At 73.2% G+C, this 52,687-nt stretch carries 59 protein-coding genes (1 of these 59 running past the window's edge); 27 read left to right on the top strand and 32 right to left on the bottom strand.

The window, feature by feature from the left end; translation table 11 throughout:
- Positions 1 to 122: 122 nt before the first annotated feature.
- The 11 genes from pstB to mshD all read right to left on the bottom strand — a co-directional run bounded on the left by pstB (position 123) and on the right by mshD (position 11,632).
- Positions 123 to 899, bottom strand: a complete 777-nt coding sequence (gene pstB, locus ACFVQZ_RS06250; RefSeq protein ID WP_030495505.1) for a phosphate ABC transporter ATP-binding protein PstB — start codon at positions 897 to 899, stop codon at positions 123 to 125.
- A 28-nt stretch (positions 900 to 927) separates the two neighbouring features.
- Entirely contained in the window at positions 928 to 2,001 is a 1,074-nt protein-coding gene (gene pstA, locus ACFVQZ_RS06255; protein ID WP_030495506.1) for a phosphate ABC transporter permease PstA, read from the bottom strand.
- Positions 1,998 to 2,981, bottom strand: coding sequence for a phosphate ABC transporter permease subunit PstC (gene pstC / locus ACFVQZ_RS06260; protein ID WP_030495507.1), 984 nt, complete (start codon positions 2,979 to 2,981; stop codon positions 1,998 to 2,000). The genes pstA and pstC overlap by 4 nt, the downstream gene beginning before the upstream one ends.
- 111 nt (positions 2,982 to 3,092) lie before the next feature.
- Positions 3,093 to 4,232, bottom strand: coding sequence for a phosphate ABC transporter substrate-binding protein PstS (pstS, locus tag ACFVQZ_RS06265; RefSeq protein ID WP_030495508.1), 1,140 nt, complete (start codon positions 4,230 to 4,232; stop codon positions 3,093 to 3,095).
- A gap of 254 nt (positions 4,233 to 4,486) precedes the next feature.
- Positions 4,487 to 4,930, bottom strand: a complete 444-nt coding sequence (locus ACFVQZ_RS06270; RefSeq protein WP_036415170.1) for an NUDIX hydrolase — start codon at positions 4,928 to 4,930, stop codon at positions 4,487 to 4,489.
- Positions 4,927 to 5,928, bottom strand: coding sequence for a CHAD domain-containing protein (locus ACFVQZ_RS06275; protein WP_051787964.1), 1,002 nt, complete (start codon positions 5,926 to 5,928; stop codon positions 4,927 to 4,929). The genes ACFVQZ_RS06270 and ACFVQZ_RS06275 overlap by 4 nt, the downstream gene beginning before the upstream one ends.
- A complete protein-coding gene (locus ACFVQZ_RS06280) occupies positions 5,915 to 8,158 on the bottom strand; it encodes an RNA degradosome polyphosphate kinase (protein ID WP_030495511.1) in 2,244 nt (747 codons plus the stop codon). Before ACFVQZ_RS06280 ends, ACFVQZ_RS06275 begins: the two co-directional genes overlap by 14 nt.
- Positions 8,159 to 8,403: 245 nt before the next feature.
- Positions 8,404 to 9,351 carry an ABC transporter permease gene (locus ACFVQZ_RS06285; protein WP_383620042.1) on the bottom strand — a complete coding sequence of 316 codons (948 nt, stop codon included), beginning with the start codon at positions 9,349 to 9,351 and terminating at the stop codon, positions 8,404 to 8,406.
- Positions 9,348 to 10,190, bottom strand: coding sequence for an ATP-binding cassette domain-containing protein (locus ACFVQZ_RS06290; RefSeq protein ID WP_383620045.1), 843 nt, complete (start codon positions 10,188 to 10,190; stop codon positions 9,348 to 9,350). The genes ACFVQZ_RS06285 and ACFVQZ_RS06290 overlap by 4 nt, the downstream gene beginning before the upstream one ends.
- Positions 10,187 to 10,579: a GntR family transcriptional regulator gene (locus ACFVQZ_RS06295; RefSeq protein WP_383620047.1), complete on the bottom strand. Its 393-nt coding sequence runs from the start codon at positions 10,577 to 10,579 to the stop codon at positions 10,187 to 10,189. Before ACFVQZ_RS06295 ends, ACFVQZ_RS06290 begins: the two co-directional genes overlap by 4 nt.
- A 123-nt stretch (positions 10,580 to 10,702) precedes the next feature.
- Positions 10,703 to 11,632 carry a mycothiol synthase gene (gene mshD / locus ACFVQZ_RS06300; protein WP_030495515.1) on the bottom strand — a complete coding sequence of 310 codons (930 nt, stop codon included), beginning with the start codon at positions 11,630 to 11,632 and terminating at the stop codon, positions 10,703 to 10,705.
- A 163-nt stretch (positions 11,633 to 11,795) separates the two neighbouring features.
- Between mshD and ACFVQZ_RS06305 the strand changes: the two genes are divergently transcribed.
- A complete protein-coding gene (locus ACFVQZ_RS06305; protein ID WP_383620051.1) occupies positions 11,796 to 13,613 on the top strand; it encodes a bifunctional metallophosphatase/5'-nucleotidase in 1,818 nt (605 codons plus the stop codon).
- A gap of 113 nt (positions 13,614 to 13,726) precedes the next feature.
- The gene (locus ACFVQZ_RS06310) at positions 13,727 to 14,587 is read left to right on the top strand and encodes a phosphatidylinositol-specific phospholipase C (protein ID WP_383620054.1); all 861 of its coding nucleotides are present in this window, start codon (positions 13,727 to 13,729) and stop codon (positions 14,585 to 14,587) included.
- Between the two features lie 12 nt (positions 14,588 to 14,599).
- On the opposite strand, the gene ACFVQZ_RS06315 is transcribed toward ACFVQZ_RS06310, so the two are convergent.
- The 5 genes from ACFVQZ_RS06315 to ACFVQZ_RS06335 all read right to left on the bottom strand — a co-directional run bounded on the left by ACFVQZ_RS06315 (position 14,600) and on the right by ACFVQZ_RS06335 (position 19,961).
- Complete coding sequence (locus ACFVQZ_RS06315; protein WP_383620057.1) at positions 14,600 to 16,039, bottom strand: sensor histidine kinase; 1,440 nt, start codon at positions 16,037 to 16,039, stop codon at positions 14,600 to 14,602.
- Positions 16,036 to 16,767: a response regulator transcription factor gene (locus ACFVQZ_RS06320; protein ID WP_383620060.1), complete on the bottom strand. Its 732-nt coding sequence runs from the start codon at positions 16,765 to 16,767 to the stop codon at positions 16,036 to 16,038. Before ACFVQZ_RS06320 ends, ACFVQZ_RS06315 begins: the two co-directional genes overlap by 4 nt.
- Positions 16,768 to 16,787: 20 nt before the next feature.
- A complete protein-coding gene (locus ACFVQZ_RS06325; protein WP_030495520.1) occupies positions 16,788 to 17,870 on the bottom strand; it encodes a trypsin-like peptidase domain-containing protein in 1,083 nt (360 codons plus the stop codon).
- A 114-nt stretch (positions 17,871 to 17,984) separates the two neighbouring features.
- Entirely contained in the window at positions 17,985 to 19,007 is a 1,023-nt protein-coding gene (locus ACFVQZ_RS06330) for a LacI family DNA-binding transcriptional regulator (protein ID WP_030495521.1), read from the bottom strand.
- 105 nt (positions 19,008 to 19,112) lie between these two features.
- Entirely contained in the window at positions 19,113 to 19,961 is an 849-nt protein-coding gene (locus ACFVQZ_RS06335; protein WP_383620064.1) for a response regulator transcription factor, read from the bottom strand.
- Positions 19,962 to 20,221: 260 nt separating this feature from the next.
- On the opposite strand from ACFVQZ_RS06335, the gene ACFVQZ_RS06340 reads away from it, so the two are divergent.
- The 7 genes from ACFVQZ_RS06340 (at position 20,222) to ACFVQZ_RS06370 (ending at position 25,350) form a co-directional block, all read left to right on the top strand.
- Positions 20,222 to 21,028, top strand: coding sequence for an alpha/beta hydrolase family protein (locus ACFVQZ_RS06340; protein ID WP_383620067.1), 807 nt, complete (start codon positions 20,222 to 20,224; stop codon positions 21,026 to 21,028).
- Positions 21,029 to 21,073: 45 nt separating this feature from the next.
- Positions 21,074 to 21,328 (top strand): MoaD/ThiS family protein, encoded by a 255-nt coding sequence (locus ACFVQZ_RS06345; protein WP_030495524.1) that lies wholly within the window; start codon positions 21,074 to 21,076, stop codon positions 21,326 to 21,328.
- Positions 21,329 to 21,338: 10 nt separating this feature from the next.
- Entirely contained in the window at positions 21,339 to 22,559 is a 1,221-nt protein-coding gene (locus ACFVQZ_RS06350) for a hypothetical protein (protein WP_383620070.1), read from the top strand.
- 124 nt (positions 22,560 to 22,683) lie between these two features.
- Complete coding sequence (locus tag ACFVQZ_RS06355; RefSeq protein ID WP_030495526.1) at positions 22,684 to 23,370, top strand: DUF2993 domain-containing protein; 687 nt, start codon at positions 22,684 to 22,686, stop codon at positions 23,368 to 23,370.
- A 428-nt stretch (positions 23,371 to 23,798) separates the two neighbouring features.
- Positions 23,799 to 24,644 (top strand): sulfurtransferase, encoded by an 846-nt coding sequence (locus ACFVQZ_RS06360; protein ID WP_030495527.1) that lies wholly within the window; start codon positions 23,799 to 23,801, stop codon positions 24,642 to 24,644.
- 33 nt (positions 24,645 to 24,677) lie between these two features.
- Positions 24,678 to 24,968 (top strand): DUF1416 domain-containing protein, encoded by a 291-nt coding sequence (locus tag ACFVQZ_RS06365; protein WP_030495528.1) that lies wholly within the window; start codon positions 24,678 to 24,680, stop codon positions 24,966 to 24,968.
- Between the two features lie 121 nt (positions 24,969 to 25,089).
- Positions 25,090 to 25,350: a DUF3099 domain-containing protein gene (locus ACFVQZ_RS06370; protein WP_030495529.1), complete on the top strand. Its 261-nt coding sequence runs from the start codon at positions 25,090 to 25,092 to the stop codon at positions 25,348 to 25,350.
- A gap of 12 nt (positions 25,351 to 25,362) precedes the next feature.
- On the opposite strand, the gene ACFVQZ_RS06375 is transcribed toward ACFVQZ_RS06370, so the two are convergent.
- Positions 25,363 to 25,866, bottom strand: coding sequence for a hypothetical protein (locus ACFVQZ_RS06375; RefSeq protein ID WP_383620075.1), 504 nt, complete (start codon positions 25,864 to 25,866; stop codon positions 25,363 to 25,365).
- Positions 25,867 to 25,964: 98 nt separating this feature from the next.
- On the bottom strand, positions 25,965 to 26,327 hold the full coding sequence (locus ACFVQZ_RS06380) for a DsrE family protein (protein ID WP_030495531.1): 363 nt from the start codon (positions 26,325 to 26,327) through the stop codon (positions 25,965 to 25,967).
- 147 nt (positions 26,328 to 26,474) lie between these two features.
- Between ACFVQZ_RS06380 and ACFVQZ_RS06385 the strand changes: the two genes are divergently transcribed.
- The 6 genes from ACFVQZ_RS06385 (at position 26,475) to ACFVQZ_RS06410 (ending at position 31,310) form a co-directional block, all read left to right on the top strand.
- Positions 26,475 to 27,248, top strand: a complete 774-nt coding sequence (locus ACFVQZ_RS06385; protein ID WP_030495532.1) for a hypothetical protein — start codon at positions 26,475 to 26,477, stop codon at positions 27,246 to 27,248.
- The gene (locus tag ACFVQZ_RS06390) at positions 27,245 to 28,135 is read left to right on the top strand and encodes a hypothetical protein (RefSeq protein ID WP_321192878.1); all 891 of its coding nucleotides are present in this window, start codon (positions 27,245 to 27,247) and stop codon (positions 28,133 to 28,135) included. The genes ACFVQZ_RS06385 and ACFVQZ_RS06390 overlap by 4 nt, the downstream gene beginning before the upstream one ends.
- Entirely contained in the window at positions 28,132 to 29,028 is an 897-nt protein-coding gene (locus tag ACFVQZ_RS06395) for a hypothetical protein (RefSeq protein WP_383620078.1), read from the top strand. Before ACFVQZ_RS06390 ends, ACFVQZ_RS06395 begins: the two co-directional genes overlap by 4 nt.
- A 256-nt stretch (positions 29,029 to 29,284) precedes the next feature.
- Positions 29,285 to 29,857, top strand: coding sequence for an FABP family protein (locus ACFVQZ_RS06400; RefSeq protein WP_030495536.1), 573 nt, complete (start codon positions 29,285 to 29,287; stop codon positions 29,855 to 29,857).
- 40 nt (positions 29,858 to 29,897) lie between these two features.
- Positions 29,898 to 30,335 (top strand): Fur family transcriptional regulator, encoded by a 438-nt coding sequence (locus ACFVQZ_RS06405; protein WP_030495537.1) that lies wholly within the window; start codon positions 29,898 to 29,900, stop codon positions 30,333 to 30,335.
- Between the two features lie 9 nt (positions 30,336 to 30,344).
- Entirely contained in the window at positions 30,345 to 31,310 is a 966-nt protein-coding gene (locus ACFVQZ_RS06410; RefSeq protein WP_030495538.1) for a folate-binding protein YgfZ, read from the top strand.
- Between the two features lie 10 nt (positions 31,311 to 31,320).
- Here the strand turns inward: ACFVQZ_RS06410 and dtd are convergent, their stop codons facing one another.
- On the bottom strand, positions 31,321 to 31,746 hold the full coding sequence (gene dtd, locus ACFVQZ_RS06415) for a D-aminoacyl-tRNA deacylase (protein ID WP_030495539.1): 426 nt from the start codon (positions 31,744 to 31,746) through the stop codon (positions 31,321 to 31,323).
- A 128-nt stretch (positions 31,747 to 31,874) separates the two neighbouring features.
- Here dtd and ACFVQZ_RS06420 point away from each other — a divergent pair, with 128 nt between their 5' ends.
- Both ACFVQZ_RS06420 and ACFVQZ_RS06425 read left to right on the top strand, forming a co-directional pair.
- Complete coding sequence (locus ACFVQZ_RS06420) at positions 31,875 to 32,483, top strand: hypothetical protein (protein WP_030495540.1); 609 nt, start codon at positions 31,875 to 31,877, stop codon at positions 32,481 to 32,483.
- 61 nt (positions 32,484 to 32,544) lie between these two features.
- Positions 32,545 to 33,789, top strand: a complete 1,245-nt coding sequence (locus ACFVQZ_RS06425; RefSeq protein ID WP_383620083.1) for a GNAT family N-acetyltransferase — start codon at positions 32,545 to 32,547, stop codon at positions 33,787 to 33,789.
- A gap of 28 nt (positions 33,790 to 33,817) precedes the next feature.
- Here ACFVQZ_RS06425 and ACFVQZ_RS06430 read toward each other — a convergent pair whose 3' ends face one another.
- Both ACFVQZ_RS06430 and ACFVQZ_RS06435 read right to left on the bottom strand, forming a co-directional pair.
- Positions 33,818 to 34,588, bottom strand: a complete 771-nt coding sequence (locus tag ACFVQZ_RS06430) for an ABC transporter permease (protein ID WP_030495542.1) — start codon at positions 34,586 to 34,588, stop codon at positions 33,818 to 33,820.
- The gene (locus ACFVQZ_RS06435) at positions 34,581 to 35,522 is read right to left on the bottom strand and encodes a daunorubicin resistance protein DrrA family ABC transporter ATP-binding protein (RefSeq protein WP_030495543.1); all 942 of its coding nucleotides are present in this window, start codon (positions 35,520 to 35,522) and stop codon (positions 34,581 to 34,583) included. The genes ACFVQZ_RS06430 and ACFVQZ_RS06435 overlap by 8 nt, the downstream gene beginning before the upstream one ends.
- A gap of 115 nt (positions 35,523 to 35,637) precedes the next feature.
- Between ACFVQZ_RS06435 and ACFVQZ_RS06440 the strand changes: the two genes are divergently transcribed.
- Positions 35,638 to 36,417, top strand: a complete 780-nt coding sequence (locus ACFVQZ_RS06440; protein WP_051787967.1) for a TetR/AcrR family transcriptional regulator — start codon at positions 35,638 to 35,640, stop codon at positions 36,415 to 36,417.
- 24 nt (positions 36,418 to 36,441) lie between these two features.
- Here the strand turns inward: ACFVQZ_RS06440 and ACFVQZ_RS06445 are convergent, their stop codons facing one another.
- From ACFVQZ_RS06445 to ACFVQZ_RS06460, 4 genes are all read right to left on the bottom strand, one after another.
- Complete coding sequence (locus tag ACFVQZ_RS06445; RefSeq protein WP_383620086.1) at positions 36,442 to 37,866, bottom strand: MFS transporter; 1,425 nt, start codon at positions 37,864 to 37,866, stop codon at positions 36,442 to 36,444.
- Between the two features lie 123 nt (positions 37,867 to 37,989).
- The gene (locus ACFVQZ_RS06450; RefSeq protein WP_383620088.1) at positions 37,990 to 38,478 is read right to left on the bottom strand and encodes a MarR family winged helix-turn-helix transcriptional regulator; all 489 of its coding nucleotides are present in this window, start codon (positions 38,476 to 38,478) and stop codon (positions 37,990 to 37,992) included.
- A 75-nt stretch (positions 38,479 to 38,553) separates the two neighbouring features.
- Positions 38,554 to 38,967, bottom strand: coding sequence for a VOC family protein (locus ACFVQZ_RS06455; protein WP_383620090.1), 414 nt, complete (start codon positions 38,965 to 38,967; stop codon positions 38,554 to 38,556).
- A 10-nt stretch (positions 38,968 to 38,977) separates the two neighbouring features.
- Positions 38,978 to 39,397, bottom strand: coding sequence for a helix-turn-helix transcriptional regulator (locus tag ACFVQZ_RS06460; RefSeq protein ID WP_030495548.1), 420 nt, complete (start codon positions 39,395 to 39,397; stop codon positions 38,978 to 38,980).
- A 103-nt stretch (positions 39,398 to 39,500) separates the two neighbouring features.
- Here ACFVQZ_RS06460 and ACFVQZ_RS06465 point away from each other — a divergent pair, with 103 nt between their 5' ends.
- The 3 genes from ACFVQZ_RS06465 to ACFVQZ_RS06475 all read left to right on the top strand — a co-directional run bounded on the left by ACFVQZ_RS06465 (position 39,501) and on the right by ACFVQZ_RS06475 (position 41,029).
- Positions 39,501 to 39,947, top strand: coding sequence for a helix-turn-helix domain-containing protein (locus ACFVQZ_RS06465; RefSeq protein WP_383620091.1), 447 nt, complete (start codon positions 39,501 to 39,503; stop codon positions 39,945 to 39,947).
- Between the two features lie 39 nt (positions 39,948 to 39,986).
- Positions 39,987 to 40,586, top strand: coding sequence for a hypothetical protein (locus ACFVQZ_RS06470; RefSeq protein ID WP_383620093.1), 600 nt, complete (start codon positions 39,987 to 39,989; stop codon positions 40,584 to 40,586).
- Positions 40,587 to 40,681: 95 nt separating this feature from the next.
- Positions 40,682 to 41,029: a DUF2516 family protein gene (locus ACFVQZ_RS06475; RefSeq protein WP_030495551.1), complete on the top strand. Its 348-nt coding sequence runs from the start codon at positions 40,682 to 40,684 to the stop codon at positions 41,027 to 41,029.
- A gap of 49 nt (positions 41,030 to 41,078) precedes the next feature.
- On the opposite strand, the gene ACFVQZ_RS06480 is transcribed toward ACFVQZ_RS06475, so the two are convergent.
- The 3 genes from ACFVQZ_RS06480 to ACFVQZ_RS06490 all read right to left on the bottom strand — a co-directional run bounded on the left by ACFVQZ_RS06480 (position 41,079) and on the right by ACFVQZ_RS06490 (position 44,877).
- Positions 41,079 to 42,425, bottom strand: a complete 1,347-nt coding sequence (locus ACFVQZ_RS06480; protein ID WP_383620096.1) for a PP2C family protein-serine/threonine phosphatase — start codon at positions 42,423 to 42,425, stop codon at positions 41,079 to 41,081.
- A gap of 328 nt (positions 42,426 to 42,753) precedes the next feature.
- Complete coding sequence (locus ACFVQZ_RS06485; protein ID WP_383620098.1) at positions 42,754 to 43,812, bottom strand: C40 family peptidase; 1,059 nt, start codon at positions 43,810 to 43,812, stop codon at positions 42,754 to 42,756.
- Between the two features lie 261 nt (positions 43,813 to 44,073).
- Positions 44,074 to 44,877 carry a class I SAM-dependent methyltransferase gene (locus ACFVQZ_RS06490; RefSeq protein WP_383620101.1) on the bottom strand — a complete coding sequence of 268 codons (804 nt, stop codon included), beginning with the start codon at positions 44,875 to 44,877 and terminating at the stop codon, positions 44,074 to 44,076.
- Between the two features lie 206 nt (positions 44,878 to 45,083).
- Here ACFVQZ_RS06490 and mshA point away from each other — a divergent pair, with 206 nt between their 5' ends.
- A complete protein-coding gene (mshA, locus tag ACFVQZ_RS06495; protein WP_030495555.1) occupies positions 45,084 to 46,454 on the top strand; it encodes a D-inositol-3-phosphate glycosyltransferase in 1,371 nt (456 codons plus the stop codon).
- The gene (locus ACFVQZ_RS06500; RefSeq protein WP_030495556.1) at positions 46,447 to 46,965 is read left to right on the top strand and encodes a YbjN domain-containing protein; all 519 of its coding nucleotides are present in this window, start codon (positions 46,447 to 46,449) and stop codon (positions 46,963 to 46,965) included. Before mshA ends, ACFVQZ_RS06500 begins: the two co-directional genes overlap by 8 nt.
- On the opposite strand, the gene ACFVQZ_RS06505 is transcribed toward ACFVQZ_RS06500, so the two are convergent.
- Entirely contained in the window at positions 46,916 to 48,220 is a 1,305-nt protein-coding gene (locus ACFVQZ_RS06505; protein WP_383620103.1) for an MDR family MFS transporter, read from the bottom strand. The two genes, ACFVQZ_RS06500 and ACFVQZ_RS06505, sit on opposite strands and share 50 nt — an antisense overlap.
- 125 nt (positions 48,221 to 48,345) lie before the next feature.
- Here ACFVQZ_RS06505 and ACFVQZ_RS06510 point away from each other — a divergent pair, with 125 nt between their 5' ends.
- Together ACFVQZ_RS06510 and ACFVQZ_RS06515 are read left to right on the top strand one after the other, a co-directional pair.
- Entirely contained in the window at positions 48,346 to 49,107 is a 762-nt protein-coding gene (locus ACFVQZ_RS06510) for a phosphoglyceromutase (protein WP_030495558.1), read from the top strand.
- Between the two features lie 154 nt (positions 49,108 to 49,261).
- Complete coding sequence (locus tag ACFVQZ_RS06515) at positions 49,262 to 50,020, top strand: hypothetical protein (protein ID WP_030495559.1); 759 nt, start codon at positions 49,262 to 49,264, stop codon at positions 50,018 to 50,020.
- A 40-nt stretch (positions 50,021 to 50,060) separates the two neighbouring features.
- On the opposite strand, the gene ACFVQZ_RS06520 is transcribed toward ACFVQZ_RS06515, so the two are convergent.
- Positions 50,061 to 50,594, bottom strand: coding sequence for a hypothetical protein (locus ACFVQZ_RS06520; RefSeq protein ID WP_030495560.1), 534 nt, complete (start codon positions 50,592 to 50,594; stop codon positions 50,061 to 50,063).
- A gap of 95 nt (positions 50,595 to 50,689) precedes the next feature.
- Between ACFVQZ_RS06520 and ACFVQZ_RS06525 the strand changes: the two genes are divergently transcribed.
- Complete coding sequence (locus tag ACFVQZ_RS06525; protein WP_383620107.1) at positions 50,690 to 51,163, top strand: GNAT family N-acetyltransferase; 474 nt, start codon at positions 50,690 to 50,692, stop codon at positions 51,161 to 51,163.
- A 56-nt stretch (positions 51,164 to 51,219) separates the two neighbouring features.
- Here ACFVQZ_RS06525 and ACFVQZ_RS06530 read toward each other — a convergent pair whose 3' ends face one another.
- Positions 51,220 to 51,372 carry a hypothetical protein gene (locus ACFVQZ_RS06530; RefSeq protein ID WP_321192883.1) on the bottom strand — a complete coding sequence of 51 codons (153 nt, stop codon included), beginning with the start codon at positions 51,370 to 51,372 and terminating at the stop codon, positions 51,220 to 51,222.
- 135 nt (positions 51,373 to 51,507) lie between these two features.
- Complete coding sequence (gene phoU, locus ACFVQZ_RS06535) at positions 51,508 to 52,188, bottom strand: phosphate signaling complex protein PhoU (protein WP_030495562.1); 681 nt, start codon at positions 52,186 to 52,188, stop codon at positions 51,508 to 51,510.
- A 274-nt stretch (positions 52,189 to 52,462) separates the two neighbouring features.
- Here phoU and ACFVQZ_RS06540 point away from each other — a divergent pair, with 274 nt between their 5' ends.
- Positions 52,463 to 52,687 carry the 5' end (the start) of a cell wall metabolism sensor histidine kinase WalK gene (locus tag ACFVQZ_RS06540; protein ID WP_030495563.1) on the top strand. The gene runs 1,008 nt beyond the window's last position, so only the first 225 of its 1,233 coding nucleotides appear in the window; it begins with the start codon at positions 52,463 to 52,465; its stop codon lies beyond the right edge, outside the window.

Genomic DNA, 52,687 nt, shown 5'->3' on the forward strand with positions numbered 1-52,687 from the left:
GACACCCCCCGGGGGGGCGCGGGGCCTTTGCGGGGGGGGGTGCCCCCGCAATCCCCCCCCGCAGCGGCGTTCCCCCGGCCGGGGGCGGGGGGGGGCCCGCGCCCACGGGCGGGACGTCCTGGTTATCCGAAGCGGCCGGAGATGTAGTCCTCGGTCGCCTGGACGCTCGGGTTGGAGAAGATGCGCTCGGTGTCGTCCAGCTCGATGAGCTTGCCGGGCTGGCCGACCGCCGCCAGGTTGAAGAAGGCGGTGCGGTCCGAGACGCGGGCGGCCTGCTGCATGTTGTGCGTCACGATGACGATCGTGAAGCGCTCCTTGAGCTCGCCGATCAGGTCCTCGATCGCGAGGGTCGAGATCGGGTCGAGGGCCGAGCAGGGCTCGTCCATCAGCAGGACGTCCGGCTCGACCGCGATGGCGCGGGCGATGCACAGGCGCTGCTGCTGGCCGCCGGAGAGGCCGGAGCCCGGCTTGTTGAGGCGGTCCTTGACCTCGTTCCACAGGTTCGCGCCCTTGAGGGAGCGCTCCACGATGTCGGCGAGCTCGGCCTTCTTGTACGAGCCGTTCAGCCGCAGGCCCGCCGCCACGTTGTCGAAGATCGACATGGTGGGGAAGGGGTTGGGGCGCTGGAACACCATGCCGACGGTGCGGCGGACCGCGACCGGGTCGACACCGGAGCCGTACAGGTTCTCGTCGTCCAGCATCACCTTGCCCTCGACGCGGCCGCCGGGGGTGACCTCGTGCATGCGGTTCAGGGTGCGCAGGAAGGTGGACTTGCCGCAGCCGGAGGGGCCGATGAAGGCCGTCACCGAGCGGGGCTCGACGGTCATGGAGATGTCGTCGATCGCCTTGTGGTTGCCGTAGTAGGCGGAGAGGCCGCTGACGTCGATTCGCTTGGCCATATCAATCACTACTTCCAGTGTGCCGCGGTCAGCGGCCGGTCTTCGGGGCCTTCCAGCGGGCGATGCCGCGGGCCACCAGGTTGAGGATCATGACGAAGGCGATCAGGACGAGCGCGGCGGCCCAGGCGCGGGCCACGGCGGCGTCGGTGCCGACCTGGTACTGCTCGTACACGTAGAGCGGCAGGGAGGACTGGGCGCCTTCGAAGGGGTTCGGGTTGATGAGCTTCGTACCGAACACGAGGAGCAGGACGGGGGCCGTCTCACCGGTGATGCGGGCGACCGCGAGCATGACGCCCGTGGTGATGCCGCCGATCGCGGTGGGCAGGACCACCTTCAGGATCGTCCGCCACTTGGGGACACCGAGGGCGAGGCTGGCCTCGCGGAGCTCGTTCGGGACGAGCTTGAGCATCTCCTCGGTGGAGCGGACGACGACCGGCATCATCAGGATGGCGAGGGCCATCGCGCCGGCGAACCCGGAGGGGCCGAAGTCCAGCATCAGGGTCCAGGTGGACAGGATGAACAGGCCGGCGACGATCGACGGGATGCCCGTCATGACGTCGACGAAGAAGGTGACGGCCCTGGCGAGCTTCCCGGTGCCGTACTCGACCAGGTAGACCGCGGTGAGCAGGCCGATCGGCGCGGCGATCAGGGTCGCGATGGCGACCTGCTCGATGGTGCCGAGGAGGGCGTGGTAGACACCGCCGCCGGCCTCGGCGTCGAGGACGCCGTTCATCGAGTGGGTGAGGAAGTACATGTCGAGCACTTCCACGCCCTTGCTGATCGTGACCCAGGCGAGGGACAGCAGCGGGACGACGGCGAGGATGAAGCAGACCCAGACGAGGCTGGTGGCGACGCGGTCCTTGGCCTGGCGGGAGCCTTCCACCTTGGAGGTGAGGGCGTAGGTGGCCAGGACGAAGAGGAGCGCGGAGATCAGGCCCCACTGCACCTTGCTGTGCCAGCCGGCGGCGACGCCGATGCCGGCGCCCGCGGCGATGGAGCCGGCCGCGACGGCGAGCGGCGTCCAGCGCGGGAGGCGGGCGTGGGAGAGGGAGCGGCGGGGCTGGGAGAACGCGACGGGGCGTTCCTGGACGGCGTGGCTCATGCGTTGGCCCCCGAGTACTCCTTGCGGCGGGCGATGATCATGCGCGCGGCGCCGTTGACCAGCAGGGTGATGACGAAGAGGACGAGGCCGGAGGCGATCAGGGCGTCGCGGCCGTACTCGTCGGCCTCGTTGAACTTGGCGGCGATGTTCTGGGCGAAGGTGCCGCCGCCGGGGTCGAGGAGGTGACCGGAGAGCAGGAAGCTGGGGGAGAGGACCACGGCGACGGCCATGGTCTCGCCGAGCGCGCGGCCGAGGCCGAGCATGGAGGCCGAGATGATGCCGGAGCGGCCGAAGGGCAGCACCGCCATGCGGATGACCTCCCAGCGCGTGGCGCCGAGGGCGAGGGCGGCCTCCTCGTGCATCTTCGGGGCCTGGAGGAAGACCTCGCGGGTCACGTTGGTGATGATCGGGAGGATCATGATCGCCAGCAGGATGCCCACGGTGAAGAGGTTGCGGGCGACGCCGTCGGACGACTTGTCGAAGATGTACGTCCAGCCGAAGTACTGGTCGAGCCACTTGTTGAGGCCGTCCAGGTACGGGACGAGGAAGATCGCGCCCCAGAGGCCGTAGATGATGCTGGGCACGGCGGCGAGCAGGTCGACGACGTACGCGAGCGGCTTGGCCAGCCGGCGCGGGGCGTAGTGGGAGATGAAGAGCGCGATGCCGATCGCGACCGGCACGGCGATGACCATGGCGATGACCGAGGAGACGATCGTGCCGAAGGCCAGGACGGCGATGCCGAAGACCGGCGGGTTGCCGGCCGGGTTCCACTCGAAGGTGGTGAAGAAGTTGCCCTCGTCCTTCGAGATGGCGAGGACGGACCGGTAGGTCAGGAAGACCGCGATCGCGGCCATGATCACGAGCAGGGTGATGCCGGAGCCCTTGGAGAGGCCGCTGAAGATGCGGTCTCCGGGGCGGGCCGCGCCCTTGGCGCGCCTGCTCCTGTTCTTGTCTATGGCGGGTGGTGTGGTGGTAACCATCGGTTTCTCCGGTCTGCGGAGCCGTACGGCGTACGGGCTCCTGGCGGCGGTGCACCGGATGCCGGGGGCGGCCTCCTCCACGGGAGGTGAGGGGCCGCCCCCGGCCGGGGGTCAGGACAGGGTCGGGACGATCGCGCGGACCTTGGCCGCGATCTCGGCCGGCATGGGGGCGTAGTCGGCGTCGGCGAGGACCTTCTGGCCCTCCTCGCTGATGGCGTAGTTGAGGAACGCCTTCAGGGTCGGCAGGGTCTCCGCCTTGTTGCCCTTGTCGCAGGCGATCTCGTAGGTGACGAGGACCAGCGGGTAGGCGCCCTCGGCCTTGGTGGCGTAGTCGAGGGAGAGGGCCACGTCGTTGCCGGTGCCCTTGACCTTGGCGGCGGCGATGGCCTTGGAGGCGTTCTCCGTGGTGGCGGCGACCGGGGCGGCGGCGCCGGTGTTGATGCTGACCGTGGAGATCTTGTTGGCGGTCGCGTAGGAGAGCTCGAAGTAGCCGATGGAGCCCTCGGCGTCCTTGACCGCGGTGGCGACACCGGAGGAGCCGTTGGCGGCCTGGCCGCCCTGGGCGGGCCACGACTTCGACTTCGGGTCGTGCTTCCAGTCGGCCGCGGCGGCGGTCGAGAGGTACTTGCCCAGGTTCTGGGTGGTGCCGGACTCGTCCGAGCGGTGGAAGGCCTGGATGGTGCTGTCCGGGAGCTTGGCGCCCGGGTTCAGCTTGGCGATCGCCGGGTCGTTCCACTTGGTGATCTTGTTGTCGAAGATCTTGGCGATCGTGGAGGCGTCCAGGACGAGGTTGTCGACGCCCTCCAGCTTGTAGCCGATGGCGATGGGGCCGCCGACCATGGGCAGGTTGATGCCGGTGCCGCCCTTGCAGATCTTCTTGGACTCGGCGACCTCTTCGTCCTTCAGGGCGGAGTCGGAGCCGGCGAAGGCGACCTGGCCCTGGTTGAACTTGGTGATGCCGCCGCCGGAGCCGATGCTCTGGTAGTTGACCTCGACACCCTCACAGGCGGCCTGGAAGTTCTTGACCCAGAGGTCCATGGCGTTCTTCTGCGCGCTGGAGCCCGCGGCGAGCAGCTGGCCCTTGGCGCCGTCGCACTTGATGTTCGACGCGGCGGCCGACGTCTTCTCGCCGCCGCCCTTGGTCGGCTCGCTGTTGTTGTCCGAGCCACACGCCGACAGGACGAGCGCACCGGAGACGACAAGGGCACCGATCGCGGAGGCGCGAAGCCCGTTCTTGCGCGAAAGCTTCACTTTCGGGTGTTCCTTCCAGAAGCCGCCGGGCCCGGACCGGGTGTCCGTTGCGTCGAAGGCGGCGCGTGTCGGATGTGTGGGTGCATCGTCAGGCTCCGTGCACCGCGTAAGGCCGAAATTAGGCAGATCAGGTGAAGCCGCCAACCGTGGAGAGTGAACGCGAGGTGAACCGTGCCGTAAGCCACGGTGCGGCACGGCGCCCGGTGCCGCACCCGTACGCGCCCGGCGGCACGGGGTGACGGAACGGCCGACGACTAGGAGCCGCCGGGCGGCCGGCGGTGCGGGGCGGGGGCCGCCGCGAGGAACGCGTCGAGCAGCTCGCGGTCGCGTGGCTGGGTGAGGGCGGTACGGGCCTCGGCGGGCGGCAGCCAGCGCAGCCGGTCCACCTCCCGGCCCGGCACGAAGGCGCCGCGGAGGGCGCGGGCCGCCCAGTAGGCGACCTCCTTCGGGCGTCCGTCGACCGCGTACCGGACGGTGGGCAGCCGGGCGCCGAGCGCGCAGTGGTGCCCGGTCTCCTCCAGGACCTCCCGCACCGCGCACGCCTCGGCGCTCTCGCCGGGCTTCCGCTTGCCCTTCGGGTGGGACCAGTCGTCGTACTTCGGCCGGTGCACGAGCGCGATCTCCAGGGAGCCGCCGCCCGCCGCCGGGCGCCAGAGGACGCAGCCGGCGGCGAGGACGGGAGGCGCGGCGGAGGTCACGGGACCGGGACGGCGGCGGTGTGCCAGGCGTTCTGGAAGGCGAAGCGGGCGGCCTCGACCTCGTGCCGCTGGTCGGCGTGGAGGACGCCCAGGGCGTACGCGGTGGCGGGGGCGATCCGGGGGGTGCGGGCCGCGGCAGCCGCGGCGGCGGCGGCCTCGGCGGCGTCCCGGTGCCGGTCGAGGGCCCGGGCCGCCTCGTACAGCAGGGCGTCCGGCTCGCGGCCGAGGGCCGTCACCTCGGTCGCGTACCGGTGCAGCCGCAGCAGCAGCCGGGTGTGGTGCCAGGGCGCGTCCTGGTTCTCGCCGGCGGCCAGCGCCAGCGCCTCCGCGTTGTACGGGTGCGCGGCCCGGGTCAGCGGCAGCGCCTCCACCGCGTCGAGGAGGCGGCGGCGGGCGACCGCCGCGGACGCGTCGAGGACCTCCAGGGCGGGCGCGGAGCCGGCCGGGCCGAGCGGCACCTCGGAGGCGAGCAGGGCGACGGCGTCGGCGAGCGCGTGGAAGCGGGACGAGCCGAGGGCCTGGAGGGCGGCCGAGTGGGCCCGGGTCCTGGCCAGGGTCAGCTGCCGTTCCAGCAGGGCGCCGGCCCGGGCGGCGCCGACGGTGAGCCCGGCGCTCTCCGAGCCGCGGGCGGCCGGCACCGGGCCGCTGCCGCCCGCCAGCCGGTTGAGCGCGTCCATCAGCCGCACCAGCCGGGCGGTGGCGGCCTGCTCCTGCGCGAGCGTCCCGGACAGCCAGGCCAGCTCGGTCCGGAGCTGGTCGGCCCAGGCCGGGTCGAGGAGCGCCCGGTAGGTGTGCAGGCTGCCGCTGATCCGGCGCGCCGCCGCCCGCAGGGTGGCGGCGGCCTCCTCCGCTCCGGACGTGTCCGCGCCGCTCTCGCCGTGCTGCCGCAGGCCGCGGAGGAAGTCTGCGGCCCGGGCGTGCAGGTAGGGAGCCAGGACCTCTCCCGCGGTCACGTCCTTCGCGGACGGTGTGGACTGCGTGGGGTCAAGGTTGTGCACGCCGGCGCCTCCGCGCGTCGATGAGCATCTCCTGCACGTGCCGCAGCGGCTTGCCCTCGGGGTCGGTCGCGTGGCGCGTCCAGTTCCCGTCCGGGCCGAGGTGCCAGGAGGAGGTCGTGTCGGACATCCCGGTCTCCAGGAGCCGGGTGAGGGCCGCCCGGTGGGCGGGGTCGGAGACCCGGACCAGGGCTTCGATGCGCCGGTCCAGGTTGCGGTGCATCATGTCGGCGCTGCCGAGCCACACCTCGGGCTCGCCGCCGTTGCCGAAGGCGAAGACCCGGGAGTGCTCCAGGAAGCGGCCGAGGACGGAGCGGACCCGGATGTTCTCGGAGAGGCCGGGGACGCCGGGCCGGACGGCGCAGATGCCGCGGACCCAGACATCGACCGGGACGCCGGCCTGCGAGGCCCGGTAGCAGGCGTCGATGACGGCCTCGTCGACCATCGAGTTGACCTTGATCTTCACGTACGCGGGCCGGCCCGCCCGGTGGTGCGCGATCTCCTTGGTGATCCGCGAGACCAGGCCGTCGCGGAGCGACTTCGGGGCGGTCAGCAGGCGCCGGTACGTCTCGCGGCGGGAGTAGCCGGAGAGCCGGTTGAACAGGTCGGACAGGTCCGCGCCGACCTGCGGGTCGGCGGTCAGCAGGCCCAGGTCCTCGTACAGCCGGGCCGTCTTCGGGTGGTAGTTGCCGGTGCCGACGTGCGAGTAGCGGCGCAGCAGCTCGCCCTCCTGGCGCACCACCAGGGACAGCTTGCAGTGGGTCTTGAGGCCGACGAGGCCGTAGACGACGTGGCAGCCGGCCTCCTCCAGCTTCCGCGCCCACTTGATGTTGGCCTGCTCGTCGAAGCGGGCCTTGATCTCGACGAGGACGAGGACCTGCTTGCCGGACTCGGCGGCGTCGATGAGGGCGTCGACTATCGGGGAGTCGCCGGAGGTCCGGTACAGCGTCTGCTTGATCGCGAGGACGTCGGGGTCGGCCGCCGCCTGCTCCAGGAACGCCTGCACGGACGTGGAGAAGGAGTCGTACGGGTGGTGCAGCAGCACGTCCCGCTCGCGCAGCGCCGCGAAGATGTCGGGCGCGGACGCCGACTCGACCTCGGCGAGGTCCCGGTGGGTGCCGGCGACGAACTTCGGGTACTTGAGCTCGGGCCGGTCCTGCGAGGCGATCCCGAACAGGCCGGTCAGGTCGAGCGGGCCGGGCAGCGGGTACACCTCGGCGTCGGAGATCTTCAGCTCGCGGACCAGCAGGTCGAGCACGTACGGGTCGATGGACTCCTCGACCTCCAGGCGCACCGGCGGGCCGAAGCGGCGCCGCATGAGCTCCTTCTCCAGGGCCATGAGCAGGTTCTCGGCGTCGTCCTCCTCGACCTCCAGGTCCTCGTTCCGCGTCACCCGGAACATGTGGTGCGCCAGCACCTCCATGCCGGGGAACAGCTCCTCCAGGTGCGCCGCGATGACGTCCTCCAGCGGCACGTACCGCTGCGGGGACGCCTCCAGGAAGCGGGACAGCAGCGGCGGCACCTTCACGCGGGCGAAGTGGCGGTGGCCGCTGACCGGGTTGCGGACGACGACGGCCAGGTTGAGGGAGAGGCCGGAGATGTACGGGAAGGGGTGCGCCGGGTCCACGGCGAGCGGGGTGAGGACGGGGAAGATCTGCTGGCGGAAGAGGGTGAAGAGGCGGGCCTGCTCCTTCTCCGTGAGGTCCGGCCAGCGCATCAGGTGGATGCCCTCGTCGGCCAGCGCGGGGGCCACGTCCTGCTGGTAGCAGGCGGCGTGCCGGGCCATCAGCTCGCGCGAGCGGGTCCAGATGAGGTCGAGGACCTCGCGGGGCTGGAGGCCGGAGGCGGAGCGGGTGGCGACGCCGGTGGCGATGCGGCGCTTGAGGCCGGCGACCCGCACCATGAAGAACTCGTCGAGGTTCGAGGCGAAGATCGCGAGGAAGTTGGCGCGTTCGAGGAGCGGGGTCGCCGGGTCCTCGGCGAGTTCCAGGACCCGCTCGTTGAAGGCGAGCCAGCTGCGCTCGCGGTCGAGGAAGCGGCCCTGCGGCAGTTCGGCGGAGGCGTCCTCGTCGCCTTCGTACGCGTCGATCTCGGAGTCGAGGTCGGGTTCGATGTCGCTTCCGGCCCCGCCGTTCACGGCGAGCGGGCGGTGCGCCGCTATGGAACCCAGGGACGGCTGCGGGGACGCGGTGGCGGAGGTCTGGACCGGGACCTCGGCGGGCTGCTGGCTCATGGACCCATTCTTCCGCGCGAACGGGTCCTCGGGCGCGTCGGAGCGGGCCGTGGGGGAGGGCAGTCTCCCCTTGGGAAGTCTTCCGCCGGGCAGTCCCCCGCCGGACGTGATCACGGATCGCTTCATTGCGTGAGCGTCGCAAGCGCGTCTGAATGGCGGGTGACGACGACATGTCGTGCGGGAATCGGGGGCGGGGCCTGTCACGGGCCCCGGCCCCCGGGTTCACCCGGACGGGTGAAGGGCTGCTAGGGGTGGCGGGCGCGGAGCACCCGGAAGGCGGCGAAGGCCGCGAGGATGGCGAGGGCGAGGACGATGCCGGTCTCGATGAGCTGGGTGGGGAGGACGTGGGAGACGGGGTGGTAGTCGAGGTACTGGGCGGTGACGGGTTCGTCGGGGCGGCAGCGACCCCCGGCGCCCTCTTCGTAGCAGAACCAGCCGTTCAGGCGCCTGCCGTCGGCGGTGAGCAGACCCTGGTCCATGATCCGTCCGCCGTCCGGCACCATCAGCGTCGAGGCGCCCTCCACCGCCTCCCCGGTCATCGTGACCGGCGTCAGGAAGGTCCACCGGACGGAGTCCAGGACGAGCATGACGACGCCGGTGACGAGGCCGGCGGCGGACATCGCGACCAGCGTGCGGCGGATCAGCAGTCCGGCGAGCGCGCCGACGGCGACGCCGAGCAGCGTGTACGCGGCGAGGACGGTGCCGAGGACCAGGAACGGCCCGGCGTCGTGGCGCAGGAAGCTGTACGAGTCGCTGACCCGGGCCCAGCCGAGGGCGTACGCACCGGTCAGGAGCACGACGGCGGCGAGCCCGGTCGCGGTGGCGAAGCCCAGCTTGGTGCGCAGCCAGGCGGTGGGGGTCACCGACTGGGTGAGGGAGAGCTGGTACGTCCCCGACTCGTACTCGCGCGCCAGCATCGGCCCGGCGACGAAGAGCGCGACGGCGAAGGGGACGGCGAACACGCCGTCGGAGAGGGACCGCATGGCGCCGCGCAGCCAGTGGTACCCGCGGTTGTACTCGTCGCGGATCCAGGAGCCGTCCTCGGTGGGCACGTCCGGGTACTGGAGGTCCCACAGCCGCAGGGCGCCGATCACGGCGAGCGTCAGGGCGACGAGACCGGTGGCGAGCCAGAGCGTCCGCCGGTACTGGCGGAGGACCACCCAGGTGGGGCCGGTGGGGGCGAGGGTGCTCATGCGGCGGCTCCTTCGGGGTGGCGGAGGTGGGCGAGGAGGAGTTCCTCCAGGGACGGTTCCGAGGTCTCCCAGGGGCCTTCGACCGGGCCCTGGCGGCGGACCAGCGCGGTGAGCTGACGGCCCGTCGTGCGCGCGTCGACGACCGTGTGCGGGGCGAGGTCGGCGACCGGGCCCCGCAGCAGGGTGTGTGCGGCGATCAGGTCGTCGACGGCGCCGTCGAGGCGGATCCGGCCGCCGGAGAGCAGCAGCAGGTGGTCGCAGGCGCCCTCCAGCTCGGTGAGGATGTGCGACGACATGACGACCGTGGTGCCGCGTTCGGCCGCGTCGGACATCAGCAGGCCCATGAGCTGGTGCCGGGCGAGCGGGTCTAGGTCGGACATCGGCTCGTCCAGCAGCAGGAGTTCCGCGCGCTTGCCGAGCGCGAGGGCGAGGGCGACGCGGGTGCGCTGGCCGCCGGAGAGGTGGTGGACGAGGGTGTCGGAGGAGAAGCCGCCGTCCTCCACGGCCCGGAGCGCGGCGGCGTCGTCCCAGCGGCCGGGGTTGAGCTCGCGGCCCATGCGGAGGGTGTCGGCGACGGTGAGCCGGGGGTGCAGCGGCTTGGCCTGGGCGACGTACGCCAGGTCCTCGCGGGCGGGGGCGGTGATCGTGCCCTCGGTGGGGCGGAGCAGGCCGGCGGCGAGGGCGAGGAGGGTGGACTTGCCGGCGCCGTTGGGGCCGACGAGGGCGCAGATCCGGCCGGCGGGGAGGGCGAGGTCGCATTCCCTCAGGGCCCAGCCGCCCCTCCGTCCGCCGTACTTCTTGCCCAGGAGCTCCGCTCCCAGGGCGATGTCCGTGCTCACTGTTCCTCGTCCCCCTCGAAGTGCTGTGTCAGTACGGCGGTGAAGAGCGCCGCCATGTCCTCGCGGTCCATCCCCGCGGCGCGGGCCCGGCGGGCCCAGGCGTCGAGCTCGCCCCGGAGGGGGGAGTCGGCGGGGGAGGCGGTGCCGAGCGTGGCGCGGACGAAGGTGCCGAGGCCGCGGCGGGCTTCGACGAGACCTTCGCGTTCGAGTTCGCGGTACGCCTTGAGGACCGTGTTCGGGTTGATGGCCGTCGCCTCGACGACCTCGCGTGCGGTGGGCAGTCGGTCGCCCGGCTCCAGGAGGCCCATGCGGAGGGCCTGTTTCGTCTGCTGGACGATCTGGAGGTAGGTGGCGACGCCGCTGCGCCGGTCGATGCGGTAATCCACCACGCCCTTCCACCACCCTTTCACTAATCAAGTAGTGAAAGGGTGGTGCAAAGCAGGGGGTGGTGTCAACCACCCCCTGCGTCTCCTGTGCCCCGGGTGCCCCAACCAGCGCCCGGGTCCACGGAGTTACGACTCCGAGCGGTACATCAGGTCCACCTCGTGGGTCCGGAAGCCCAGCCCCTCGTACACCCGCACCGCCGCCGTGTTGTCCGCGTCGACGTACAGCATCGCCGTCGGCAGGCCCTGCGCCGCGAGGTGCCGCAGGCCGGTCGCCGTGAGCGCCTTGCCGAGGCCGCCGCCCTGCGCCTCCGGCAGGATCCCGACGACGTACACCTCGCCCAGGCGCTCCTCGGCATGCGTCTTCGTCCAGTGGAAGCCGACCAGTTCGCCGTCCCGCTCGGCGAGGAAGAAGCCCTTCGGGTCGAACCACGGCTCGCCGGTCCGGTCGTCCAGGTCGCGCTGGGTCAGCGAGCCCTGCTCGGGGTGGTGGGCGAAGGCGGCGGCGTTGACCGCGAGCCAGGCGGCGTCGTCCTGGCCGGGGACGAAGGTGCGGATCGTGACGCCCTCGGGCAGCACCGGCTCCGGGATGTCCAGCGGCGCCAGCGGGCGGCGCAGCTGGCGCAGTTCGCGGAACAGGGTGAGGCCGAGGACCTGCGCGAGGTGGCGGGCGGACGGCTTCCCGCCGTGCGCCCACACCCGCAGCCGCTTGCCGGAGGCGCCGAGGAGAGTGGTGCCGAGCGCGCGGCCGTGGCCCCGGCCGCGCTGGTCGGGGTGGATGACGAGCTCGGCGGCGGGAGCCTCGACCGGGTCGGTCTCCTCCAGCTGGGCGTAGCCGTACAGGCGCGGACCGACCGTCAGCAGGAAGTGCCGCACGCCCTCGCGGCGGCCGTGGCGGAGATAGAGGCGTCCCTGTTCGGACACGGCGTGCACGCCGTCGGCGCGGTCCGCGGCCGTGAGCAGGTCCATGACCTCCTGGACCTGCTCGGGGCTGAGCTCGTCGTACGTCTGGATCTGCCGTCCCGGTTCGAGGGCCGGCGCAGCGTCGGAGGAAGTCATGGCTCCGAGCCTACGGCGAACCCTCCGTCAGCCGGGGGCAACTGTCTTGTAACCCGCTACCCCCTGTTGCGCTACGCGCGTTGACTCTAGGCTGCGTCCGCGGGGCGGGGGAGACGATCAAAGCCGCGAACCGGGCAAAGGGACAAAGGGGACCACGGGAGAGATGGCAGTGAACGGCAGGAAGAGCAAGACCAAGCGGCGGATTCTGGCCGCCGGGGCCGGGCTGGCGACGATCGGGGCGCTCGTCGCCGCGCTGCCGGCGGGTGCCTCGCAGGACGCCGCCGAGGCCGCCGCGGGCGGCACGAACGGCAAGGGCTGGGGCCGCATGGTCGACGTCCAGCTGCTGTCCTTCAACGACCTGCACGGCAACCTGGAGCCGCCGACCGGCTCCGCGGGCCGGCTCACGCGGCTCAAGGAGGACGGCACCACCGAGACCCTCAACGGCGTCGGCGGCGCCGAGTACCTGGCCACGCACCTGGAGCAGGCCCGCGCGGGCCACCGGTACTCCATCACCGCCGCGGCCGGCGACATGATCGGCGCCTCGCCGCTGCTGTCCGGGCTCTTCCACGACGAGCCGACCGTCGAGGCGCTCAACGAGATGAAGCTCGACGTGAGCGCGGTCGGCAACCACGAGTTCGACGAGGGCGCGCGCGAGCTGGGCCGGATACAGAACGGCGGCTGCCACCCGGTCGAGGGCTGCTTCGAGGAGGGCAAGACCTTCGAGGGCGCGAACTTCCCGTACCTCGCGGCCAACGTGACGGACGAGAAGAGCGGCAAGCCGCTGCTCGACCCGTACTTCGTCTGGGAGAAGGACGGCGTCCGGATCGGCTTCATCGGCGTCACGCTGGAAGGCACGGCGAACATCGTCTCCGCCGAGGGCATCAAGGGCCTGAAGTTCGGCGACGAGGTCGAGACGATCAACAGGTACGCCAAGGTGCTGGAGCGCAAGGGCGTCAAGTCGATCGTCGCCCTGCTCCACGAGGGCGGCATGCCCGCCTCGGGCGCGTACAACTACGACTGCGACACCCCGGGCGCCGGCGCCGGCATCTCCGGTCCGATCGTCGACATCGCCCGGAACGTCACCCCGCAGGTCGACGCCCTGGTCACCGGCCACACCCACCAGGCGTACGCGTGCTCTGTCCCGGACCCGTCGGGCAAGCCGCGCACGGTGACGTCGGCGGCCTCCTTCGGCCGGCTCTACACCGACACGACGCTCACCTACGACCGGCGCACCAAGGACATCGTCCGCACCGCCGTCGCCTCCGCCAACCACGTCGTCACCCGTGACGTGCCGAAGCACGAGCGGATCCGCTCGCTCATCGAGCGCTGGAACGTCCTGGCCGCGCCGATCGCGAACCGCGCCGTCGGCCACATCGCCGAGAGCATCGAGAACCCCACCGACGAGGGCGTGTACGAGAAGCCGCTCGGCAACCTCATCGCCGACGCGCAGCTGGCGGGCATGGCCCCGGCCGACAAGGGCGGCGCCCAGCTCGCGCTGATGAACCCGGGCGGCGTCCGCGCGCCGCTGACGAAGCGGGCCGACGGCGTGGTGACCTACCGCGACGCGTACACGGTCCAGCCGTTCACCAACATGATGACCGTGGTCGACCTGACCGGCGCGCAGCTCATCACGGCGCTCCAGCAGCAGGTCAGCGGCGCCAACCAGGCCGCCCCGAAGATCCTCCAGGTGTCGAAGGGCTTCACCTACACCCTGGACATGACCAAGACGGGCGCGGACCGGATCGTGGTCGGCTCGGTGCGGCTGAACGGTGAGCCGATCGACCCGGCGAAGACCTACCGGGTCGCGATGAACGAGTTCCTGACGGGCGGCGGCGACGGCTTCCCGGTCCTGGCCACCGGCAAGAACAAGCTGGTCGGCGCGTCGGACCTGGACGTCTTCATCGCCTACCTGACGGCCAACTCCTCGGCTGCCGAGCCGCTGAAGGCTCCGGCGACCGGCCGCATCACCGTCGTCAAGTAGGGACGGCGCCTCCCGGAGGGGGTCGCCTCCCGGCCGCACCGGCCGGGAGGCGACCCCCTCCGTCCGTCCGCACCCTGGTGCTCATTGACGCGGACCTGTCACCATCGCGTGTCATGGAGCGACGACGCTTTCTCACCGGGGCCCTCGGGGCCGGAGCCGTCCTGCTCGCCGGCGCCCCGGCCGCGCGGGCCGCCGCCGTCGACACGCGCGCGTGGATGGCCGCGCACGGGGACGGGACCGCGCTCGCGCGGCTCACGATCCCCGGCACGCACGACTCCGGGGCCCGGTTCGGCGGACCCTGGGCGCAGTGCCAGACCACTACGATCGCGCAGCAGCTCGCCAGCGGCGTGCGCTTCCTCGACGTGCGGTGCCGCGTCACCGGCGGGTCCTTCGCCATCCACCACGGCGCCGCCTACCAGAACATGATGTTCGGCGACGTCCTCGCCGCCTGCCGCGACTTCCTCGCCGCCCACCCCTCCGAGACCGTCCTCATGCGGGTCAAGCAGGAGTACTCCGAGGAGTCCGACGCCGTCTTCCGGGCCGTCTTCGACGACTACCTCGACCGGCGCGGCTGGCGCTCCCTCTTCCGGATCGGCGACGGCCTGCCCGCCCTCGGCGAGGCCCGCGGCCGGGTCGTGCTCCTCGCCGACAACGGCGGCCTCCCCGGCCTGCGCTGGGCCGACCCCCGGCACTTCGCCGTCCAGGACGACTGGAACGCGCTGCCCCACGCCAAGTACCCGCAGATCGAGGCCCACTTCCGCGCCGCCGTCGAACGCCCCGGACCGCTGTACGTCAACTTCGTCAGCACCGCTGCCGGGCTGCCGCCCCGCTGGAACGCCGACGCCCTCAACCCGCGCGTCCACGCCTGGCTCGACGGCTCCTGGGCGGCCGGCCGCACCGGCCTCGGCATCGTCCCCCTCGACTTCCCCGCCACCCGCCCGGGCCTCGTCGAGGCCCTGCTCCGGCACAACTGACCGGGCCCGCCGTCACAGCTCCGGCGGAGGAGTCGGGGCGCCCGGGAAGCGCAGGGTCGCGAGGGTGCCGCCGCCCTCCGCGGGGGAGAGCGTCACCGAACCGCCCGTCCGCTTCACCGTACGCGCCACGATCGACAGGCCCAGGCCCGAGCCGGGGAGGCTGCGGGCCGACGGGGAGCGCCAGAAGCGGTCGAAGACGTGCGGGAGTTCGTCGGGCGCGATGCCCGGCCCGTGGTCGCGGACCGTCAGCTCGCCGCGCATCAGCGTCACCTCGACCGTGCCGCGCGGTGGCGAGAACTTGACCGCGTTGTCCAGGACGTTGACCAGGGCCCGCTCCAGCGCGGCCGGTTCCGCGCGGACGTACCAGGGGGCGAGGTCGGTGGTGAAGGTCAGCTCCGGGCCGCGCAGCCGCGCCCGGTCGAGCGCCGAGCGCAGCACGGTGTGCAGCGGCACGACCTCCAGCGGCCCGGGGCGCACCGCGTCGGGCCGGGCCAGCTCCTGGAGGTCGCCGATGAGCGCCGCCAGCTCCGTCATCTGGGCCTTCACGGAGGCCATCAGCGCCCGCCGGTCCTCCGCCGGGAGCGCGCGGCCGGTCTCCTCGCTGCGGGCGAGGAGTTCGATGTTGGTGCGCAGGGAGGTCAGCGGGGTGCGCAGCTCGTGGCCGGCGTCGGCGATCAGCTGCGCCTGCCGGTCGCGGGAGGTCGCGAGCGCGGCGGTCATCTGGTTGAAGGCCCGGGACAGGCGGGCGATCTCGTCCTCGCCGTCGACGGGGATGCGGACGGTCAGGTCCTCCGTGGCGGCGACGTGCTCGACGGCGCCGGTGAGCCGGTGGACCGGCTCCAGACCGGTGCGGGCCACCCACAGGCCGGCCGCGCCCGCGCCGACGACGCCGATGCCGGAGACGAGCAGCAGCACCCAGCCCAGGGTGGACATGGCGTTGTCGGTCTCGTCGAGGGGGCGGGCGACGGTGACGGCGGCGAGCGCGGGGCCGACGCGCTGCGGGTAGGTGTAGGCGCGCATCTCGCGCCCGTCGGCGTCCTTGACGGTGTGGAGGACGTACGCGAGCGTGCCCCGCGCGACGGCCTTGTCGCCCTCGCCGACGGGCAGCGCGGCCCGTCCGGCGGTGCAGGCGCCGCCGGCGGCGTCGATGATCTGGACGGTGAAGGAGCCGGCGAGCGGCGGCGGGTCCTCGCCGCGCCGGCAGAAGCCGAGGAGGCTGGTGACGGCGTCCTCGTCGAGCCGGGTGGTGCGCAGCGCCGCGTCCCGCTCGCTCTCCAGCTGGGCGCGGGTGACGAACCAGCAGGCCGCGGAGACGGCGGCGACGGCGACGGCCACCGCGAAGGCGGTGAGGAGCGCGAGCCGGGACCGCAGCGGCCGGGAGCGGAACCAGGCGAGCGGGCTCCGGCGGGCGGGCGCGTCGGCCGGAGGGGCGGCGGGCGCGGGCGGGGTCATTCGGTGCCGCCTCCGCCGCGCAGCACGTACCCGACCCCGCGCACGGTGTGCACGAGGCGCGGCTCGCCGCCCGCCTCCGTCTTGCGCCGCAGGTACATCACGTACACGTCGAGCGAGTTCGAGCTGGGCTCGAAGTCGAAGCCCCACACGGCCTTGAGGATCTGCTCGCGGGTGAGGACCTGCCGGGGGTGGGCCAGGAACAGCTCCAGGAGCGTGAACTCGGTGCGGGTGAGTTCGACGGGCCGGCCGCCGCGGGTCACCTCGCGGGTCGCCGGGTCCATCCGCAGGTCCTCGAAGGCGAGGACGTCGGACGGCTCGCCGGCGGCCCGCGGGGCGGCGTAGGAGCTGCGGCGCAGCAGGGCGCGGATGCGGGCGAACAGCTCGTCCAGCTCGAACGGCTTCACGAGGTAGTCGTCGGCGCCCGCGTCGAGCCCGGTGACCCGGTCGCCGACGGTGTCGCGGGCGGTCAGCATGAGGATCGGCACGGTCGAGCCGGCGGCCCGGATCCGGCGGGCGGCGGTGAGCCCGTCCATGCGGGGCATCTGCACGTCGAGGACGACGAGGTCGGGGGCGTACGACTCCATGGCGGCGAGCGCGTCGATCCCGTCGACGGCCTCCCGGGTCGCGTACCCCTCGAAGGCGAGGGAGCGCCGCAGGGCCTCCCGTACGGCGGGTTCGTCGTCGACGATGAGGATGCGTTCGGTTGCGTTCGGCTGCCCGCTGCTCATGGGTTCAGCGTCCCACGCGTTCAGCTCCGGCCGCCCGACCGGAGGGCGTCGAGATCGGCCTTGAGGGTGTTCACCGGGATGGCGAATCCGAGGCCGACGCTGCCGGCGCCGGCGCCGTTCGAAGAACTGGGCGCGTACATGGCCGAATTGATGCCGATGATCTCGCCGTTCATATTGATCAGCGCGCCGCCGGAATTCCCCGGGTTGAGGGACGCGTCGGTCTGGATCGCCTTGTACGTGGTCTTCGAACTGCCGGTGTCGCCGTTGAACCGCTGCCCGCCGAACTCGAAGGGCCAGCCCTGCCGGGGGTCCCACCGCGGCGCGTCCTGGGAGCCGCCGTCCGGCTCGTCCTTGGCGACGGTGACGTCCCGGTCGAGGGCGGAGACGATGCCGCTGGTGACGGTGCCGGTGAGGCCCTCGGGGGAGCCGATGGCGACGACCTCGTCGCCGACCTTCACCCGGGAGGAGTCGCCGAGGGTGGCGGGCTTCAGCCCGGAGGCGTCCTTCAGCTTGATGAGGGCGAGGTCCTTGTCGGGGTCGGTGCCGACGACCTCGGCGCGGTGGCTGGTGCCGTCGCTGGTGCGGACGGTGATCTCGGAGGCGCCGGAGATCACGTGGTTGTTGGTGACGACCTCGCCGTCGGCGGTGAGGATCACGCCGGAGCCGGTCGAGGAGCCGGAGGTGGAGTCCGCCGAGATCTCGACGATGGACGGCGAGACGGCCTCGGCGACCCCGGCGACCGTGCCGGCGCTGCCGGCGGAGACGTTGGTGCCGGCCACGGCGGAGGACGCCGCGGTGGTGGCGGGGGTGTCCGCGGTCAGCTGCTGCACGAGGGTCGCGGTGCCGCCGCCGACCGCCGCGGCGGCGATGGCCACGGCCGCCAGCAGGCCGACGCCGCGCTTGGCGCGCTGCCGGGACACGGGACCGGCGGCGGGCGCCGGGACCGCCGCCGCGAAGGGCGGCTCGGCCGGGGGAGGGGTGGGCCCGCCGCCGGACGCGGACGGCCACACGGTGGTGCCCGGCTCGGTGGTGATCGGCCGCGTCGGCTCGTACGGCGGGCGCGGCGGGTAGTACGGCTGCTGGGGCTGCGTGGGTTCCGTCATGCCTCCGACTCTCGGACCGGCGGATGAGAACCGTCTGAGGACCGGCTGAGAAGCCCGACAGAACCCCGTATGCCCGAAATAAAGTCGGGTTCGTCCCTGGGGGCCGGCGGCGCGTCAGCGGCAGCCGCAGGACCGCCGGACCACCAGCGCCGACGGGAACTGCTTCACGCGCTCGCGGCGCGAGCCCGACACCCGGACCGAGTCGTCGAGGACCAGGTCCACGGCCGCCCGGGCCATCGCCGGCCGGTCGGAGAAGACGGTGGTCAGCGGCGGATCGGTGAGCGCCGCCTCCTTCACGTCGTCGAAGCCCGCCACGGCCAGCTCGGTCGGCACGTCGATGCGCAGCTCCCGGGCGGCCCGCAGCACGCCGAACGCCTGGTCGTCGGTGGAGCAGAAGATGGCCGGCGGCCTGTCCGGGCCCGCGAGCAGCTTCAGGGCCACCTGGTAGGCGTCGTACCGGTTGTACGGGGCCTCGAAGAGCCGGCCCTCGGTCTCCCGGCCGGCCTCCTGCATGGCCCGCCGCCAGCCCTCGACGTGGTCCGCGACCGGGTCGCCGACGGCCGGGGTGTCGGCGACGCCGCCGAGGCACGCCACGTACGGGTGGCCGTGCTCCAGGAGGTGCCGGGTGGCGAGCTGGGCGCCGCCGATGTCGTCGGTGACGACGGCCACGTCGTCGATGGCCTCGGGCCGCTCGTGCAGCAGCACGACGCGCGCGTCCCACGCCTCGATCTCGCTCGCGGCCTGCTCGCTCATGCCCTGGCTGACCAGGATCAGCCCGGAGACCCGCATGCCGAGGAAGGCCCGCAGATAGTGGATCTCGCGCTCGGTGCGGTAGTCGGAATTGCCGACCAGGACCATCTTGCCGCGCTCGGCGGCGGCCTGTTCGACCGCGTGCGCCATCTCCGCGAAGAACGGCTGGCGGGCGTCCGGGACGATCATGCCTATGAGGTCGGTGCGGCGGGACGCCATCGCCTGGGCCACCCGGTCGGGCCGGTAGCCCAGCTCCTTGATGGCGGCGAGGACACGCTCGCGCGTGGCCGGGGCGACCGGCCTTGGTCCGTTGTTGATGACGTAACTCACGACCGCGGTCGAAGTACCCGCCAGTCGCGCTACGTCATCCCGCGTCACCTTGGCCACGCGCGGAAGTCTACGCGGGGTGACCTCCCTCCCGGCAGGTCGCCCTGTGGCGTACGCCACGTTGCCGTCCCCCGAACGAGTGGTGACGGCCGTGGCGCCCTTGACTCACGTAGCGGAACGGGACTCCCCGCGGGCACCCTGCCCCGCTTCCGCCCCCTTTGTCTTCGCCGAAGCGCCCGAAGCCGCAGTCGCCGCAGTCCCGGCGGCGGCCTTCGCCGGCTCACGGTCCCGCGCCGGCTCCTGCGGCTCCTTGGCCCGCGCCTCCTCGGCGGCCCGCTCCACCTTCTCCGGCGTCACGAAGCGATAGCCCACGTTCCGCACCGTGCCGATCAGCGACTCGTGCTCCGGGCCGAGCTTCGCCCGCAGCCGCCGCACGTGCACGTCCACCGTCCGGGTGCCGCCGAAGTAGTCGTACCCCCACACCTCCTGGAGCAGCTGCGCCCGCGTGAACACCCGCCCCGGGTGCTGGGCCAGGTACTTCAGCAGCTCGAACTCCTTGAAGGTCAGGTCCAGCACCCGGCCCTTCAGTTTCGCGCTGTACGTGGCCTCGTCCACCGACAGGTCGCCGTTGCGGATCTCCATCGGGGAGTCGTCCGCGACGATCTGCTGCCGGCCCAGCGCCAGCCGCAGCCGTGCCTCGACCTCGGCGGGGCCCGCCGTGTCCAGGAGCACGTCGTCGATGCCCCAGTCGGCGGTGACGGCCGCCAGACCGCCCTCGGTGACCACCAGGACCAGCGGACAGCCCGGCCCGGTCGACCGCAGCAGCTGGCACAGCGAGCGGACCTGCGGCAGGTCGCGCCGCCCGTCCACGAGGATCACGTCCGCGCCCGGCGTGTCCACCAGGGCCGGTCCCTCCGCCGGCGCCACCCGCACGTTGTGCAGCAGCAGACCGAGCGCCGGAAGCACCTCGGTCGACGGCTGCAGGGCATTGGTCAGGAGCAGCAGAGAACTCATCGCGACCCTCCAGCCGTCCGCCCGGCCGCGGCCGGCGGCCCTGCCGGCCCCGTCGGCCTCTTCGGTCGGTCGTGCTTCGTACGCTCGTCCATGACTCGGTTCCTCCTCGGTCCCTGCGAGGACGCCTGCGGTACTGCGGTCTCACGTGCTGCTCCCGCGCCCCGAGAGCTTTTGTTCATCCGTCCGTAACAACGGCCGGAAAACGCAAAAGGACCCGATGGCGACATCGCCCGGATCCTCTGCCCAGGAGAATAGCCCACATGCGTTCCGAGGCAGAGGGCCGATTTCACATCATGGATGTTTTCTCGCTCACTTCCGGACCCCGCCGCGCCATGCTGCGGACCGAGGACGGCGTCCACCTCGAAGCCCTGTACGAACCTTCCCCCGCCAGTGTCGCCGACACCGCCGTCGTCGTCGCGCACGGCTTCACCGGTTCCCTCGACCGGCCCGCCGTCCGCCGTGCCGCCGCCGCCCTCGGCCGGCACGCCGCGGCCGCCGTCACCTTCTCCTTCCGCGGCCACGGCGGCTCCGGCGGCCTGTCCACCCTCGGCGACCGCGAGGTCCTGGACCTCGCCGCCGCCGTCCGCTGGGCCCGCGAACAGGGCCACGCGCGCGTGGCGACCGTCGGCTTCTCCATGGGCGGCTCCGTCGTCCTCCGCCAGGCCGCCCTCGACCGCGGCACCGACGCCGCGCCCGACGCGGTCGCCGCCGTCTCCGCCCCCGCCCGCTGGTACTACCGGGGCACCGCCCCCATGCGCCGCCTCCACTGGGTCGTCACCCGCCCCGCCGGCCGGCTCGTCGGCCGCTACGGGCTCCGCGTCCGCATCGACCACCGCCCCTGGGACCCCGTCCCGCTGTCCCCGGTGGAGGCCGCCGCGCGGATCGCCCCGGTGCCGCTGCTCGTCGTCCACGGCGATCGCGACGCGTACTTCCCCCTCGACCACCCCCGGACGCTCGCCGCCGCCGGCGACGCGGAGCTGTGGCTGGAGCCCGGCATGGGCCACGCGGAGAACGCCGCCGGCGAGGAACTGCTCGACCGGCTCGGCGCCTGGCTCGTGCGCCGATAGCCCATCATGGTGAGCGGCGCGCACACGAACGAAGGGAGCGCCGCTATGGCAGCGGGAACCATCCGCTACTGGGCCGCGGCCAAGGCCGCCGCCGGGGTCGCCGAGGAGCCGTACACCGCCGACACGCTCGCCGAGGCCCTGGACGCGGCCCGCGCGAACCACCCGGGCGAGCTGGTCCGGGTCCTCCAGCGGTGCTCGTTCCTCGTCGACGGCGACCCGGTCGGGACCCGCGGCCATGAGACGGTACGGCTTGCCGAGGGCGGCACGGTCGAGGTGCTCCCCCCGTTCGCAGGAGGGTGAACCCCACAGCATGAGCAACGACCAGCGGTACGGCGGGCAGCCGTACGACCCGGACGGCTACGACCCCTCGGTCACCCAGACCTGGGAGGGCCAGACGTGGGACACCACGTACCAGCCGGCCGTCCGCCCGCAGGAGCAGCCGCCGTACGGCTACGCGTACCCGGAGCAGCACCAGCAGGCCCATCAGGCGTACGCCCCGCAGGGGTACGCGGCCGAGACCCCCGCGGCCCAGGCGTACGCCCCCGAGGCTCACCCCCAGGCGTACGCCCCGGAGCCGTACCCGCAGGCACAGTCGTACCCCCAGGCAGAGGCGTACCCCCCGGCGTACCACCAGCCCCCGCACCCGGAGCCCGTCGTCCCGGAGCACGTCGCCCCGGCGGCCGTGCCCGGGCAGGGCGACGGTGCCGGTGCGGGTGCCGGTGACGGCGCCGACGGGCCCGCCTACTCCGCGCCGACCACCTCCGGCAACCTCCGGATCACCGACGCCCAGCGCGCCCGCGCCGAGGGCCGGTCGCCGATCATCGAGCCCGGGATGCGGCCCGCCCTCCTGACGGCCGTCCTCGGGCTGCTGCTCGCCGGCGGCGCCGCGCTCGGCCCGTACGGGCTGCTGCTGCCGCTGGTCGCGCTCCAGGGCCTCACCGCCGCCGGCTGGTTCCGGCTCAACGGCATGTGGCCCGCCCGGCAGGGCATCGCGCTCGCCTTCCTCGGCGGGCTCGTCGCCGACGCCGCCCTGCTGGCCACCGGCCGCGAGCACGCCGCCCCCGCCCTCCTCGGCACCCTCGGCGTCTGGGTCCTGCTCTGCCTGGTCCTCCAGCTCCGCAGCCACGCCGACCCCGACGAGCGGATGTACGGCCTCATGGCCACCGTCGCCTCGGCCGCGCTCACCGTCCTCGCCGCCGGCCACCTCGGCGCCGAACCGGACGCGGTCGTCGCCGGCTCGGCCGCCGTCGCCGCGACCGTCCTCGCCCGCGCCGTCCCGCTGCCCGGCCCCGTCTCGCTCGTCGTCTCGCTGCTCGCCGCCGCCGGCGCGGGCATCGCCGCCGGCGCCCTGACCGGCATGGGCGCCGCCGGGGCGCTCCTCGGCCTCGCCACGGGCGTCTGCGCCCTCGTCGGGCTGCGCACCGCCAGCTACGACTACCCGTCCCGCTTCGTGCACATGACGGCCGGCGTGGCCCTGCCGCTGACGGCCGCCGCGCCCGCCGTGTACCTTCTCGGCCGCGCCCTGGTCTGAGCGGCGGCCGGACCCGGTCCGGCCGCTCCGTCCGGGGACCCGGGAACCACCCGGCCCTCCGGCACGTCGATCTCCGTGCCGGGGGCCGGCACTACGTCTTTCGGCACATGGGGGAGATTCAGCCATGCGAGCACTGCGGATCCTGCTGGTCGTGGCGGTCGTGCTGGGCGGGATCCTGGTGGGCGGCGACCGGCTCGCCGCCGCCTGGGCGGAGTCGGAGGTCGCCGGGCGCGCCTCGCTGGCCGGGGGGCGTACCGAGTCCGTCGAGGTCGACATCAAGGGCTTCCCGTTCCTGACCCAGGCCGCCGACAAGCGCTTCGGCGAGGTCGAGGTGGTCGCCCGGGGCGTCCACACCCAGGCCGGCGGGAAGCCCGTGCGGATCGGCGAGCTCACCGTCGACCTGCGGGACGTCGTGGTGACCGGCGACTGGACCGGCGCGCGGGCCGGCTCGGCGACCGGGACGGCGCTGATCTCGTACGCGGACCTGGTCGCCGCCTCGCAGCGCGCGACGGCCATGGAGTACGGCGGCCCCGGCAAGGTGAAGGTGACGGGCAGCGCCGAGGTGCTGGGCCGCAAGGTGACCCGTACCGTCGTGTCCTCCGTCACGCTGGTGCGCGGGGACACGGTGAAGGTGCGCGCCGACGAGGTGCCCGGCGAGGGCATCCCGCTGCTGGAGGACATGATCCGCGACCGCACCGACTTCGAGCGCCCGCTCGGCCGCGTCGCCGGGATGCGGGTCACGGCGGTCGAGCCGCGCCCGGAAGGGCTGGCGGTCACGGTGACCGGCCAGGACGTCGCCATCGCGGGCTGAGACCGCGCTTTTCCACATTCTGAGACGACCTCGTCCGGTCCGCAGATGCGGGCGCGCGGACGGGGCTCCGGCGATGCTCCGGAGGCCGTTCGTACCCGTCTCCGATCTCGACATGCGGATGATCGCGTCTCATCATGCGACACGCCGGTGACACGGTCGCCCGTCCGTCCCTACGATCGACCGCATGAAGCGACAGGCGGAACTCACGAAGCGGCGGGCAGTAGACCTGTGCCGCATCGCCGCCATGCTCTGTCGCTCCGTCTGAGCGGGACGCGCTCCGCGCCCGTATTCCCCCGGCCCGCCGGCCCCCGAGGCCCGGGCCGCACCGCGCAGCACGACGCCGTCGGGCGCCCGGCCCCGACGCGCACCCGCACATGCAGCACCACCCCCGCACCGCACCGCCGCACACTGCCCCGGAGGAGAACAGCATGGCTCGCAGCGACGTACTGGTCGACGCCGACTGGGTCGAGGCCAACCTCGACAACCCGGCCGTCGCGATCGTCGAGGTCGACGAGGACACCGCCGCCTACGACAAGAACCACATCCGCAACGCCATCCGGATCGACTGGACCAAGGACCTCCAGGACCCGGTCCGCCGCGACTTCATCGACCAGGAGGGCTTCGAGAAGCTCCTCTCCGCCAAGGGCATCGCCAACGACACCACGGTCGTGCTCTACGGCGGCAACAACAACTGGTTCGCCTCGTACGCCTACTGGTACTTCAAGCTCTACGGCCACCAGGACGTCAAGCTCCTCGACGGCGGCCGCAAGAAGTGGGAGCTCGACTCCCGCGACCTGGTCGACGGCTCCGAGGTCCCGAACCGCCCGGCCACCGAGTACAAGGCCAAGGCCCAGGACGTCTCCATCCGCGCCTTCCGCGACGACGTCGTGGCCGCGATCGGCACCCAGAACCTCGTCGACGTCCGCTCGCCCGACGAGTTCTCCGGCAAGCTGCTCGCCCCCGCCCACCTCCCGCAGGAGCAGTCGCAGCGCCCGGGCCACGTCCCGACCGCCCGCAACATCCCCTGGTCCAAGAACGCCAACGACGACGGCACCTTCAAGTCGGACGACGAGCTCAAGGCCCTCTACGAGGCCGAGCAGGTCGACCTGGCGAAGGACACCGTCGCCTACTGCCGCATCGGTGAGCGCTCCGCGCTGACCTGGTTCGTCCTCCACGAGCTCCTGGAGGTCCCGAACGTCAAGAACTACGACGGCTCGTGGACCGAGTACGGCTCCCTCGTGGGCGTGCCGATCGAGCTCGGCGCCAACAAGTAACCGCCCCCCTCGCGACAGGACAGGACCAGAAACATGTGTGGAGCTCCGATCGGCGGCCCCGACGTCAGCACGCTCAAGCCCGGTGAGACGGCCATCCAGGGCCAGGTGACCAAGGACGGCGAGCCCGTCACCGGTTACGTGCGCCTGCTGGACGCCTCCGGCGAGTTCACGGCCGAGGTCCCCACCTCCGCCACCGGCCAGTTCCGCTTCTACGCGGCCACCGGCGAGTGGACCCTGCGCGCGCTGGTCCCCGGCGCCCAGGCCGACCGCAAGGTCGTCGTCACCGAGACGGGCAGCCTGACGGACGTCGCCATCGCCGTGTGACGCGCGGTGCACAGTCGGCCGGAGGGCCGTGCCTCCTGGGGGGTTGGACGCCATCACCAGGACCTGAGGCACGGCCCTCCGGCTTCTTCACGTGCCCGGGAGCCGGTCGTACGCTGAAGGTGTGTACGCACGGCGTCGGCGCGTCTACTTCTGGCTGATGGGTGCCTGCCTGGTGCTTTTCGTGGGCGCCTGGGCCGTCGTGCGGCTGTTCTCCCTGCCGGCGGCCATCGGCATGTGCGTCGTGGCCATGGTCATCCCGCCGGTCGCCGCGGTGGTCGCGAACCGGCGGGGACCGGAGGACCGCTGGTGGGACGACCCGTCCGGCGATCCGCAGTCGGACGCGTGGTGGGACGAGCTGGACGGGAAGAAGCGCCGCGAGTAGCGGGCCCCGGCGTCAGCCGAACCAGGCGCGGGCCTCCGGCTGCTGGGGACGCACCAGGGCCAGGATCACCAGCCCGGCCCAGGCGATCCCGAGGACCGGCATGGTGCCGTAGAAGAGGTACGCGAACGGGAGCGACACCCAGCCGTAGGCGACGGCCGACACCCGGACGCCCGGCAGCCGGGCCGGGAACCGGAGCGCGGTCGCCGCGCCCCAGCCGGCCACTCCCAGGACCAGGATCCCGAGGAACTCGACCGTGCCCGTGTGGAGTTCCGGCGCGTCGTCCGCCCAGAGCCGCGCCGCGACCCCGGTGCTGTGGGTGAGCACCCAGAGGCCGAGCAGCGCCTGCGTGCCGGCCAGCACCATCAGCAGCGTCCGCAGCCGGCGCACCGGCTCGGGCATCGGCCCGGCGCCCGGCGGATGCGCGGGGCGCCGGGGCGGCGGGGGCGGTCCGTCGCCGGCGCGGGCGCGGCGCCAGGGCCGCTCGTCGTCGGGCCGTTCCGCGTCGTTCCGCTCCACCCTGGCCTCCCCCGCCGGTGCGCACGTGTGCGCCATGGTCGGGGGCGCGCCCCGGGGAGTCCAGGGCCAGAACCGGCCGTTTCCGGCCGGTGGCGGGATCAGTACACGAGGGCCTGGGCGTCGTCGGCGAGGGCCTCCTGCACGAAGACCTGGGCGCCGGCGATGCGGACGCCGTCCAGGACGTCCTGCTCAGTGATCTCGCGGCGGGCCGCGCACTGGGTGCACAGGGTGATCCGGCCGGCCGCCAGGACCGAGTCGATGAGGTCCGGCAGCGGCGCCGCGTGCGGCAGCTCGAACTCGGCCGCCTTGCCGGGGAGGGCGAACCACGAGGACTCGCCGGTCAGCCACAGCGACACCTCGACGCCGCTCGCGACGGCGACGGCCGCCACGGTGAAGGCCTGGGAGCAGCGTTCGGGGGCGTCGGCCCCGGCGGTCACCTTGATCACGAGCTTCTTCGCCATATACCGAACTGTAATGCGACGCCCTGCAACTTCATGCGTGCCTCACGGGTCAGGTGGGTGCGCGGATAACGGAATCCGCCCTTCTAGTCTCGTGGGGGGACTGTCTTGGAAGCCACGGAAGCGGCCGAAACCGCTCAGACCGCCCCGGTGCCCGCACCGGATCCCGGCCCGGAACCGCCCGCCCGGCCGGCCCCGCGCCGCCGCCGCACCGCCCGCACGCTCGCACTGATCGCCGTCGCCGCCGTGCTCGGCGTCATCGGCGGAACGGCCGTCGGCTACGGCGTCCAGGCCCAGCGCGAGCCGACGCCGCTCCCGGCCCTCAACCAGCCGGGCCTCGCCTATCCCGCGAAGCCGCTCCCGAAGGGCGAGGAACCCGATCCGCTGCCCGCCGCCGAGGACGCCCTGGCGAAGACGGACGGCGACCTGCGCAAGCTGCTCGTCCCCCGCCCGGCCGGGGCCCGCGACAACGAGTTCGGGCCGCGCGACGGCTGGTACGACATCGCCTCGTACGCGCGGGACTTCAAGGACGAGAGCTGGATGCTCACCTTCCTCGGCGAGAGCCGGATGCGGCGGATCGCCTTCCGCAGCTGGGAGTCGGGCGAGAACCGCACCACGATCATCCGCCTCGTCCAGTTCGCCCCCAGCGGCGAGCTCGGCGCCGTGGACCACGCCGAGGACCAGCTCTCCTACATGGACGGGGAGGAGCACGCGGACAACCTGGGCGACGCGATCAAGGGCAGCGGCAACGGCCGCTACTACGTCTACCCGGCGCACCGGGAGGCCGGTTACCTCGACCTGTACCGGGCCCGGGCGATCTTCCAGCGCGGCGACGTGATGGCCGAGATCGACATCTTCGACACGAAGAAGATCAGCAAGAACGACATCCGCAAGCTGGCCGAGAAGCAGCTGGAGCGCCTGTGAGCGAGCACGAGACCCCCGAGGCGCAGCCCGCCGCCGAGTCGCCTGCCGTCGTGGAGACGCCCGCCGAGCCGCCGGCCGGGGAGGCGCCGCCCGCCCGCGGGAAGCGGATCGGGCGGATCCTGCTCGGAGTCGTCCTGCCCGCCGTCCTCGTCCTGGGGGCGGCCGGCGGCGGCATCGGGTACACCGCCGTCACCGTGGCGAACGCCGACCGCACGGCCGAGACCGTCGGCTGGCAGGCGCCGGACCCGAAGGCGACGTCCGCGGACCCGGCGCAGACCGCGATCACCCGCGGCCGCGCCGACACCCCCATGAGCAAGCTGCTGCTGCCCGTCCCCACGGGCTACCGGCTGGGCCCCGACATCGAGGCGTACGGCAGTGACGCCGAGCTGACCGGCCGGGAGGCCGCCGCCCTGCTGAAGAGCGAGGCCCGCGGGCTCTCCGGCAAGAAGCGCCGCGCCTACGAGAAGCGCATCGACAAGCTGGGCGTGCAGGGCGTGGGCATGCGGTCCTTCACCTCGTACGACAACCACCTCGTCGTCGAGATCCAGATCGTGCGCATGAAGGACAAGCGCAGCATCCACGACCTGTACCAGTGGAAGCGGGAGCTCGCCGAGTTCCTGGAGTTCCCCAAGGGTCCGAAGATCAAGGACCACCGCAACTCCTCCTGCTTCCTCCTGGAGGACCCGCAGGACCGGATCGAGGGGGAGTCCGAGGAGGACAAGGAGAAGCGGGAGAACGCGCTGCGGGGCATGTCCTGCTCCGCGTACGACTCCGAGCTCATGGTCTCCGTCGTCGCGTTCGGCGCGGTCCCCTTCGAGAAGTCCGAGGTCGCGGAGCTCGTGAAGAAGCAGCTCGACCACATCCAGTCCCCGGGGGAGTACGTATGAGCGTGACCGCATCGGATCCGGCCGCCGGGACGGCGCCCGGGGCCGCCGAGACCGTCGTCGAGACCGCCGTCGAGACCGGTGCCGCCGGGGCCGTCGTCGAGGAGGCGCCGCCGGCCGCGGCCGCCGGGCCCCGGCGGTCGCGCCGGGTGCTCGCCGCCGTCGCGCGGTGGACCGCCGCCGTGGTGGTCTTCGCCGGCGCGGGCGCCGGCACCGCCGCCTGGATCACCTCGCTGGAGCGCCACGAGGTGCCGGGGCTCGCGACCGAGAGCGACGGCCGCTGGGAGTACCCGAAGCTGAGCCTCCCGGCGCTGCCGGAGGGCAAGCCGCGGCCCTTCACCGACGGCAACGACGGCGAGATCCACTACGCGGACGCGCGCCGGCTCGTGCTGCCGGCCCCGGCCGGCGCGAAGGTCGACCCGAAGACCGACGGCACCTGGGTGACGACCGAGTCCTTCCTCGCCCTGTACGGCGAGGAGGACCGGGCCGAGCTGCGGACGGCGCTCGCCGACTCCACGCTCCGGCACATCGCGGCCCGGGCCTGGACCATGCCCGACGGCACCCGCAGCACCGTGCACCTGCTGCGGTTCGGCTCGGTGGCGTACGCGGAGGCGTTCAAGGACGACGCCCTGGACGCGGGCGCGACCTCCGTCCCGGCGGTGCTGCCCGAGGGAGTCGAGGGCGTGGTGCCGGAGGACTACGCCTCGGTCGTCGACGTGCCGGACACGACGCTCTACGGCTTCCGGGAGAAGAAGCCGTACGGTCCCGAGCAGACCCGCTGGGCGTACCTCCAGACCGGTGACATCGTGGCCGTGGTGACCCAGGTCCGGGCCGGCGAGGCGCTCGCCGTCCCCTTCCAGCAGACGGTGACGCTCCAGAACCAGCTGCTCGGCTGACCCGGCCGCGCGGAGACCCACCTCACCGAGTGGGCCGGACCCCCGCCCACTAAGCTGGGGTCCGGCCCGTTCCGCCTTCACCGCACAGCCGAGGAGCACCCCGTGATCATTTTCTTCGAGACCCTGCTGGTCCTGGTCGCCGTCGGCGTGCTCGCCTTCGCCGGTCTGACCGTGAAGAAGCTGTACCAGGGCCAGCGCTGACCTCCAGGTCCGTCCTCCTCCACCGGTCCCCCTTCACAGATCGTCTGAGTCGCTCATGATCCAGATCCCGTCCGACCTCAACCCGGACCTCGTCCCGCTCGCGTTCCTCCTCGGGACGTGGGAGGGCGCCGGCGTGTCCGACTTCCCGGGCGCCGAGAAGTGCAACTTCGGCCAGTCGGTGACCTTCAGCCACGACGGCCGGGACTTCCTGGAGTACCACTCGCACTCCTGGGTCCTCGACCAGGACGGCAACAAGGTCCGCCCGCTGGAGAGCGAGAGCGGCTTCTGGCGCATCGACAAGGACCGCAAGGTCGAGGTCGTGATGGTCCGCGACGACGGCGTCGTCGAGGTCTGGTACGGCGAGCTCGCCGACCAGAAGCCGCAGATCGACCTGGCCACCGACGCGGTGGCCCGCACCGCCGCCTCCGGCCCGTACACCGGCGGCAAGCGCCTCTACGGCTACGTGAAGAGCGACCTCATGTGGGTCGGCGAGAAGGCGACCCCCGAGGTCCCGCTCCGCCCCTACATGTCCGCGCACCTCAAGAAGGTCGTCACCCCGGAAGAGGTCGCCGAGATGGCCCGCAACCTCCCGGACATGCCGGACGACGGCATCGCCTTCTTCAAGTAGGACCGCCGGTGCGACGCCGCGCCCTCCTACACTGGGGGGCGTGGTGAGCACCGACTGGAAGAGCGACCTGCGGCAGCGCGGCTACCGGCTGACGCCGCAGCGTCAGCTCGTGCTGGAGGCGGTGGACGTGCTGGAGCACGCCACCCCCGACGACATCCTCGCCGAGGTGCGGAAGACCGCCTCCGGGGTGAACATCTCCACCGTCTACCGGACCCTGGAGCTCCTGGAGGAGCTCGGGCTGGTCAGCCACGCGCACCTCGGGCACGGGGCGCCGACGTACCACCTCGCGGACCGGCACCACCACCTGCACCTGGTGTGCCGGGACTGCTCCGGAGTCATCGAGGCGGACGTCGAGGTGGCCGCCGAGTTCACCGGGAAGCTCCGCGACACCTTCGGTTTCGAGACCGACATGAAGCACTTCGCGATCTTCGGCCGGTGCGGGGACTGCTCGCGGAAGGCGACCGCCGCGGAGTCGTAGGCTTTTCCCATGAAGAGCTCCCTGCTGTCCCTGCCGGGCGCCGTAGCGGCCGAAGGCCGCGACGAAGGCGTCGCCGCCCACTACGGCGATCTGTTCCGCGAGCAGCGCGCGCTCGCCGACGGGTCGGGGTTCGTCGACCTCTCCCACCGCGGTGTCGTCACCGTCAGCGGCGACGACCGGCTGAGCTGGCTGCACCTGCTGCTCACCCAGCACGTCAGCGAACTGCCGGCCGGGCAGGCCACCGAGGCGCTGATCCTCTCCGCGAACGGGCACATCGAGCACGCCCTGTCGCTCGTCGACGACGGCGAGACGGTGTGGGCGCACGTCGAGCCGGGCACGCAGGACGCGCTGATCGCGTACCTGGAGTCGATGAAGTTCTTCTACCGGGTGGAGGTCGCCGACCGCACGGAGGAGTACGCGGTCGTGCACCTGCCGGCCGGCTCCACCGCGGAGACCCCCGAGGGCGTCGTCGTACGGGAGACGGCGCACGGGCGCGACCTGTTCCTGCCGCGCGCCGGGCTGGAGTCCTTCGCCGCCGCGCACGGGCCGGCCGCCGGGGTGCTGGCGTACGAGGCGCTGCGGGTGGAGGGTCACCGGCCGCGGCTCGGCTTCGAGACCGACCACCGGACCATCCCGCACGAGATCGGGCTCATCGGCACGGCCGTCCACCTCCAGAAGGGCTGCTACCGGGGGCAGGAGACGGTCGCCCGGGTGCACAACCTGGGGAAGCCGCCGCGCCGGCTGGTCTTCCTGCACCTGGACGGCAGCGAGGTGACGCTGCCGGCGCACGGCACGCCGCTGCGGCTCGCCGCGGACGGTCCGGACGGGCGGCAGATCGGGTTCGTGACGACCGCGGTCCGCCACCACGAGCTGGGGCCGATCGCCCTGGGCCTGGTGAAGCGGAACGTGCCGGTGGACGCGCCGCTGGTGGCGGGGACGACGGCCGCCGCGCAGGAGACCGTCGTCGAACCCTAGGACGCGGGGGTCAGACCTCCAGCAGGACCGTGAACGGGCCGTGGTTCGTGAGGCCGACGCGCATGTCGGCCCCGAAGCGGCCCGTCTCCACGTGCGCGCCGAGCTTCCGCAGCTGGGCGACGACCTCGTCCACGAGGGGTTCGGCGACGGGGCCGGGCGCGGCGGCGTTCCACGTGGGGCGGCGGCCCTTGCGGGCGTCGCCGTAGAGCGTGAACTGGGAGATCACCAGCAGCGGCGCGTTCACGTCGGAGCACGACTTCTCGTCCTCCAATACCCGGACGGACCAGAGTTTTCTGGCCAATTGGGCGGCCTTCTCGGGGGTGTCGTCGTGGGTGACGCCCACCAGCACGCACAGGCCCTCGCCGGTGATCTCGCCGACCGTCTCCCCTGCGACGACGACCTTCGCGCCGTCCACTCTCTGCACCACAGCTCGCATGCGCCCCAACCTACCGATCGGGGATTTCTGGGGGCCGAACGGGTGCAGAGCGCCTGCACGCGCGCGTGCGGGAGTGGCACCATGCCAGGAGGCGGTGCGGCTCCGCACCGGTCGAGGGGACGATTCTCATGAGTGCTTCCAGCACCGGGCCGACGCCGTCCGGCCCCGTACCGCTGATCCGCTCCGCGGGTGCGGTGCCCGGCGGGCCGGTCGCCCGGCCACCCGTGCAGCGGACCGCCGAGCCGCCGTCCGGCCGCCCGGGTCACGACCTCGGCGGGCTGCGCCTGTCCGAACTGCGGGCCCTGCGCCGGGACGCGCAGAGCGACGAGGCCGATCTCAGCTACGTGCGGCGGATGCTCCAGGGGCGGATCGACATCCTGCGGGCGGAGCTGGCGCGCCGGACGGACCCGGAGGCGCCGGTCCTGGACCGGCTGTCGGAGATCCTGGCGGACGTGCCGTCGCGGCACCGCAGTTCAGCCCGGCACGTGACGCTGTCGACGCCGCGCGGGGAGGAGTACCGGCGGCTGGCCGCCGAGATGCTGTCGGAGGTCGAGCTGTCGGACCTGACGGCCCGGACGGACGAGGAGCTGCACACCGCGATGGGGCGGCTCGCCGGTTACGAGCAGCAGATCTCGCAGCGCCGGCAGGCGCTGCAGCGGACGGCCGACGACTGCGGCGCGGAGATCGCCCGCCGCTACCGGGAGGGCGAGGCGCAGGTCGACGACCTGCTGGCCTGAGGGGCCTGAGGGGCCGGAAATTCGCGCGCCGGAGGCGGGCGGCCGTGCGTAGGGTCGGGGGATGGCTGTCGAACTGCGCACGGTGACGGAGTCCGAGTTCCCCGACTGGCTGCGGGCCCTGCGGACGGGGTTCCTGAACGAGCCGGTCGTCCCCGATGAGCTGGTGGCCGACCGGATCGCCCACGTCGACCTGGACCGGACGCGGGCCGCGGTGGAGGACGGCCGGGTCGTCGCGACCTTCCGTTCCTTCGGGCAGCGGCTGAGCACGGTCGGCGGCGGGAGCCTCGCGGCGGACGCGGTCACGCAGGTGACGGTGGCGCCGACGCACCGGCGGCGCGGGCTGCTGAGCCGGCTGATGGCGCTGGACCTCGACGCGGCCCGGGAGCGCGGCGACGCGGTGGCGACGCTGATCGCGGCCGAGTACCCGATCTACGGCCGGTACGGCTTCGGTCCGGCGAGCTGGACCACCGAGTGGAGCGTGGACCTGCGCCGGGCGGGGCTCGATCCGCGGCGCAGCGGCCGGCCGGAGGACGGCGGCCGGATCGACCTGTGCGACGGGCCGGAGGTCCGCCGGATCGGGCCGGCGCTGCACCGGCGGCTCGCGGGCGCGCGGGCCGGGGTGACGGACCGGACGGCGCGGAACTGGGAGGTGGCCACGGGCCTCGGGCACCACCTGGAGCCGTGGACGGAGCCGTACTACGCGGTGTACCGCGCGGCGTCGGGCGAGCCCGAGGGATACGTGTCGTACCGCTGCGACGACAAGTGGGGCGACGCCAAGCAGCCGGAGACGACGCTGACGGTGCGGGACCTGGTCGCGGCGACGCCGGCGGCGGAGCACGCGCTGTGGCGGTTCGTCTGCTCGGTGGACTGGGTGATGGCCGTGCGGTCGGGGTACCGGGCGCCGGACGACCCGCTGCCGCTGCTGCTGCCGGACCCGCGGGCGGCCCGGACGGTGTCGCACGCGGACATGCTGTGGCTGCGGGTCCTGGACGTGGTGCGGGTGCTGGAGGAGCGGACTTATCCGGTGACGGACGGGCTGGTCCTGGAGGTGCGGGACGCGGCCGGGTACGCGGAGGGGCGGTATCTGCTGGACGCGTCGCCGAAGGGGGCGCGCTGCACCCGGACGACCGCGTCGGCCGATCTGGTGCTGGACGTGGCCGTGCTGGCCCGACTGGTCCTGGGCGACGCGTCGGCGGTGCGGCTGGCGTCGCTGGGGCTGGCCGAGGAGGCGGTGCCGGGTGCGGCGGCCCGGGCGGAGCTGTTGTTCCGTGCTCCGCTGCGGGCGTTCTCGCCGGACATCTTCTGACCCGCGCCCGGCCGCGCCCGTCCCGGGGTCAGCGGGTGCGGAGGCGGAAGAGGGTGCCGGAGGCGGCGACGGCGAGGAGCAGCAGGCCGCCGAGCCAGGCGAGGGCGGTCCAGGGCGCGTCGCCGACCGGCTGGTCGAGGAGCAGGCCGCGCAGGGTCTCGATGAGCGGGGTGACGGGCTGGTGCTCGGCGAAGCCGTGCAGCCAGCCGGGCATGGTGTCGATGGGGACGAACGCGCTGCTCGGGTAGGGCACGAACATCATGAGGAAGGTGACGGCGCCGGCCGCTTCGGGGGTGCGGGTGACGAGGCCGGCGGCGGCGGAGAGCCAGGAGACGACGGTCAGGTAGGCGACGATCAGCGCGACCGCGGCGAGCCAGCCGGCGGGGGTGGCGGCGGGGCGGAAGCCGATGAGGGCGGCGACGCCGAGGACGAGCGCGGTGGCCAGCAGGTTGCGGGCGACGGTGGCGACGACGTGGCCGGTGAGGAAGGGGACGGCGCCGACGTCGAGGGTGCGGAGCCGGTCGACGGTGCCGCGCCGCATGTCGTCGCTGACGGAGACGGCGGTGCCGGCGGCGCCGAAGCCGGCGCACAGGACGAGGACGCCGGGGACGACGTAGGTGACGTACCGCTCGTGTCCGGTGTCGATGGCCCCGCCGAAGAAGTAGACGAAGACCAGCATCAGCAGCACCGGCAGCATCAGCGAGGTCAGGACGGCGTCGAGGTTGCGCCGGCTGAGGAGGAGGCCGCGCCCGGCGAGGGCGGTGGTGGTGGCGAGGGGTCCCGCGGTCCGGTCAGACATGGCTGGGCTCCTTGGTGCCGCCGGTGAGGTGGAGGAAGACGTCGTCGAGGGTCGCGCTGTGCAGGGCGAAGCGCTCGATGTCGGTGCGGTGCGGGTCGAGGGTGTCGAGCAGGGCGCGGACGTGGGCGGCGCTGCCGTCGGTGGGGACGCCGAGGGTGAGGGTCTCGGGGGTGTGGGCGGTGGCGTGCGGGGTGAGCCGCAGGTAGGCGTCGCGGTCGCGGGCGACGACGTCGAGGCGGTGGCGCGCGTAACGGTTCTTCAGTTCTCCGGGGGTGCCTTCGGCGAGGGTGCGGCCGGCGCCGAGGACGGTGATGCGGTGGGCGAGCCGGTCGGCCTCCTCCAGGTACTGGGTGGTGAGGAAGACGGTGGTGCCGTGGGCGGACAGCTCGCGGACGACGTCCCAGAGCTCCTGCCGGCTGCGCGGGTCGAGGCCGGTGGTGGGTTCGTCGAGGAAGACGACCTGGACGGTGCCGGGGTCGCGGACGAGTCCGGCGGCGAGGTCGAGGCGGCGGCGCATGCCTCCGGAGTACGTCCCGGCCCGGCGGTCGCGGGCGTCGGTGAGCCGGAAGCGTTCGAGGAGTTCGTCGGCGCGGCGGGCGGCGGCGGTGCGGGAGAGGCCGGAGAGCCGGGCGGTGAGGCGGAGGTTCTCGGCGCCGGTCAGGGTCTCGTCGACGGCCGCGTACTGGCCGGTGAGGCTGATGGCGCGGCGGACGGCGCGGCGGGCGGTGACGACGTCGTGGCCCGCCACGCGCGCGTGGCCGCCGTCGGGGGCGGTGAGGGTGGCGAGGATCCGGACGGTGGTGGTCTTTCCGGCGCCGTTGGGCCCGAGGAGGGCGAAGACGGTGCCGGCCTCGACGCGCAGGTCGAGGGCGTCGACGACGCGGACGGTGCCGTAGGTCTTGGTGAGAGCGGTGGTCTCGATGGCGGGAGGCATGGCGGTCTCCTTCTGCCGCGCTCGCGGCGTACTGCGTATGCCATACGCGTTACTGCGTAAGGGTTACGCATTACTAGGATGGGCGTCAAGCGAGCGAGCTCAGGAGGCGGCGCGGATGGCGGGCGACAAGGGCGGGCACGTGTCCCCGGACGGGGGCGGGTCGTTCCTGCCGCCTTCGGTCGAGGCCGTCTGGGGGCTGCGCGAGCGCCCCACCAAGGGGCCGAAGCCGGGGCTCAGCCAGGCCCGGATCGTCGCCGCGGCCGTGGAACTCGCCTCCGCGGAGGGCCTGGCCGCCGTCTCGATGGGCCGGGTCGCGAAGGAGCTGGGCGTCTCGACCATGTCGCTCTACCGGCACGTCTCCGCCAAGCAGGAGCTGTACGTGCTGATGCAGGAGGCGGCGACGGGAGCCCCGCCCGCGCTGTTCGACGCGGGCGTCGGCTGGCGGGAGGGGCTGGAGCGCTGGGCCTGGGCGATGCGCGAGGTCTATCTGCGCCACCTGTGGCTGCTGCGGATTCCCGTCTCGGGCCCGCCCGCGACGCCGCACGCGGTCGCCTGGTGGGAGAAGGCGCTGCTGGCCCTCGACGGCACGGGCCTGGACGAGGGCGCCAAGCTCGGTGTGGTCATGCTGCTGGGCGGCTTCGTGAAGAACGACGCGCTGCTCGCCGTCGAGCTGGCGGAGGCGGTGGAGGCGAGCGGGGAGGGCCCCGAGGAGGCCATGCGCCGGTACAGCAGCACCCTGCGGCGGCTGGTCGACCCCGCCGTCTACCCGAAGGTGGCGCAGGTGATCGAGTCCGGGGTCATGGACCACGCGGACGGCCCCGACGACGAGTTCCGCTTCGGTCTGGCCCGGATCCTGGACGGCGTCGCGGCCCTCGTGGAGGGCCGCGCGTCCTGAACCGCCGTCAGGCGGCGGTGACCGTCAGGCGGCGGTGACGACCTCGGCTGCGGGGGCCGTCTTCTTCGTACGGAGCAGGGTCGCGGCGACCGCGAGGGCGGCGGCCAGCAGCCCCGCCCCCACGCCGAAGGCGAGCCGGTAGCCGCCGGTCAGGGCCTCGGCCGTGGTCCGTCCGGCCGCGCCGAGGGCTTCGGTGCGGGCGGCGGCCAGGGTGGTGAGGACGGCGACGCCGAGCGCCATGCCGATCTGCTGCGTGGTGTTGAAGAGCCCGGACGCCAGCCCCGCGTCGGCCTCGTCGGCGCCCGACATGCCGAGCGCGGTGAGGGCCGGGAGCGCCAGGCCGAAGCCGGCCGCGAGCAGCATCACCGGGAGCAGGTCGACCGCGTACGAGGCGTGCACGGGGACCCGGGTGAGCAGGCCGAGCACGCCGAGCAGCAGGGTGAGGCCCGCGAGCAGCACGGCGCGCTCGCCGAAGCGGGTGATGAGCCGGGCCGCGACGCCGAGCGAGACGGCGCCGATCGCCAGGGCGGCGGGCAGCATCGCGATGCCGGTGGCGGTGGCGCCGTACCCCTGGACCTTCTGGAGGTAGAGCGCGACCAGCACCTGGAAGGCGAACAGCGCGGCCACCATGAGGAGCTGGACCAGGTTGGCGCCGGCGACCGTGCGGTTGCGCAGGATCCGCGGCGGCATCAGCGGGGTGGCGGCGCGGCGCTGGCGGAGCAGGAAGCCGGCGAGCAGGGCGGCGGCGAGGCCGCCGAGGCCCAGGGTGTGGGCGGAGCCGGGGCCGTACTCCTCGATCCGGACCACCGCGTAGATGCCGGTCATCAGGCCCGCGGTGACGAGGAGCGCGCCGAGGGCGTCGGCGCCGGCGCGCAGCCCGAGCCCCCGGTCGGCGGGGAGGGCACGGGTGGCGAGGGCGATCGCGGCGGCGCCGATGGGCAGGTTGATGAAGAAGATCCAGTTCCAGGAGAGGGCGTCGGTGAGGAGCCCGCCGAGGACCTGGCCGAGGGAGGCGCCCGCCGCGCCGGTGAAGCTGAACACGGCGATGGCGCGGGCGCGTTCGCGCGGTGCGGTGAAGAGCGTGACGAGGATGCCGAGGCTGACGGCGGACGACATGGCGCTGCCGGCGCCCTGGAGGAAGCGGGCGGCGATCAGGACGCCGGGGGAGCCGGCGACGGCGGCGAGCAGCGACGCGCCGGTGAAGAGCGCGGTCCCGGCGAGGAACATCCGCTTGCGCCCGACGAGGTCGCCGAGGCGCCCCGCGAGCAGGAGGAGCGAGCCGAAGGCGATCAGGTAGGCGTTGACGACCCAGCTGAGGCCCGCCGGGGTGAAGCCGAGGTCGGCCTGGATGGCGGGCATGGCGACGGTGACGATGCTGCCGTCGAGGACGGTCATGAGCATGGCGCTGGCGAGGACGGCGAGCGCGAGGGAGCGGGGGTGGGCGCGCATGGGGATCTCTCCTGTCCGTGGAGGCGACAGGAGAGACGCTAGCAGATGGTTTTGTTGCAGACTATTTTTTACGGAACTTGATGGGGGTAGGGGTGCCGGTCCTCTCGGCTGTGCCGGTTCTCGTCAGTTCTTCTGCCGCGCCCGCCGGGGCGTCGTCCCCGCTCCCTCGGCCGGCGTCCGCAAGTGCCCCTCCGCCAGCCGCCCCAGCGCCCGGACCAGCACCTTCCGCTCGTCCTCCGGCAGGGAGTCCAGCGCCTCCGCGTGGACGCGGTCCACGATCCGCGTGCTCTCCTCCGCGACCCGCGCCCCCGCCTCGGTGACCGCGATGATCCGCGCCCGCCGGTCGGTGCTGGAGGGCTGCCGCTCGGCCAGCCCCGCCTTCTCCAGGGCGTCGACGGTGACGACCATCGTCGTCTTGTCCATGTCGCCGATCTCGGCCAGCTGCGCCTGGGTCCGCTCCTCCTCCAGGGCGTGGACGAGGACGCAGTGCATCCGGGCGGTGAGCCCGATCTCCGCCAGCTCCGCCGCCATGCGCGTGCGCAGGACGTGACCGGTGTGGTCGAGGAGGTAGGAGAGATCGGGCTCGCTGCGGCGGGGGCTCATGGCGGTCATGCCCGCCAGGATAGCGAGGGTCGATCCGTCGTGGATTATCAGGAAACGGACGACCTGGGGCCGCCGGGGTCCGGTTCAGCCGAGCGGCTGCTGGAACACGATCTGGTTGCCCGCCGGGTCGAGGAACGCGCACTCGCGGACCCCGTACGGCTGGTCCACCGGCTCGCGCAGCACCTCGGCGCCCGACGCGCTGATCCGCTCGAAGGCCGCGTCCACGTCGTCCGTACCGAAGATCGCCGCGCGCAGCAGCCCCTTGCGCATGAGGTCGACGACCGCCTGGCGGTCGCCCTCGGAGGCGCTCGGGTCGGCCAGCGGCGACTCCAGCACGACCGACACGTCCGGCTGCGCCGGCGACCCGACGGTCACCCAGCGCATGTCCTGGAAGCCCACGTCCTTGCGGACTTCCAGGCCGAGCGCGTCGCGGTAGAAGCCGAGCGCCTTCTCGTGGTCGTCGACGGTGATGAAGCTCTGGGAGAGGTTGATGTCCATGGCCTCCACGCTAGGGAGCGCCGCCGGGCCGCGCTTCTCCGTTCCTGACCGGTCGCGAGGCCACCTTGGCGACGCAGGCGGGCAGCGCCGCGTCGGCGCCGTGCGCGCGGGCCCGGTAGGCGCTCGGCGTCTCGCCCACCAACTGGGTGAAGCGCGAGCTGAACGACCCCAGCGACGTACACCCCACCTCCATGCAGACGTCCGTCACCGACAGGTCCCCGCGCCGCAGCAGCGCCTTGGCGCGCTCGATCCGCCGCGTCATGAGATAGCTGTACGGGGTCTCCCCGAACGCGCTCCGGAAGCTCCGCGCGAAGTGCCCGGCCGACATCAGCGCCGTCCGCGCCAGCTCCGCCACGTCCAGCGGACGCGCGTACTCCCGGTCCATCAGGTCGCGGGCCTTGCGCAGCCGGCGGAGGTCGTCGAGGGGGATGCGGGTGCTCACGCCCTCACCGTACCGGCGGGGTCCGCGACACGCGAGCACTTCTGCAAGCATCTGCTTGCAATAGTTAGCAAGCGGTGGCAGGGTACGGAGCATGGCTTCGCTCAACGTCGGCAATCTCGGCAGCCTCGGCGAGTACCTGCGCGAGCAGCGGCGCACCGCGCAGCTCTCGCTGCGGCAGCTCGCCGACGCCGCCGGGGTCTCGAACCCGTACCTCAGCCAGATCGAGCGCGGGCTCCGCAAGCCCAGCGCCGAGGTGCTCCAGCAGGTCGCCAAGGCGCTGCGGATCTCGGCCGAGACGCTCTACGTGCGGGCCGGGATCCTCGACGAGAAGGACCGGGAGGAGCTGGAGACGCGCGCCGTCATCCTGGCCGATCCCTCGATCAGCGAGCGGCAGAAGCAGGTGCTGCTCCAGATCTACGACTCCTTCCGCAAGGAGAACGCGGCGGAGAACGCCGTGGTGAACGCGGCGGAGAAGACCGCGGAGACCGCCCCGGAGACCGCCGGGGCCGCCGGAGCGGAGCCCGAAGCCGTCGGCTAGTACGTCAGCGTGAACGCCCTCACCGGGAGGACCACCAGCATGGCCATCATCGACGAACTGCGTACCCCCCTCTACTTCGCCGCCGGCACCGCCGAGCTCGCCGTCCGGCAGGCCCGCAAGGTGCCCGGCCTGATCGAGCAGCTCGCCGCCGAGGCGCCCGGCCGGTTCGAGGCCGTCCGGAACACCGACCCCAAGGCCGTGCAGGAGAAGGTGGCCGACCGGGCCAAGGAGGCCCAGACGGTCGTCCAGGCGAAGGTCGCCGAGGTCGTCGGCGGCCTCGACACCGACCTCAAGAAGCTCGGCGAGACCGCCCAGGACCTGGCCCTGCGGGGCGTCGGCGTGGCCGTCGAGTACGCCGTGAAGGCGCGCGAGAAGTACGAGGAGGTCGCCGCCCAGGGCGAGGAGGCCGTCCGCGCCTGGCGCGGCGAGAGCGCCGAGCGGATCACCGAGATCGCCGTCGTGGTCGAGCCGGAGCCCGAGTCCGCTTCCGGGACGGCGGACGACGAGGCCGGGAAGCCCGTCGCCGAGGTGCCCGCGCAGGACACCGCCGCCGGGGAGACCGCGCCGAAGAAGGCCGCCGCCCGCAAGCCGGCCGCCCGCAAGGCGCCCGCGAAGAAGGCCGCGGCCGAGGCCGAATAGCGGATCCGGGCACGATGCGCGGGGCCCCGGGCGTTGGAACGGGTACCTTGACCGCGAGGCGTACGTACCCCATGACCCCCTAGGCGGTGTTCAGCATGCTGATGGACCGGTTCGACAACACCCTCAACCTGCTGATGTTCCTGGTCTTCACCGGATTCGCGGTCGCCTCGTTCGTGATCGCGGCGCTGGTGCGCGAGGACGCCTACCGGGCCGCGGACAAGCAGACCAAGAAGTTCTGGCTGATCCTGCTCGGCGTCAACCTCGCCCTGAACCTGCTGCTGCCCGACTTCCTCTTCCTGCTGATCGCGGGGCTCATCGCCGCCATCGTCTTCATGGTGGACGTGCGGCCCGCGCTCAAGCAGGTCATGGGCGGCGGGGGCGGCGGCCGGCGCGGCGGCTCCAGCAGCGACGGGCCGTACGGCCCCTACAACGGCGGCCGGTAGCGGTCGCCGCGGCAGGGCACACGAACGGTTCAGGCGGGACCCGGGGTCGCTATCCCCGGGTCCTGTCGCGTTCCAGGGCCAGCAGCGCCACGTCGTCCGTCAGCTCGCCGCCGTTCAGCTCCCGCGCCTCCGCCATCGCCGCCTCCAGCAGCGCCTCGCCGCGCAGCCCCGCGACCAGCTGCCGGTTGATCATCTCGACCATGGCGTCCTGCCCGAGCCGCGCCGAGCCGGGGCCCGCCGTCCGGCCCTCGATCAGGCCGTCGGTGTAGAGGAGCAGGCTCCACGCCCCGCCAAGATCGACCTGCCGGCGCGGCCAGCGGGCGCGCGGCAGCAGGCCCAGGGCCGGGCCGCCGTCCTCGTACGGCAGGAGCCGGGCGACGCCGCCGCGCTGGGCGACCAGCGGGGCCGGGTGCCCGGCGAGGCAGAGCCCGGCCCGGCGCCCGTCGGGCGCGATGTCGACCGTGCACAGGGTCGCGAAGATCTCGTCGCTCTCCCGCTCGTGCTCCAGGACCTGCTGGAGCGTGGAGAGCAGTTCGTCCCCGCAGAGCCCCGCGAAGGTCAGCGCGCGCCAGGCGATCCGCAGCTCGACGCCGAGCGCGGCCTCGTCCGGGCCGTGGCCGCAGACGTCGCCGATCATGGCGTGGACGGTGCCGTCCGGGGTGCGGACCACGTCGTAGAAGTCGCCGCCGAGCAGCGCGCGGGACCGGCCGGGCCGGTAGCTGGCGGCGAAGCGCAGGTCGGAGCCCTCCAGGAGCGGGGTGGGCAGCAGGCCGCGCTCCAGACGGGCGTTCTCCTGGGCGCGCAGCCGGGACTCGGCGAGCTTCACCTTGGCGGCGTCGTTGCGCTTGCGCTCGACCGCGTACCGGATGGCGCGGCTCAGCACCCGGCCGTCCAGCTCCTCGCGGAAGAGGTGGTCCTGGGCCCCGACGCGTACCGCCTCGGCGGCCAGTTCCGCGTCGGCGGAGGGGGCCAGGGCGAGGACGGCGTGCCGGGGCGCGAGGCGCAGGATGTGCCGCAGCGGGGCGAGCGGGTCGCCGTCGCCGGTGCCCCGGGGCAGGGGCAGCGCGAGGTCGACGAGCACGCAGTGCACGTCGTCGGTGAGCAGCCGCTCGGCCTCGGTGAGGTTGCGGGCGGTGCGGATGCGGACCCGGGTGCCGCTCGCGCCGGCGGCGTCGAGCAGTTCGGGCACGGCGAGGGAACCCGCCGGGTCGTCCTCGACGACCAGGAGGGTGAGATCGGTGCGGTCGCGGTCGGTTCCTGTGCCTGTGCCGGTTCCTGTGTCTGTCACAGCGGTGGCTTCCATGGCGGTGGCATCCAAGGCGTGGGCGTCCATGGCGGTGGTGTCGCCTTGCCCCGCAGCAGAGACGATTCTCTGGCGCGGTACGGATACGGGCATCGGTCCGGGTTTCCTTCCCTCCCCCGAGGGTGCGCCGGGCGCCGGGTGGCGGCCCGCCCCGTCCGGGACCATAGCGGCAGTGCGGCGCGCAGCGGAATGGCGATCACTCCGTGGGCGCCCGGCTCTTCCTTGGCATATGCCGCGGAAGGGGAGGTAGTTGTGCCGGAGGCGGGCGGGGGCGGGCCCCCGTCCCATGAGAAACCTCACTCGGCCGGATCCGTCAGGTCGCTCGTGAGGGGGGCGGCGGGGCCGTGGGGCGGGTGCGCCCATGGGCCGCGGCCCGTGCGTCCCGGGATCAGGCCGGGCGGGACGGGAGGCCGCCGGGGGATCAGGTCGGGCGGACGATGCCCAGGATCTCCATCGAGCCGGCGCCCGCGACGGTCACGTTCCGCCCGGGGCGGGGCGCGTGGACCATCTTGCCGTCGCCGATGTACATGCCGATGTGGCTGGCGTCCTGGTAGTAGACGATGAGGTCGCCGGGGCGCATGTCCTCCGGCTGGACGCGGGGGAGCAGCCGCCACTGTTCCTGCGAGGTGCGCGGGATGCGCTTGCCGGCGGCGGCCCAGGCGGACTGGGTGAGGCCGGAGCAGTCGAAGGAGTCTGGGCCCTCGGCGCCCCACACGTACGGCTTGCCGACCTGCGCGAGGGCGGACTGGATGGCGGTACGGGCCTCGGGGGTGGTCTCGGTGCTGAGTTCGGCGAGGATGCCGGAGCCGAGCCATTCCGTCTGGGCCTGCCGGCGGGCCTGCTCCTCCATCCGGCGCAGCCGCTCGCGCTCCTCGGCGGCGAGCTCGCTCTCCAGCTTCTTCGCGGCGGCGATCTTGCCGTCGATCTCCTTCTTGGCCTGCGCCTGGCGGAGGCGGTCCGCCTCCAGCCGGGTCCAGTGGTCGCCGGCCTCGGACGCGTAGGTGTTCAGCTCGCCCTGGGCGCGGGTGAGTTCGGCGAGGAGGTCGGTTGTGGCCTTGGCGCCCTCGCGGAGCCGGCCGGCGGCGTCGAGGAAGAGCTGCGGGTCGCCGGTGAGGACGAGCTGGGCGCCGTCCGGGAGGCCGCCGTTGCGGTACTGGGCGCGGGCGGTGGCGCCGGCCTGGGCCTTCAGGGTCTCGATCCGCTTCCGGCCGCTCTCGATCATGCGGGCGAGCCGGACGATCTCGGCGGACTGCTTCTCGGTGCGCTCCTCGGCGAGGTTGTACGCGTCGGTGGCGGCGGCGGCCTGCCGGTACAGCGTGTCGATCTCGGTGCGGACCTGTTCGAGGGTCTTCTTCGGCGGGGGCGGCGGCAGCGGGGCGGCGGCCGCCTGGAGGCTCAGCGCGGGCGAGGCCAGCAGGGCCAGGGCGCAGGCCGCGGTGACCGCGGCGGCGGCGTACGGACGTCGGCGTCCTCGGTTCACTGGTTCCCCCTACGTGACCGGGTGCCCCACGGCCACTTTCTGATTTACCGTCAGTAACTTGTGTGGTCCTGGCGATAGTGCCACGCGGAACCGGAAAACGACAGATCCCCCGCCAGAACGACAGGCCCCCGCCAGAGTGACGGCCGATGAGCGGGTGACGTTCCCCCGGCACGGGGATGTGGGCGGACCGTGGCGCGCCGGAGGGCCCCCGGACACCGGCCCGTCACCTGCCGCCCCGTCAGGCCGCGCGGCGCCGCCGGCTCAGGACACGCGCGGCGCGAGCGCGTCCCAGCGGACCGTCACCTCGCCCTGCCGCCACCGCTTCGGGCCGTCCACGACCGGCCAGTCGCCCGTCAGGTCCCGCACCGAGCGGATCCACCGCTGCCGGGCGCCCAGCGAGGCGTACGGCGCCGCCGCCGCCCAGGCCCGGTCGAAGTCCCGCAGGAAGGCGTGGACCGGCTCGCCCGGCACGTTCCGGTGGATCAGCGCCTTCGGCAGCCGCTCGGCGAGGTCCGAGGGACGCTCCAGGGAGCCCAGCCGGGTCGCGAAGGTGACCGTGCGCGGCCCGCCCCGGTCCAGCGCCACCCACACGTGCCGGCGCCCGATCTCGTCGCAGGTCCCCTCCACGAGCAGCCCGCCCGGCGCGAGCCGCCCGCACAGCCGCGCCCACACGGCGGCGACCTGCTCCTCGTCGTACTGGCGCAGCACGTTCGCGGCCCGGATCAGCGCGGGCGCGCCCGGCACCGGCACCTCGAACCCGCCGTGCACGAAGGACAGCCCCGCGTACCGCTCCTCGTACGGCTTCGCGGCCTCCACCCGCGCGGGCTCGATCTCGATCCCGTACAGCAGGGTGCGCGGCTCGGCGGTCCGCAGCCGCGCCAGCAGTTCGACGGCGGTCCAGGGGGCGGCGCCGTACCCGAGGTCCACGGCGACGGGCGGCTCCGGCGAGCGGCGCAGCGCGGGCCCGTGCACGGCGGCGATCCAGCGGTCCATCCGCCGCAGCCGGTTCGGGTTGGTGGTCCCGCGGGTCGGGGTGCCGACGGGGCGGGTGGTGCGCGGGGCCATGGGAAGAGGATACGGAGCGGGGCACGGGCGCCGGATACGCGCACTGAGGGGGGCGCCCCCGTGATGCATGGGCGTAATGAATTGGCAAAGCGCGGGCGCGGCGGAAATGAAAGAGGAGGTTCCGGTGTTGTCGGGGGCGGAGGACGCGCACCGCGCCCTCCGCCTGTCATGTCCGCACGCCACCCTCTCGCGGAAGGACCGCCGACGTGAGCCAGTACGTGTCCCGGTTCGCCGGCACCCGGCACCGGCACCCGGCAGCCCCCTCCCGGCTGCGGCTTCCGGGCCGCCCGCGCACCCCGCGCCGGGTGGCCATGCTCTCCGTGCACACCTCCCCGCTGCACCAGCCGGGCACCGGTGACGCGGGCGGCATGAACGTCTACATCGTCGAGCTCGCCAAGCGGCTCGCGGCCATCGACATCGAGGTCGAGATCTTCACCCGGGCCACCACCGGCGGCCTCGCGCCCGTCGTCGAGCTGGCCCCCGGGGTCCTCGTCCGGCACGTCGACGCGGGCCCGTACGAGGGGCTGGCCAAGGAGGAGCTGCCGGCCCAGCTCTGCGCCTTCACGCACGGCGTGATGCAGGCGTGGGCGGGCCACCGCCCCGGCCACTACGACCTCGTCCACTCGCACTACTGGCTGTCCGGCCACGTCGGCTGGCTCGCCGCCGAGCGGTGGGGCGTCCCGCTCGTGCACGCCATGCACACCATGGCCAAGGTCAAGAACGCCTCGCTCGCCGAGGGCGACACGCCCGAGCCGGCCGCCCGGGTCATCGGCGAGACGCAGATCGTCGCCGCCGCCGACCGGCTGATCGCCAACACCACCGAGGAGGCCGACGAGCTGGCCCGCTTCTACGAGGCGGACCCCGGCAAGATCGCGGTCGTCCACCCCGGGGTGAACCTCGACCGGTTCCGGCCCGCCGACGGCCGGGCCGCCGCCCGCGCTCGCCTCGGCCTGCCGCGGGACGCCTTCGTCCCCGTCTTCGCCGGCCGCATCCAGCCCCTCAAGGCCCCGGACATCCTGCTGCGCGCCGCCGCCCTGATGGTGGACCGCGACCCCACCCTCCGGTCCCGGATGGTGGTGCCGGTGGTCGGCGGGCCCAGCGGCAGCGGCCTCGCCAAGCCGGAGCAGCTCCAGAAGCTCGCCGCCCGCCTCGGCATCGCCGACCTCGTCCGCTTCCACCCGCCGGTGGGGCAGGAACGGCTCGCGGACTGGTTCCGGGCCGCGTCGGTCCTCGTCATGCCCTCGTACAGCGAGTCCTTCGGGCTGGTCGCCATCGAGGCGCAGGCGACGGGCACGCCGGTCGTCGCCGCCGCGGTGGGCGGTCTGCCGGTGGCCGTACGGGACGAGCGGACCGGCTTCCTGGTGCGGGGCCACGACCCCGCGGACTACGCGCGCGTGCTGGATCGTTTCGCCGCCGACCCGGGGCTCACCGCCCGGCTGGGCGAGGCCGCCGCCCGGCACGCCGAGTCCTTCGGCTGGGACACGGCCGCCTCGGCCACCGCCGACGTGTACACGGCGGCCATGCACGACCACCGGCAGCGGGCGCACCACCGTCGCGTACGCTCCCACCATGGCTGACGCTCAGGACACCCGGCGGATCGTCGAGGACACGCTCACCGAGGCGGAGCTGGAGTGGGAGAGCCCCGAACCCGGCTCGTACGTGGTCAAGCTCCCCGGCACCCGGAAGCTGTCCACCACGCTGTCGCTGCGGATCGGCCGCCACTCCCTGTCGCTCAACGCCTTCGTCGTCCGCCACCCCGACGAGAACGAGGCCGGCGTCCACCGCTGGCTCCTCGAACGGAACCTCAGGCTGTACGGCGTCGGGTACGCGATCGACCAGCTCGGCGACATCTACCTGGCCGGCAAGCTGCCGCTGGCCGCCGTCACGCCGGACGAGCTGGACCGGCTGCTGGGCTCGGTCCTGGAGGCGGCGGACGGCGACTTCAACACGCTGCTCGAACTCGGCTTCGCGTCGGCGATCCGGCGGGAGTACGCCTGGCGGGTCTCCCGCGGCGAGTCGACGCGGAACCTGGACGCGTTCAGGAGCCTGACGCGGGAGACGGCTCCGGAGCCGAAGCCGCAGCCGTAGCGGGGGTCGTGGTGGGCCCGGTCTCCTCCGGCTCCGGCTCGGGCTCGCGCAGCGCCGTGCGCAGCCGCAGGGCGTACAGGACGGCGGCGAGCGCGCCGATCGCGAAGGTCCCGGCCCACAGCACGTCCGGACCGGGCCCGTCGACGATCGCGCCGGCCACGATCGGCGCGACGAATCCGGCGACCGCCCACGACATGCCCATCACGCCCTGGTAGCGCCCGCGCGCGTGCTCCGGGGCGAGCCGCGCGGTGGCGGCGGCGTTCGTCGGCACGTGGATCATCTCGCCGACCGTCCACACCACGACGGTCGCGGCGAAGGCGACGGCCGAACCGGCCAGCGCCGTGGCACCGGTGCCGACGGCGAACAGCAGCGAGGACAGGACCAGCAGGACCACCGGCGAGCGCCGCTCGGTCAGCTTGTTGACCAGCAGCTGGAAACCGACGATCACGATGCCGTTGACGGCGATCACCATGCCGTACGAGGACGGCGGCAGGCCCTGGTCGGCCATGGTCAGCGACAGGCCGATCCACGGCGCGGTGAAGACCAGGCAGACCAGCAGGTTGAGCAGCACGAGGGTCCGGAACGGCGCGTCGCGCAGCACGTCCAGCATCGACACCCGCTCCGCGCTCCGCTTCTCGCCGGCCTTCTCGGGGGCCTTCTCCGGCCGGGTCTCCGGCAGCCGCAGGAAGACGATCACCGCGCACAGCGTGGTGGCGACGGCGTCGACGACGAAGAGGGTCCGGTAGCCGAGGAAGGCGGCGGCGCCGCCCGCGATCGAGGCGACCGCGAAGCCCAGGTTGAGCGCCCAGTAGTTGAGGGCGTAGGCGCGGCGCACCTCGCCGGCCGGGACCATGTCGGCGATCGTCGCGTTGATGGACGGCCGGACCGCCTGCATGGCGACGCCCATCAGCAGCACGATGACGGCGACGCCCCAGGCGCTGGTGACGAAGGCGAGCGCGCCGGCGCACGCGGCGGCGGCCAGGTGCATCGTCACCATCGTGGGGCGGCGGCCCCAGTGGTCGGTCAGCGCGCCGCCCAGCGGGGAACCGGCGACGCCGCCGAGACCGTGCAGGGCGACGACCAGACCGGCGAACCAGGCGGAGTGCCCGAGCTCGGACGTCAGGTAGAGCGCGAGGAACGTGAGGACGAAGGCACCGGTCCGGTTCACCAGCGTCGACAGCCACAGCCACCAGAAGCCCTGCGGAAGACCGGAGACGGTGGCGCGCGCCGATCGTCTGAGCGAGTCGATGGACATGTGTGGGCGCCCCCTGCGTGCGGTAAGTCCCTCTGAAGCCTCTCGAAACTTACGCATCTCGGCTGGCGGACGCCAGCGAATTGACGGCGCGCGTCAATCGTCGGCGGTCCATTAGGCTCGTACGCATGGCCGACGCACCGTACAAGCTGATCCTCCTCCGCCACGGCGAGAGCGAGTGGAACGAGAAGAATCTGTTCACCGGATGGGTGGACGTGAACCTCACCGCGAAGGGCGAGAAGGAGGCGACGCGCGGCGGCGAGCTGCTCAAGGACGCCGGCCTGCTCCCGGACGTGGTCCACACCTCCCTCCAGAAGCGCGCCATCCGCACCGCCCAGCTCGCGCTGGAGTCCGCGGACCGCCACTGGATCCCGGTCCACCGCTCCTGGCGCCTGAACGAGCGTCACTACGGCGCCCTCCAGGGCAAGGACAAGGCCCAGACCCTCGCCGAGTTCGGCGAGGAGCAGTTCATGCTCTGGCGCCGCTCGTACGACACCCCGCCGCCGGTCCTCTCCGACGACAGCGAGTACTCCCAGGCCGGCGACGCCCGCTACGCGACCATCCCGCCGGAGCTGCGCCCCCGCACCGAGTGCCTCAAGGACGTCGTCCAGCGCATGCTCCCGTACTGGTACGACGGCATCGTCCCGGACCTCCTCGCCGGCCGCACGGTCCTGGTCGCCGCCCACGGCAACAGCCTCCGCGCCCTGGTGAAGCACCTCGACGGCATCTCCGACGCCGACATCGCGGGCCTCAACATCCCCACCGGCATCCCCCTCGCCTACGAACTGGACGCCGACTTCAAGCCCGTCAACCCCGGCGGCACTTACCTCGACCCGGAAGCGGCAGCCGCCGCCATCGAGGCCGTCAAGAACCAGGGCAAGAAGAAGTAAGAACAGTGATCATGCCCCTGACCTGCGCACACGGCGCAGATCAGGGGCATTTTCGCGCCGTGGGGCCACGCTGGTGTCCCTCTGCACGCCCCCCTGACCGGCACAGGCTTCCGGGTGCCGTGAGCCCCCCTGCCTTTCTCCCTAGGGTGACCCCATGACACTGTCCCCCGGGCCTTCGCCTCACGCAGTCTCGCCCTCCTCCACGGAGCCGCTTCCGTCCGTCGACTGGATCGACCATGTCGACACGGACCCGAACCGTGCCCTGGAGATGCTGGTTCTGGGGTGGTACCCGGCCGAGGAGGTCGAGCCGAACCCCGAAGCGCTCACGGATGAGGAGCTGGCCGGTCTGCCGTCCTCGCTCGCGGCCTTCCACCGTCTCGCCCGCCTGCGCCCCGCCCTTCACCGCTTCAGCAACCCCATGCTTGAGCGGCCGCGGCGAGTCGAGAGACCGTGGGGCGGTCTGCTGGTCTTCGCCGTCGAGAACCAGGGATGCGCGGACTGGTCCATCCCGTGGCCGCCGCAGGGCGGCCCGGCAGACGCCGACCCCGCTGTCTGGCGCACAGAGGACCCCTACGCCGAGGAAGACCCGGAGATGATCCCCGAAGGGGAACCCCTCAGCCGCTTCCTCCTCCAGTTCACCCTCCACGAAGCCAGCGGCATCGCGCCCTTCAGGGCCTGGACCCATGAAATGCCCGTCGAACGCATGGAGCCGTTGCGGGAGTTCCTGCGCCCGGTCCCCCTCAGCCCGTTCCTCCCGGACTGCAGGGGCGACCTGTTCTTCGCGGCCCCTGGCCTGCTGGTGAGCATGAGCGCCGGTGAGACCGTGGCGGACCTCGCGTTCGCCGCACGCGACCGCGAAGTCCTCGCCTCCCTGCGGGCGTACGACTTCCCCTGGAGCCGCTTCGACGAGTGACCCCGCCCCGGCCTCGATGGCCGCCGCGCCTGAGGGGCCGTCAGTGTTCCTCGCGGCCGCCTGCCGCCTCGTCGCAGGCGGTGTCGCGGAAGTGGTCGAGGGTCGTCGTGCGGATCTCGTCGTCCAGGGTGTAGCGGACCTGGTCGGGCTTGAGGCGGGTCAGGTCCTCCGGGGTGAAGCGGACGGGGGAGGCCGTCCACGAGCCGTCGTCGGTCCAGCCGGCCAGGCGGTAGCTGCGGCCCTTCTCCAGGCGGGCCGTCTCCGTCTCCGGGGTCCACTCCTCGGTCGCCGGGGTGCTCGCCGTCTGCATGAGCGGCCAGGTGGTGAAGCCGGTGACGGGGCCGTCGTGGCGCCAGTCGCCGGTGACCTCGCGGGAGCCCTCGGGCGCGTCGTCGGGGTGCAGCATGGCGCCGTCGACGTGGTCGTGGCACATCAGGATCACGCCGAGCGGGGTGCCGTCCTCCGCCACGGTCACGCCCGTGAGGCCGGCCGGTGCCGACGAGCAGCCCGTGAGCAGCAGTGCGGCGGCTCCGGCCGCCGCCGCTGTCAGGAGGGTCGCTCGCGCGGTGGGCATGGCGGCAATTCTGTCGGGCGGAGCCGTCGCTGCCCAGGGGGTGACCGACGGTAATCCGAGGTGAACGGGGGAGCGGAGTCGCTAACGTCCTGTCCATGACACGATCACCGCGCCTGGAGCGGGTCACCCCCGCCACCGTCGACGCCGCCCTCGCCCTCCGCGTCCACCCCCACCAGGAGAAGAACGTCGCCCCCGTCGCGACGTCCCTCGCCGAGGCGTACGCGTACGGCGACGGCGCCTGGCCCCGGCTGATCTTCGACGGCGACCGGCTCGTCGGCTTCCTCATGGCCTTCGTCGACCTCGCCTGGCGCGGCGACGAGGACCCGGCCGACCGCCGCAGCGGCCTGTGGCGGCTGAACATCGCCGCCGACGCCCAGGGCGCCGGCTACGGCCGCTTCGCCGTCGAGGCCGTCGCCGGCGAGCTGCGCCGGCGCGGAGCCGACCGCATGTACGTCACCTGGGAGCCCGGCCCCGACGGCCCCGGCGGCTTCTACCGCCGGCTCGGATTCCGCACCACCGGAGAGGAGAGCGGCGGCCAGACCGTCGGCGTACGCGCACTGGGGGAGTGAGCGGCGGGGGAGCGCGTCCGCCGGGGGCGGCGGCGCCGTCTCCCCCGCCTCACGCGTCAGCCCGAGCAGCCGCCGCACTGGCACGGGCCGCCCGACTGGCAGCCGCAGCCGCAGCCGGAGCCGCAGCCGCAGGCCCCGAGGACGGGCAGGTGCGTCCGCTCGCGCGGGGCCTCCGCCGGGGCGTCGGGCGTGATGGGGGAATCGGCCATGGGGTCCCTCCCTCGCGGGACGCGGATCGTCCCTCGTCCCCCATTCCATGCCCACCCGGACCGGCGCATCAACGGCGCACGGAAGCCCCGTGCGCCCGTGCGCCCCCCGGACGCCCCGGCCCGCCCGCGTACCCCCTACGCGCCCTCGACCGGGGTGTCCGCCGGCTGGAGCTCGTCCGCGTGCTCGCCCGTCACCAGGTACACGACCCGCTTCGCCACCGACACCGCGTGGTCCGCGAACCGCTCGTAGTACCGGCCCAGCAGCGTCACGTCCACGGCCGTCTCGATGCCGTGCTTCCACCGGTCGTCCATCAGGTGCTGGAACAGCGCCCGGTGCAGCAGGTCCATCTCGTCGTCGTCCTGCTCCAGCTGCATCGCCAGGTCGACGTCCTTGGTGATGATCACCTCGGCCGCCTTCGCCATCAGGCGCTGCGCCAGCTGGCCCATCTGGAGGATGGTCGCGTGCAGGTCGTTCGGGACCGCGCGGTCCGGGAACCGCAGCCGGGTCAGCTTCGCCACGTGCTGCGCCAGGTCGCCCGAGCGCTCCAGGTCGGCGCTCATCCGCAGCGAGGTGACCACGATCCGCAGGTCCGTCGCCACCGGCTGCTGGCGCGCGAGCAGCGCTATCGCCCGGGCCTCCAGGTCGTGCTGGAGGTCGTCGACCTTCTGGTCCGCCGCGATCACGCTCTCCGCGAGCTTCAGGTCCGCGTCGAGCATCGCCGTCGTGGCGCGCCCGATCGCCGACCCGACCAGGCGGGCCATCTCGACCAGGCCCTCGCCGATCGAGTCAAGTTCCTCGTGGTACGCGTCCCGCATGGGTGTCCTCTTCTCCGGCAGTGCCTTCGCTCGTCATCGGGGGGTGGTCGCTCCGGACCCCCACGCTCCCACGTTCGGCCCCCTGTGCGTCCGGCTCCATCCCCTCGTATGAACCACCCCTTGCCTGAAGGTGAACTCTGGGAGACGCGGGCCTCCGCCCCTCCCAGGGCAAATGAACCGGTCCCGTCCCCAGGGTGAACTCTGAGCGACGAGTGTTCGAGCAGCCACTCGGACGGCTGGGAGAGTGTCCATGACCACGCATAACCTGGATGGCATGGACGTGAACGCGGCGGTCGCCGCATTGGCCGCGATCGCCGGCGTGTGCACCGGCGTGATCGCCATGCTGGCGTTCCGCTGGAGCGAGCGCGACCAGGCGCGACCCACCCGCACCTCCCTGCACACCGACGCCGTGCTGCCGCCCGGCGTCGACACCGTGCTCTCCGTGCTGCGCTCCTCCGCGGTCGTCCTCGACGAGAGCGACTCCGTGGTGAAGGCCAGC

Source organism: Streptomyces sp. NPDC057854, assembly GCF_042797055.1.
Taxonomy (GTDB): domain Bacteria; phylum Actinomycetota; class Actinomycetes; order Streptomycetales; family Streptomycetaceae; genus Streptomyces.

What these genes read in the sequence shown, in the direction of transcription:
- ACFVQZ_RS06425 (WP_383620083.1), top strand. Translation starts at nt 32,545, where the DNA reads ATGGCTGTCGAACTGCGCACGGTGACGGAGTCCGAGTTCCCCGACTGG.
- ACFVQZ_RS06445 (WP_383620086.1), bottom strand. Translation starts at nt 37,866, where the DNA reads ATGCGCGCCCACCCCCGCTCCCTCGCGCTCGCCGTCCTCGCCAGCGCC.
- ACFVQZ_RS06515 (WP_030495559.1), top strand. Translation starts at nt 49,262, where the DNA reads ATGACACTGTCCCCCGGGCCTTCGCCTCACGCAGTCTCGCCCTCCTCC.
- ACFVQZ_RS06420 (WP_030495540.1), top strand. Translation starts at nt 31,875, where the DNA reads ATGAGTGCTTCCAGCACCGGGCCGACGCCGTCCGGCCCCGTACCGCTG.
- ACFVQZ_RS06285 (WP_383620042.1), bottom strand. Translation starts at nt 9,351, where the DNA reads ATGAGCACCCTCGCCCCCACCGGCCCCACCTGGGTGGTCCTCCGCCAG.
- ACFVQZ_RS06380 (WP_030495531.1), bottom strand. Translation starts at nt 26,327, where the DNA reads ATGGCGAAGAAGCTCGTGATCAAGGTGACCGCCGGGGCCGACGCCCCC.
- ACFVQZ_RS06475 (WP_030495551.1), top strand. Translation starts at nt 40,682, where the DNA reads ATGCTGATGGACCGGTTCGACAACACCCTCAACCTGCTGATGTTCCTG.
- ACFVQZ_RS06305 (WP_383620051.1), top strand. Translation starts at nt 11,796, where the DNA reads ATGGCAGTGAACGGCAGGAAGAGCAAGACCAAGCGGCGGATTCTGGCC.
- ACFVQZ_RS06395 (WP_383620078.1), top strand. Translation starts at nt 28,132, where the DNA reads ATGAGCGTGACCGCATCGGATCCGGCCGCCGGGACGGCGCCCGGGGCC.
- ACFVQZ_RS06400 (WP_030495536.1), top strand. Translation starts at nt 29,285, where the DNA reads ATGATCCAGATCCCGTCCGACCTCAACCCGGACCTCGTCCCGCTCGCG.
- ACFVQZ_RS06435 (WP_030495543.1), bottom strand. Translation starts at nt 35,522, where the DNA reads ATGCCTCCCGCCATCGAGACCACCGCTCTCACCAAGACCTACGGCACC.
- ACFVQZ_RS06500 (WP_030495556.1), top strand. Translation starts at nt 46,447, where the DNA reads ATGGCTGACGCTCAGGACACCCGGCGGATCGTCGAGGACACGCTCACC.
- ACFVQZ_RS06430 (WP_030495542.1), bottom strand. Translation starts at nt 34,588, where the DNA reads ATGTCTGACCGGACCGCGGGACCCCTCGCCACCACCACCGCCCTCGCC.
- ACFVQZ_RS06510 (WP_030495558.1), top strand. Translation starts at nt 48,346, where the DNA reads ATGGCCGACGCACCGTACAAGCTGATCCTCCTCCGCCACGGCGAGAGC.
- ACFVQZ_RS06360 (WP_030495527.1), top strand. Translation starts at nt 23,799, where the DNA reads ATGGCTCGCAGCGACGTACTGGTCGACGCCGACTGGGTCGAGGCCAAC.
- dtd (WP_030495539.1), bottom strand. Translation starts at nt 31,746, where the DNA reads ATGCGAGCTGTGGTGCAGAGAGTGGACGGCGCGAAGGTCGTCGTCGCA.
- ACFVQZ_RS06315 (WP_383620057.1), bottom strand. Translation starts at nt 16,039, where the DNA reads ATGACCCCGCCCGCGCCCGCCGCCCCTCCGGCCGACGCGCCCGCCCGC.
- ACFVQZ_RS06335 (WP_383620064.1), bottom strand. Translation starts at nt 19,961, where the DNA reads ATGAGTTCTCTGCTGCTCCTGACCAATGCCCTGCAGCCGTCGACCGAG.
- ACFVQZ_RS06465 (WP_383620091.1), top strand. Translation starts at nt 39,501, where the DNA reads ATGGCTTCGCTCAACGTCGGCAATCTCGGCAGCCTCGGCGAGTACCTG.
- ACFVQZ_RS06365 (WP_030495528.1), top strand. Translation starts at nt 24,678, where the DNA reads ATGTGTGGAGCTCCGATCGGCGGCCCCGACGTCAGCACGCTCAAGCCC.
- ACFVQZ_RS06525 (WP_383620107.1), top strand. Translation starts at nt 50,690, where the DNA reads ATGACACGATCACCGCGCCTGGAGCGGGTCACCCCCGCCACCGTCGAC.
- ACFVQZ_RS06490 (WP_383620101.1), bottom strand. Translation starts at nt 44,877, where the DNA reads ATGGCCCCGCGCACCACCCGCCCCGTCGGCACCCCGACCCGCGGGACC.
- ACFVQZ_RS06520 (WP_030495560.1), bottom strand. Translation starts at nt 50,594, where the DNA reads ATGCCCACCGCGCGAGCGACCCTCCTGACAGCGGCGGCGGCCGGAGCC.
- pstB (WP_030495505.1), bottom strand. Translation starts at nt 899, where the DNA reads ATGGCCAAGCGAATCGACGTCAGCGGCCTCTCCGCCTACTACGGCAAC.
- ACFVQZ_RS06350 (WP_383620070.1), top strand. Translation starts at nt 21,339, where the DNA reads ATGAGCAACGACCAGCGGTACGGCGGGCAGCCGTACGACCCGGACGGC.
- ACFVQZ_RS06440 (WP_051787967.1), top strand. Translation starts at nt 35,638, where the DNA reads ATGGCGGGCGACAAGGGCGGGCACGTGTCCCCGGACGGGGGCGGGTCG.
- pstA (WP_030495506.1), bottom strand. Translation starts at nt 2,001, where the DNA reads ATGAGCCACGCCGTCCAGGAACGCCCCGTCGCGTTCTCCCAGCCCCGC.
- ACFVQZ_RS06325 (WP_030495520.1), bottom strand. Translation starts at nt 17,870, where the DNA reads ATGACGGAACCCACGCAGCCCCAGCAGCCGTACTACCCGCCGCGCCCG.
- ACFVQZ_RS06355 (WP_030495526.1), top strand. Translation starts at nt 22,684, where the DNA reads ATGCGAGCACTGCGGATCCTGCTGGTCGTGGCGGTCGTGCTGGGCGGG.
- ACFVQZ_RS06280 (WP_030495511.1), bottom strand. Translation starts at nt 8,158, where the DNA reads ATGAGCCAGCAGCCCGCCGAGGTCCCGGTCCAGACCTCCGCCACCGCG.
- ACFVQZ_RS06470 (WP_383620093.1), top strand. Translation starts at nt 39,987, where the DNA reads ATGGCCATCATCGACGAACTGCGTACCCCCCTCTACTTCGCCGCCGGC.
- ACFVQZ_RS06480 (WP_383620096.1), bottom strand. Translation starts at nt 42,425, where the DNA reads ATGCCCGTATCCGTACCGCGCCAGAGAATCGTCTCTGCTGCGGGGCAA.
- ACFVQZ_RS06320 (WP_383620060.1), bottom strand. Translation starts at nt 16,767, where the DNA reads ATGAGCAGCGGGCAGCCGAACGCAACCGAACGCATCCTCATCGTCGAC.
- ACFVQZ_RS06340 (WP_383620067.1), top strand. Translation starts at nt 20,222, where the DNA reads ATGCGTTCCGAGGCAGAGGGCCGATTTCACATCATGGATGTTTTCTCG.
- ACFVQZ_RS06450 (WP_383620088.1), bottom strand. Translation starts at nt 38,478, where the DNA reads ATGACCGCCATGAGCCCCCGCCGCAGCGAGCCCGATCTCTCCTACCTC.
- ACFVQZ_RS06410 (WP_030495538.1), top strand. Translation starts at nt 30,345, where the DNA reads ATGAAGAGCTCCCTGCTGTCCCTGCCGGGCGCCGTAGCGGCCGAAGGC.
- mshD (WP_030495515.1), bottom strand. Translation starts at nt 11,632, where the DNA reads ATGACTTCCTCCGACGCTGCGCCGGCCCTCGAACCGGGACGGCAGATC.
- ACFVQZ_RS06310 (WP_383620054.1), top strand. Translation starts at nt 13,727, where the DNA reads ATGGAGCGACGACGCTTTCTCACCGGGGCCCTCGGGGCCGGAGCCGTC.
- ACFVQZ_RS06505 (WP_383620103.1), bottom strand. Translation starts at nt 48,220, where the DNA reads ATGTCCATCGACTCGCTCAGACGATCGGCGCGCGCCACCGTCTCCGGT.
- ACFVQZ_RS06530 (WP_321192883.1), bottom strand. Translation starts at nt 51,372, where the DNA reads ATGGCCGATTCCCCCATCACGCCCGACGCCCCGGCGGAGGCCCCGCGC.
- ACFVQZ_RS06345 (WP_030495524.1), top strand. Translation starts at nt 21,074, where the DNA reads ATGGCAGCGGGAACCATCCGCTACTGGGCCGCGGCCAAGGCCGCCGCC.
- pstC (WP_030495507.1), bottom strand. Translation starts at nt 2,981, where the DNA reads ATGGTTACCACCACACCACCCGCCATAGACAAGAACAGGAGCAGGCGC.
- phoU (WP_030495562.1), bottom strand. Translation starts at nt 52,188, where the DNA reads ATGCGGGACGCGTACCACGAGGAACTTGACTCGATCGGCGAGGGCCTG.
- ACFVQZ_RS06455 (WP_383620090.1), bottom strand. Translation starts at nt 38,967, where the DNA reads ATGGACATCAACCTCTCCCAGAGCTTCATCACCGTCGACGACCACGAG.